General features: G+C 59.2%; 52 protein-coding genes (2 of these 52 only partly in view). 23 read left to right on the top strand and 29 right to left on the bottom strand.

All coding sequences use genetic code 11. The features are described from left to right. From GO988_RS07500 to ytxJ, 4 genes are all read left to right on the top strand, one after another. Positions 1 to 1,782: the 3' portion of an alpha-ketoacid dehydrogenase subunit alpha/beta gene (locus tag GO988_RS07500; protein ID WP_157563782.1), read on the top strand. 198 nt of this gene lie to the left of the window's left edge; only the last 1,782 of its 1,980 coding nucleotides appear in the window; the start codon falls outside the window, past its left edge; its stop codon occupies positions 1,780 to 1,782. Between the two features lie 58 nt (positions 1,783 to 1,840). Further along, complete coding sequence (locus tag GO988_RS07495) at positions 1,841 to 2,464, top strand: hypothetical protein (protein WP_157563780.1); 624 nt, start codon at positions 1,841 to 1,843, stop codon at positions 2,462 to 2,464. Between the two features lie 78 nt (positions 2,465 to 2,542). Continuing rightward, positions 2,543 to 2,854, top strand: a complete 312-nt coding sequence (locus GO988_RS07490; protein ID WP_157563778.1) for a hypothetical protein — start codon at positions 2,543 to 2,545, stop codon at positions 2,852 to 2,854. A gap of 91 nt (positions 2,855 to 2,945) precedes the next feature. Further along, positions 2,946 to 3,299 (top strand): bacillithiol system redox-active protein YtxJ, encoded by a 354-nt coding sequence (ytxJ, locus tag GO988_RS07485; RefSeq protein WP_157563776.1) that lies wholly within the window; start codon positions 2,946 to 2,948, stop codon positions 3,297 to 3,299. 176 nt (positions 3,300 to 3,475) lie between these two features. Here the strand turns inward: ytxJ and GO988_RS07480 are convergent, their stop codons facing one another. Then, complete coding sequence (locus GO988_RS07480) at positions 3,476 to 4,135, bottom strand: DUF4142 domain-containing protein (protein WP_198172569.1); 660 nt, start codon at positions 4,133 to 4,135, stop codon at positions 3,476 to 3,478. 198 nt (positions 4,136 to 4,333) lie between these two features. Between GO988_RS07480 and GO988_RS07475 the strand changes: the two genes are divergently transcribed. Further along, positions 4,334 to 5,185: a hypothetical protein gene (locus tag GO988_RS07475; protein WP_157563772.1), complete on the top strand. Its 852-nt coding sequence runs from the start codon at positions 4,334 to 4,336 to the stop codon at positions 5,183 to 5,185. Between the two features lie 139 nt (positions 5,186 to 5,324). On the opposite strand, the gene GO988_RS07470 is transcribed toward GO988_RS07475, so the two are convergent. Together GO988_RS07470 and queA are read right to left on the bottom strand one after the other, a co-directional pair. Further along, on the bottom strand, positions 5,325 to 6,056 hold the full coding sequence (locus GO988_RS07470; protein WP_157563770.1) for a 2-C-methyl-D-erythritol 4-phosphate cytidylyltransferase: 732 nt from the start codon (positions 6,054 to 6,056) through the stop codon (positions 5,325 to 5,327). A gap of 106 nt (positions 6,057 to 6,162) precedes the next feature. Further along, positions 6,163 to 7,212, bottom strand: coding sequence for a tRNA preQ1(34) S-adenosylmethionine ribosyltransferase-isomerase QueA (gene queA / locus GO988_RS07465; RefSeq protein WP_157565379.1), 1,050 nt, complete (start codon positions 7,210 to 7,212; stop codon positions 6,163 to 6,165). A 193-nt stretch (positions 7,213 to 7,405) separates the two neighbouring features. Between queA and GO988_RS07460 the strand changes: the two genes are divergently transcribed. The 3 genes from GO988_RS07460 (at position 7,406) to polA (ending at position 12,682) form a co-directional block, all read left to right on the top strand. Further along, positions 7,406 to 8,671 (top strand): ABC transporter permease, encoded by a 1,266-nt coding sequence (locus GO988_RS07460; RefSeq protein WP_157563768.1) that lies wholly within the window; start codon positions 7,406 to 7,408, stop codon positions 8,669 to 8,671. Positions 8,672 to 8,800: 129 nt separating this feature from the next. Beyond that, positions 8,801 to 9,667 (top strand): LOG family protein, encoded by an 867-nt coding sequence (locus tag GO988_RS07455; RefSeq protein WP_157563766.1) that lies wholly within the window; start codon positions 8,801 to 8,803, stop codon positions 9,665 to 9,667. Positions 9,668 to 9,778: 111 nt separating this feature from the next. Then, the gene (polA, locus tag GO988_RS07450; RefSeq protein ID WP_157563764.1) at positions 9,779 to 12,682 is read left to right on the top strand and encodes a DNA polymerase I; all 2,904 of its coding nucleotides are present in this window, start codon (positions 9,779 to 9,781) and stop codon (positions 12,680 to 12,682) included. Between the two features lie 68 nt (positions 12,683 to 12,750). On the opposite strand, the gene GO988_RS07445 is transcribed toward polA, so the two are convergent. Continuing rightward, positions 12,751 to 13,914, bottom strand: a complete 1,164-nt coding sequence (locus GO988_RS07445) for a glycosyltransferase family 4 protein (RefSeq protein WP_157563762.1) — start codon at positions 13,912 to 13,914, stop codon at positions 12,751 to 12,753. Positions 13,915 to 14,066: 152 nt separating this feature from the next. Here GO988_RS07445 and GO988_RS07440 point away from each other — a divergent pair, with 152 nt between their 5' ends. Together GO988_RS07440 and GO988_RS07435 are read left to right on the top strand one after the other, a co-directional pair. Continuing rightward, the gene (locus GO988_RS07440; RefSeq protein WP_157563760.1) at positions 14,067 to 14,522 is read left to right on the top strand and encodes a 3-oxoacyl-ACP synthase; all 456 of its coding nucleotides are present in this window, start codon (positions 14,067 to 14,069) and stop codon (positions 14,520 to 14,522) included. A 73-nt stretch (positions 14,523 to 14,595) separates the two neighbouring features. Continuing rightward, positions 14,596 to 15,012 carry a DoxX family protein gene (locus GO988_RS07435; protein WP_157563758.1) on the top strand — a complete coding sequence of 139 codons (417 nt, stop codon included), beginning with the start codon at positions 14,596 to 14,598 and terminating at the stop codon, positions 15,010 to 15,012. Positions 15,013 to 15,031: 19 nt separating this feature from the next. Here the strand turns inward: GO988_RS07435 and GO988_RS07430 are convergent, their stop codons facing one another. Further along, on the bottom strand, positions 15,032 to 15,943 hold the full coding sequence (locus GO988_RS07430) for a class I SAM-dependent methyltransferase (RefSeq protein WP_157563756.1): 912 nt from the start codon (positions 15,941 to 15,943) through the stop codon (positions 15,032 to 15,034). A gap of 217 nt (positions 15,944 to 16,160) precedes the next feature. Between GO988_RS07430 and GO988_RS07425 the strand changes: the two genes are divergently transcribed. After that, on the top strand, positions 16,161 to 17,153 hold the full coding sequence (locus GO988_RS07425) for a YpdA family putative bacillithiol disulfide reductase (protein ID WP_157563754.1): 993 nt from the start codon (positions 16,161 to 16,163) through the stop codon (positions 17,151 to 17,153). Between the two features lie 42 nt (positions 17,154 to 17,195). Here the strand turns inward: GO988_RS07425 and GO988_RS07420 are convergent, their stop codons facing one another. Further along, on the bottom strand, positions 17,196 to 17,645 hold the full coding sequence (locus tag GO988_RS07420; RefSeq protein WP_157563752.1) for a hypothetical protein: 450 nt from the start codon (positions 17,643 to 17,645) through the stop codon (positions 17,196 to 17,198). Positions 17,646 to 17,724: 79 nt separating this feature from the next. Next, positions 17,725 to 18,894 carry a J domain-containing protein gene (locus GO988_RS23740; protein WP_198172567.1) on the bottom strand — a complete coding sequence of 390 codons (1,170 nt, stop codon included), beginning with the start codon at positions 18,892 to 18,894 and terminating at the stop codon, positions 17,725 to 17,727. A gap of 141 nt (positions 18,895 to 19,035) precedes the next feature. Here GO988_RS23740 and GO988_RS07410 point away from each other — a divergent pair, with 141 nt between their 5' ends. From GO988_RS07410 to GO988_RS07400, 3 genes are all read left to right on the top strand, one after another. After that, a complete protein-coding gene (locus tag GO988_RS07410; RefSeq protein ID WP_157563750.1) occupies positions 19,036 to 19,416 on the top strand; it encodes a phage holin family protein in 381 nt (126 codons plus the stop codon). 121 nt (positions 19,417 to 19,537) lie between these two features. After that, positions 19,538 to 20,563, top strand: a complete 1,026-nt coding sequence (locus tag GO988_RS07405; RefSeq protein ID WP_157563748.1) for a hypothetical protein — start codon at positions 19,538 to 19,540, stop codon at positions 20,561 to 20,563. Beyond that, positions 20,556 to 21,311, top strand: coding sequence for a geranylgeranylglyceryl/heptaprenylglyceryl phosphate synthase (locus GO988_RS07400; protein WP_232341439.1), 756 nt, complete (start codon positions 20,556 to 20,558; stop codon positions 21,309 to 21,311). Before GO988_RS07405 ends, GO988_RS07400 begins: the two co-directional genes overlap by 8 nt. Positions 21,312 to 21,486: 175 nt before the next feature. On the opposite strand, the gene GO988_RS07395 is transcribed toward GO988_RS07400, so the two are convergent. The 6 genes from GO988_RS07395 to panD all read right to left on the bottom strand — a co-directional run bounded on the left by GO988_RS07395 (position 21,487) and on the right by panD (position 26,777). Further along, complete coding sequence (locus GO988_RS07395; protein ID WP_157563744.1) at positions 21,487 to 22,413, bottom strand: AraC family transcriptional regulator; 927 nt, start codon at positions 22,411 to 22,413, stop codon at positions 21,487 to 21,489. A gap of 170 nt (positions 22,414 to 22,583) precedes the next feature. Then, positions 22,584 to 23,747, bottom strand: a complete 1,164-nt coding sequence (locus tag GO988_RS07390; protein WP_157565377.1) for an acyl-CoA dehydrogenase — start codon at positions 23,745 to 23,747, stop codon at positions 22,584 to 22,586. Positions 23,748 to 23,903: 156 nt separating this feature from the next. Further along, a complete protein-coding gene (locus GO988_RS07385; protein ID WP_157563741.1) occupies positions 23,904 to 24,581 on the bottom strand; it encodes a zinc metallopeptidase in 678 nt (225 codons plus the stop codon). Positions 24,582 to 24,654: 73 nt separating this feature from the next. Then, positions 24,655 to 25,131, bottom strand: coding sequence for a D-glycero-beta-D-manno-heptose 1-phosphate adenylyltransferase (gene rfaE2 / locus GO988_RS07380; protein WP_157563738.1), 477 nt, complete (start codon positions 25,129 to 25,131; stop codon positions 24,655 to 24,657). Between the two features lie 173 nt (positions 25,132 to 25,304). Beyond that, complete coding sequence (locus tag GO988_RS07375) at positions 25,305 to 26,351, bottom strand: lysylphosphatidylglycerol synthase transmembrane domain-containing protein (RefSeq protein WP_157563735.1); 1,047 nt, start codon at positions 26,349 to 26,351, stop codon at positions 25,305 to 25,307. 78 nt (positions 26,352 to 26,429) lie between these two features. After that, a complete protein-coding gene (gene panD, locus GO988_RS07370; protein WP_157563732.1) occupies positions 26,430 to 26,777 on the bottom strand; it encodes an aspartate 1-decarboxylase in 348 nt (115 codons plus the stop codon). Between the two features lie 111 nt (positions 26,778 to 26,888). Between panD and GO988_RS07365 the strand changes: the two genes are divergently transcribed. Genes GO988_RS07365 through GO988_RS07355 form a run of 3 tightly spaced genes read left to right on the top strand, consistent with a single transcriptional unit; the run spans position 26,889 to position 30,041 of the window. Further along, positions 26,889 to 27,701: a hypothetical protein gene (locus GO988_RS07365; protein WP_157563730.1), complete on the top strand. Its 813-nt coding sequence runs from the start codon at positions 26,889 to 26,891 to the stop codon at positions 27,699 to 27,701. Between the two features lie 60 nt (positions 27,702 to 27,761). Beyond that, complete coding sequence (locus GO988_RS07360) at positions 27,762 to 27,950, top strand: hypothetical protein (RefSeq protein ID WP_157563727.1); 189 nt, start codon at positions 27,762 to 27,764, stop codon at positions 27,948 to 27,950. Positions 27,951 to 27,974: 24 nt separating this feature from the next. Continuing rightward, a complete protein-coding gene (locus GO988_RS07355) occupies positions 27,975 to 30,041 on the top strand; it encodes a prolyl oligopeptidase family serine peptidase (protein WP_157563724.1) in 2,067 nt (688 codons plus the stop codon). A 137-nt stretch (positions 30,042 to 30,178) separates the two neighbouring features. Here GO988_RS07355 and GO988_RS07350 read toward each other — a convergent pair whose 3' ends face one another. From GO988_RS07350 to GO988_RS07325, 6 genes are all read right to left on the bottom strand, one after another. After that, complete coding sequence (locus tag GO988_RS07350) at positions 30,179 to 30,481, bottom strand: DUF4286 family protein (RefSeq protein ID WP_198172566.1); 303 nt, start codon at positions 30,479 to 30,481, stop codon at positions 30,179 to 30,181. A 106-nt stretch (positions 30,482 to 30,587) separates the two neighbouring features. Continuing rightward, positions 30,588 to 31,028: a DUF6526 family protein gene (locus GO988_RS07345; protein ID WP_157563719.1), complete on the bottom strand. Its 441-nt coding sequence runs from the start codon at positions 31,026 to 31,028 to the stop codon at positions 30,588 to 30,590. 112 nt (positions 31,029 to 31,140) lie between these two features. Further along, the gene (locus tag GO988_RS07340; protein WP_157563715.1) at positions 31,141 to 31,545 is read right to left on the bottom strand and encodes a hypothetical protein; all 405 of its coding nucleotides are present in this window, start codon (positions 31,543 to 31,545) and stop codon (positions 31,141 to 31,143) included. A 289-nt stretch (positions 31,546 to 31,834) separates the two neighbouring features. Continuing rightward, on the bottom strand, positions 31,835 to 32,785 hold the full coding sequence (locus GO988_RS07335; protein WP_157563712.1) for a cation diffusion facilitator family transporter: 951 nt from the start codon (positions 32,783 to 32,785) through the stop codon (positions 31,835 to 31,837). Positions 32,786 to 32,892: 107 nt separating this feature from the next. Then, positions 32,893 to 35,361, bottom strand: a complete 2,469-nt coding sequence (locus tag GO988_RS07330; protein WP_157563709.1) for a TonB-dependent receptor — start codon at positions 35,359 to 35,361, stop codon at positions 32,893 to 32,895. A 353-nt stretch (positions 35,362 to 35,714) separates the two neighbouring features. Beyond that, a complete protein-coding gene (locus GO988_RS07325; protein ID WP_157563706.1) occupies positions 35,715 to 36,062 on the bottom strand; it encodes a hypothetical protein in 348 nt (115 codons plus the stop codon). Positions 36,063 to 36,312: 250 nt separating this feature from the next. Between GO988_RS07325 and GO988_RS07320 the strand changes: the two genes are divergently transcribed. The 6 genes from GO988_RS07320 to GO988_RS07295 all read left to right on the top strand — a co-directional run bounded on the left by GO988_RS07320 (position 36,313) and on the right by GO988_RS07295 (position 45,529). Further along, on the top strand, positions 36,313 to 37,218 hold the full coding sequence (locus GO988_RS07320; protein WP_157563703.1) for an NAD(P)/FAD-dependent oxidoreductase: 906 nt from the start codon (positions 36,313 to 36,315) through the stop codon (positions 37,216 to 37,218). Between the two features lie 29 nt (positions 37,219 to 37,247). Beyond that, positions 37,248 to 37,745 carry a hypothetical protein gene (locus GO988_RS07315; RefSeq protein WP_157563700.1) on the top strand — a complete coding sequence of 166 codons (498 nt, stop codon included), beginning with the start codon at positions 37,248 to 37,250 and terminating at the stop codon, positions 37,743 to 37,745. Between the two features lie 274 nt (positions 37,746 to 38,019). Further along, positions 38,020 to 38,523 carry a hypothetical protein gene (locus GO988_RS07310; protein ID WP_157563697.1) on the top strand — a complete coding sequence of 168 codons (504 nt, stop codon included), beginning with the start codon at positions 38,020 to 38,022 and terminating at the stop codon, positions 38,521 to 38,523. A gap of 125 nt (positions 38,524 to 38,648) precedes the next feature. After that, positions 38,649 to 40,478 carry a molecular chaperone HtpG gene (htpG, locus tag GO988_RS07305; protein ID WP_157563694.1) on the top strand — a complete coding sequence of 610 codons (1,830 nt, stop codon included), beginning with the start codon at positions 38,649 to 38,651 and terminating at the stop codon, positions 40,476 to 40,478. 180 nt (positions 40,479 to 40,658) lie between these two features. Beyond that, complete coding sequence (locus GO988_RS07300) at positions 40,659 to 42,281, top strand: carboxylesterase/lipase family protein (RefSeq protein WP_157563691.1); 1,623 nt, start codon at positions 40,659 to 40,661, stop codon at positions 42,279 to 42,281. A gap of 215 nt (positions 42,282 to 42,496) precedes the next feature. Next, positions 42,497 to 45,529, top strand: a complete 3,033-nt coding sequence (locus GO988_RS07295; RefSeq protein WP_232341438.1) for an AsmA family protein — start codon at positions 42,497 to 42,499, stop codon at positions 45,527 to 45,529. Between the two features lie 195 nt (positions 45,530 to 45,724). On the opposite strand, the gene GO988_RS07290 is transcribed toward GO988_RS07295, so the two are convergent. The 10 genes from GO988_RS07290 to GO988_RS07245 form a co-directional block, all read right to left on the bottom strand. Further along, positions 45,725 to 46,336, bottom strand: a complete 612-nt coding sequence (locus GO988_RS07290) for a thioredoxin family protein (protein ID WP_157563688.1) — start codon at positions 46,334 to 46,336, stop codon at positions 45,725 to 45,727. Between the two features lie 127 nt (positions 46,337 to 46,463). Continuing rightward, positions 46,464 to 47,900: an efflux transporter outer membrane subunit gene (locus GO988_RS07285; protein ID WP_157563685.1), complete on the bottom strand. Its 1,437-nt coding sequence runs from the start codon at positions 47,898 to 47,900 to the stop codon at positions 46,464 to 46,466. 208 nt (positions 47,901 to 48,108) lie between these two features. Then, positions 48,109 to 51,273 carry an efflux RND transporter permease subunit gene (locus GO988_RS07280; protein ID WP_157563682.1) on the bottom strand — a complete coding sequence of 1,055 codons (3,165 nt, stop codon included), beginning with the start codon at positions 51,271 to 51,273 and terminating at the stop codon, positions 48,109 to 48,111. Between the two features lie 170 nt (positions 51,274 to 51,443). Further along, the gene (locus GO988_RS07275; RefSeq protein ID WP_317164813.1) at positions 51,444 to 52,601 is read right to left on the bottom strand and encodes an efflux RND transporter periplasmic adaptor subunit; all 1,158 of its coding nucleotides are present in this window, start codon (positions 52,599 to 52,601) and stop codon (positions 51,444 to 51,446) included. A gap of 35 nt (positions 52,602 to 52,636) precedes the next feature. After that, complete coding sequence (locus tag GO988_RS07270; RefSeq protein ID WP_157563680.1) at positions 52,637 to 52,897, bottom strand: hypothetical protein; 261 nt, start codon at positions 52,895 to 52,897, stop codon at positions 52,637 to 52,639. 116 nt (positions 52,898 to 53,013) lie between these two features. Next, positions 53,014 to 54,402, bottom strand: a complete 1,389-nt coding sequence (locus tag GO988_RS07265; protein ID WP_157563678.1) for a sensor histidine kinase — start codon at positions 54,400 to 54,402, stop codon at positions 53,014 to 53,016. 65 nt (positions 54,403 to 54,467) lie between these two features. Then, entirely contained in the window at positions 54,468 to 55,142 is a 675-nt protein-coding gene (locus tag GO988_RS07260; protein ID WP_157563675.1) for a response regulator transcription factor, read from the bottom strand. 111 nt (positions 55,143 to 55,253) lie between these two features. Next, entirely contained in the window at positions 55,254 to 55,745 is a 492-nt protein-coding gene (locus tag GO988_RS07255) for a DinB family protein (RefSeq protein ID WP_157563672.1), read from the bottom strand. A gap of 100 nt (positions 55,746 to 55,845) precedes the next feature. Further along, entirely contained in the window at positions 55,846 to 56,307 is a 462-nt protein-coding gene (locus GO988_RS24100) for a DUF6970 domain-containing protein (RefSeq protein WP_232341437.1), read from the bottom strand. A 64-nt stretch (positions 56,308 to 56,371) separates the two neighbouring features. Next, positions 56,372 to 56,502: the final stretch of a diacylglycerol kinase family protein gene (locus GO988_RS07245; protein WP_232341436.1), read on the bottom strand. It continues 298 nt past the right edge of the window; only the last 131 of its 429 coding nucleotides appear in the window; the start codon falls outside the window, past its right edge — the gene reads right to left on this strand; it ends in the stop codon at positions 56,372 to 56,374.

Here is a 56,502-nt window from a genome sequence, read left to right as displayed (position 1 = left end):
CCTCTGCACCGCAACCTGGGCGTGTTTACGGGGCGCGGGGTGCCGCTGGGCCGGCTGTTTGCGCAGTGGCAAGGCAAGGAAACGGGCTACACCAAGGGCCGCGACCGCAGCTTTCACTTTGGCACCAACGAGCACCACATCGTGGGTATGATTTCGCACCTAGGACCGCAGCTCGCCGTTGCTGATGGCATTGCGCTGGCCGATTTGCTAGATAAAGAGCCCCGCGTGACGCTCACGTACTCGGGCGATGGCGGGGCTAGTGAGGGTGATTTTCACGAGGCATTGAATGTGGCGGCGGTGTGGCAGCTGCCGGTCATTTTCCTAATAGAAAACAACGGCTATGGCCTGAGCACGCCCAGCAACGAACAGTTTCGGTTTAAGTCGTTCATCGACAAAGGCCCGGCCTACGGCATAGAAGCCGTGCAGGTCGATGGCAACAACGTGTTGGAGGTGTACCATACCATTAATCGGCTGGCCGAAGACCTGCGCCAAAACCCGCGTCCGGTGTTGGTAGAAGCTCTTACTTTTCGCATGCGCGGCCACGAGGAAGCCAGCGGCACCAAATACGTGCCCGCCGAGCTGCTGCAGGAATGGGCCACCAAAGACCCTGTCGAGAATTATGAAAAGTGGCTGCTGGCCGAAAACATCCTCAGCGAAACGGCCCGCGTGCAAACCCGCGAAACCCTTAAGCAGGAGATAGAGAAGGGCTGGCAGGAATCGGAAGCGGCCCCTGCCCCTACCCCCGACGACGCCCGCGAGCTAGCTGATATGTACGCGCCCTTTGCGCAGCCCGAAAGCAACCCGCCCGCCGACGGCCCTGCCCCCGAAAAGCGTTACATCGACGCCATTTCGGAGGGTTTGAAGCAGAGCATGGAACGCTTCCCCGAACTGGTGCTCATGGGCCAGGACATTGCCGAGTACGGCGGCGTATTTAAGATTACGGAGGGCTTTATGGCTGAATTTGGGAAGGGTAGGGTGCGCAATACGCCGCTCTGCGAGTCGGCCATTGTGGGCGCCGGGTTGGGGCTGAGCATCCGGGGTAAGAAGGCGATGGTGGAGATGCAATTTGCTGATTTCGTGACGTGTGGCTTCAATCAGATTGTCAACAACCTGGCAAAAAGCCACTACCGCTGGGGCCAGAACGCCGACGTGGTGGTGCGCATGCCCACTGGCGCGGGCACAGCGGCCGGCCCCTTTCACTCGCAAAGCACGGAGGCGTGGTTTACGCACGTGCCGGGCCTGAAAGTGGTGTATCCTAGCAATCCGCACGATGCCAAAGGGCTGCTTTGCGCAGCGCTGGCAGACCCCAACCCCGTGATGTATTTCGAGCACAAGTTGCTGTACCGCTCTCTAAGCGGGCCGGTGCCGGAGGCATACTACACGACGCCCATCGGCCAGGCAGCGCTGGCGCAGGAGGGCAGCGACCTCAGCATTATTACCTATGGGCTGGGGGTGCACTGGGCGCTGGCGGCGTGCAAAGAGATGGAAATCAAAGCCGACATTCTGGATTTGCGCACCCTGCTACCTTGGGATAGCGCCGCCGTGGGCCGCACGGTGCGCAAAACCGGCCGCGTGCTCATTCTCCACGAAGACACGCTAACGGGCGGCTTGGGCGGCGAGATAGCAGCTTGGATAGCCGAAAATTGCTTTAGTAGCCTCGATGCGCCGGTGCGCCGCGTGGCCTCGCTCGATACGGCTGTGCCGTTTGCGCCGCCGCTTGAGGCAGGGTTTTTGCCGCAGCAGCGGCTGCGCGAGCAGCTGCGGGCCCTGCGCGACTACTAGCCTGCAGGCGGTAGCTGTTTAGCTAAGTAATTTTATAATAGTCCGGCTTATCCTTGTTATGCCTTTGTTGAAACCGCTCCTGCGTTGGCTGCCGCTGCTCCTGCTGGGGGTGCTGAGCAGCTGCACCGTTTATAACAAGATTTTTCATCCGTACCGCCTGCCTACCCCGGCCATGAACCCCGAGGCGAAGGCCAAAGCGCGGGCGGCCGAAAAAGCGCGCCACAAGGGTACCTCGCTCAAGCCAGCCGAAGTAACGACCGATGCCACCGACCCCGCCGCGCCGGGCGCCGCGCCCGGCGATGCCGCCGATAAAAAGAAAACGCTGTCGTACGGCGAGCTGCCCGAAGGCACCAAGCTTAAGTACGACAAGCACTTGCTGCTGAAAAAACCCAAGCTAGAGCGCCGCAAGCGCCACCACTACGACACGGGCCCCCTACCCCCTCGCGCCGCCAGCCGCGATGCGCGCCGCATGCGCAAGCACTCGAAAGGCAAAGGCTCGGATAGCCCCGGCCGCAAGGCCAGCACCGCGCCCGATGCCCCGACCCCCGACGAGGGCATGCCGCCCGCTGCCCGCCCTACCCCCGCTCCCGAGCCGCAGGCGGCTCCCGCGCCGGCCAAGAAAAAAGATAAAAAAACGCCCATTCCGAAGCCCGACCCTACTCAGCCCGCGCCGGGTAACTAAGCCCGCCCCGCCGGCCGCGAAATGCGGCTAAGATTTTGCTTGCCAGCGGCTAGTTATTGGCCCTTCCTTTTTCTGCTCATGTTTCGCTCTTCTATTTTGGCGGTGGCCTGGCTGCTGTCCACCGTTGCGCTGGCGCAAATAGCGCCTACTAGCCCGGCTCGGCAGCGCGCCGAAAACCGGCGGGCCCTGCGCGAGGCCCGCGCCACCGAAGCCGAGTACAAAGACAGCCACCTCGACGTGACACGCCAACACCTGAAGCGTGGCGGCCTAGCTGCCCCGGCGCCCCTGGCCGGCGAGCCCCGCTTCGACCGCGACGGCACGCCGCACGTGACCACGCCCAAGTACCCCGGCTTGCGGCGGCGCAAAGCGCAAGTCGAACCCGGGCCGTAGTTATGCAGTTTAAGAGCCAGGCCCGCGCGTGGCTACCGCGCCACCAGCGCCCACTTTGTTGATTCTCCTTTTACGATAAATTACTCTTTTTATGGCTACCCCTTGGCTTCCCCTTACCCAGCCCGAGCAGCTGCACGCCATCGTGCAGGAGTCGCACGAGCATCCGGTTCTTATTTTCAAGCACAGCACCTCGTGCTCCATCAGCGCGGCGGCGAAGGCTAAAATCGAGCGCCAGTGGCCCGACGCCACCCTCCCTGCCGACACCCCCATCTACTACCTCGATTTGCTGCGCTACCGCCCCCTCTCGGCCCAAATTGCCGCCGAGCTGCACGTGCAGCACGAGTCGCCACAGTTGCTGCTTATCCAGGATGGCGAGGTGCGCTACCACGCCTCCCATATGGGCATTAAGCTTAGCGAGGCGGGTGCGGCCGTAGTGGCCAGCTAGTAGCGCTACGTTTCTACCCAAAAGCCCCGGCATCTACTTGATGCCGGGGCTTTTGGGTTTTTATCCCTACCCCCCTTTATTCTTTCGGGGCAGCGACAATCTTGACACAAAAAAACCATCAGCAAAACCCGGGTTAGCGAGCTCTGCTGATGGCCAATTAAGTAGTAACTGCTAGGTTACATCTTCATATTAGCGTCGGTGCTAGCCATTTTCAAGTGGCCTTCTACTACCGGCAGGGTAGTGGTAATCCAGCCTTGCAGTTGGGCGTCTTTGGTCATCTGCTGGTGGGCTTTCAAGGTGTTGGCAGTTTTCTGGTGGTCGGCCACCATCTGCTGAATATACTTTTCCTCGAAGGCTTTACCCGATAGCTTTTCCATTTGGGGCGCCATTGCTTTGTGGTCGGCATCCATGTCGGTGGGTAGGGTCACGCCCGCTTTGGCGGCGATGGGCTTCAGGTTGGCCGAGCTCTTCGTATGGTCGGTAATCATCTGGTTAGCATAGGTCTTGGCCGTTTCCGACACACCTTTGGCCAAGGCCATTTTGCTAAGTTGAATCTCGTTCTGGTCTGAGTGAGCCGCCGACATCATAAACTCGGCGTCGTTGGCGTGCGGAGCAGTCGGGCCGTTAGGGTCACCACCTTCCGACTTGTTAGAACCGGCCATGGCGGGCTGATTCTCGGGGCTGGCAGCGCCCGCCGGCATGGCAGTAGTGGCAGAGTCGGTGGTAACGCCCGATTTGGAAGCCGTGTCGTTGCCGTTGCCTTCGGTGGTAGAGGAGCTACAAGCATTCAAAGCCAAGAGGCTAGCCCCAAGCAGGGGCAGGAAGAGGCGTTTCATAAGACTAACTGAGGTGGGGGTAGGGGCGGGTATACGGTGGGGAGGAAGTAATGTTTGTGGTTTATAACTAGTTGGCCACCGAATAATGGGTTGGGTAGCAGCCCGATTTATTTTTAAAAACAGCATTAAACTTCTAGCCGCAGCTCGACTCTTAGCCTATACAACTACTTGCCAATTTACCTTTTACCTATCTCCCTTATGCGCCAGCGCCCTACTCTTCACTCCTTCGCACTAGCAGCCCTGGCGGGCGGCTTATTGCTTGCAACGAGCTGCCAAAAAAATGAGGTTATCGCCGACGATGTAGTGTCGGCGGAAGACGCTGGCCAGGGCGACGAGGAAAACGCGACTACCGCCGACCTCGTCGAAGCCGCGGCCCCGCAGGATGCCACCGACTCGGCTAGCCCCACCGTGGGCGGCTTAGCCGATATGCAACGCCTGCTTTCGGGCTGCGCTACCCGCACCTACGACGCCAAAACGCGCACGCTAACCCTCGATTTTGGGTCTACCAACTGCTTGTGCCCCGATAGCCGCTACCGCCGCGGCCAACTGATAGCTGTGTTCAGCGGCCCCTACCGCCAGGCTGGCGCGGTGGTGACTATCAACCGCACCAATTATTTCGTGAACGACAACCAGCACCTAGGCACTCGCATCATCACCAGCCTCGGCGGTGGCTCGTTCGACCTTAGCGTGCAGAATGCCAGCATCATCTTCGCCAATAATGGCGGCACGACTTCTTGGACGTCGCAGCGCCGCTACACCCGCACCGCGGGCTTCGGCACGGCCACCATTCTCGACGATGCCTACACCATTACGGGCTCGCTCACGGGCACCAATCGCCGCCTAGTGAGCTACACGGCCACCATTCAGCAGCCGCTGGTGAAAAAATTTGCGCTGGGCTGCGCCCGGCATTTTGTGGCTGGCACCGTCGAAATCGCTAATTCCAACCAAAAAGCCATGCTGCTCGACTACGACCCCGCCGGCACCCAAACCTGCGATAACGTGGCGTCGGTCACGTTCAATGGCAAAACGCACACTATTTACTTGCGCTAATTAGCAACTAGTTAGAATACATGGACTAATTCCAGCCGTCCTTCCCTTCTACTGGTTAGTTATAAAAAGAGGCTGCCTAAACCAGGCAGCCTCTTTTGGCTTAAGAGCGCGATATTTTACCGGTCAGTGCGGGGCCGCCCTACCCCGCTGCTGCGAGCAAGGCCTCAGCCAATAGCAAGTCTTCGGGCGTCGTGATTTTGAGATTGCGGTAATCGCCCTCCACCAGCTGCACGGGGTGCAGGTCATCGACCACGCTGGCATCGTCGGTGAAGGTGGGTAGCTCGGGCAGGCGGTACGCACGGCGCAGCAGCGCCAGGTCGAAGGTTTGGGGCGTCTGCATGAGGCGCAAGCGGCGGCGGTCGAGCGGCGCCGAGCCCGCAGCAGCCAGCATGCGCACCGAGTCTTTGGGCGGCACGGCGGCGCAGGCGGCGCCGTGGGCAGCGGCGGCCTGGTAGGTAGCCTCAATCACGGCGTGCGGCACCAGCGGGCGCACGCCGTCGTGCACGGCCACTAGCGCGCCGCTGGCCGCATCGGGGGGTAGGGCGGCTAGCCCCGCCTTCACCGAGGCCCAGCGGGTGGCGCCACCTTGCACCAAGGTATGGGGGGTAGTAAGCTGGTACTGCGCAATTACTTGCCGCCAATAATCGAGCTGGTCAAACGGCAGCACCACCACCACCTGCGCTATGCCCAAGGCGGGTTCGGCAAAGCGGCGCAGCGTGTGCAGCAGCACCGGCTCGCCTTGCAACAGCAAAAACTGCTTGGGCCGGTCGGCGCCCATACGCAGCCCGCTACCCCCCGCCACCAGAATGGCGTAGCGGTGCGGCGCAAGGAGGGGGGTAGGACTAGAAATGGCTGGGGTAGGCACAGGCATAAGAGTGAAAACAAGGAAGTAGCCCACAAAAAAAGCGCCCCGGCGCCAGACGGCGACGGGGCTCTCTCTTTATATCTCTCAAATTGGATGCCAAACGGCGGCCAACTTACAGAATCAGCATGGCGTCGCCGTAGGCGAAGAAGCGGTATTTCTCCTTAATAGCTTCCTGGTAAGCCGCCATCAGCAGGGGGTAGCCGGCAAAAGCCGAAGCCATCATCACCAGCGTGCTCTCGGGCAGGTGGAAGTTGGTTAGCAGCGAGTTAGCAATTTTGAAATCGTAGGGCGGATAGATAAACTTGTCGTTCCAGCCCTGCGTCACCTTAATGCGGCTGTTGGCTGACACCGAGGCGTCGAGCGCCCGCATGGTGGTAGTGCCAATGGCGCACACCTGCTTTTTAGCGTCCATGGCTTTGTTGACCACCTGCACGGCATCGGCGTTCACGAAAAACTGCTCCGAGTCCATTTTGTGCTTGGTCAGGTCTTCTACGTCTACGTTGCGGTAGGTGCCAAGGCCCACGTGCAGCGTCACGTACGCTTTCTCTATGCCCTTGATTTCCATGCGCTTCATTACCTCGCGCGAGAAGTGCAAGCCAGCGCTTGGCGCGGCCACGGCGCCAATGTTCTCGGCAAAAATCGTTTGGTAGCGCTCTTTGTCGGCGGGCTCGGTTTCGCGCTTCAGCACTTCTTTGGGCACGGGCGTTTCGCCCAGTTCGTAGAGCGCCTTGCGGAATTCCTCATCGGTGCCATCAAACAAAAACTTGATGGTGCGGCCGCGCGACGTCGTGTTGTCAATCACTTCAGCCACAATATCTGACTCGCCGAAGTACAGCTTGTTGCCCACGCGGATTTTGCGGGCTGGGTCCACCAGCACATCCCACAGGCGGCCTTCTTTGTTAAGCTCGCGCAGCAGGAAAACCTCGATTTGCGCGCCAGTCCGCTCTTTTTGGCCATACATGCGGGCCGGAAACACTTTGGTGTCGTTGAAAACGAAGACGTCGCCCTCCACAAAATAATCCAGCACATCTTTGAACATCTTGTGCTCAAACTGGCCAGTGGCGCGGTTGACGACCATTAGGCGGGATTCGTCGCGGTGGCGGGCAGGGTGACTGGCAATCAGCTCTTCGGGGAGTTCAAACTTGAACTCATGCAGTTTCATCGCCATGATGGGCAGTACTAGGGGGAAGTTACCGAAAATTCGGGGGGCAAAGGTACGGTGTTCTTTTTAGATTGCCAGCACCTTTAACCCGCTGGCAGGGTTGCCGGCTAAAAAACATCGGGCGAGCCAACTAGCTGCCGCTAGCGGTGCAGGCCGAAGCATGCCGTTATTTGGGTTCTAAAATCCCCCGTTCATGTTCCTGACTATCCGCCTCGTACTCGAAAGCTTCGCCTTTGCCTGGCAGGCGCTGCGAGCCAACCTGTTACGTACCATTCTGTCGCTGCTGGGCGTCACGGTAGGCATCTTCTCCATCATCGCCGTTTTCATGGTAGTCGATTCGCTCGAAGCCAACGTGCGCAGTAGTATGAACTTCTTGGGCGACAAGGTGATATATGTGGGGAAGTGGCCCTGGGTCTTCGAGAATAATTTTCCGTGGTGGAAATACTTCAATCGCCCAGTGCCCACGATGCGCGAGTTTCAGCAGCTCCAGCGGATGCTGCCCGCCACTAGCCAGAGTGGGGTAGCCATTTTCGTAGCCAAGGGCGGCAATACGTTTAAGAGCGATGCCAACTCGGTAAGCGACTGTGCGTTGCAAGGCGTGAGCTACGAATACCGCAACATATCGAGCGTGCCCATCGAGCAGGGCCGTTACTTCACCCCACAGGAAATGGATGGGGGTAGGCCGGTAGCCATTATTGGGGCCACTATTGCCGAAAATCTCTACCCCCAAGGCGAGCCGGTAGGCCGGCAGTTCAAGACGCAGGGCCGGTACTTCACAGTAATTGGGGTGATGAAAAAAGAGGGCAAAAACCTGCTCGGCACGCCCAGCAACGATGCCAACTGTATTATTCCCTACGGCGCCTTTGCCAGCATTTTTGCCATGAGCAGCACCGGCATGAGTGGCCCCTCGCCCTCGCTCGGCGTGAAGGGCCGCGACGACGACCCCGGCCTGCTCAACCTCGAAGCCGAGATGCAGGGCGATATGCGCATCATTCGGGGCCTCAAGCCCCGCGAGGAAGATAATTTTGCCCTCAATCGCCCCGAAATGATAGCCTCGGCCATCGGTAAGCTGTTTAGCGTCATTGGGTTAGCCGGCGCCATTATCGGCTCGTTTGCCATGCTAGTTGGCGGGTTTGGTATTGCCAACATCATGTTTGTGTCAGTGCGCGAGCGCACCAACATCATCGGGATTCAGAAATCGCTGGGGGCCAAAAACTACTTCATTCTGTTTCAGTTTCTCTTCGAAGCCGTGTTTTTGTGCTTACTCGGCGGTGCCACCGGCATATTTTTGGTGTGGCTCATTACGCTGATTCCACAAGACAGCCTCGCGCTGTTTCTGAGTGCAGGCAATATTTCGTTGGGCCTGCTGGTGTCGGTCGGTATTGGGGTGCTGGCGGGCATTATCCCGGCCGTGATGGCGGCCAACCTCGACCCGGTTATTGCCATTCGGGCAAAATAAGGGGGGTAGGGTTTACCGTTGCGAGTGCAATGATAAAATCAGCTTAGCAGTGTCTTATCTTCGCGCCCCTACTTTTGGCCGCCCCGCTTCACCGAGCCGGGGCGGTTTCGTTTTCCCCACCCTGGTTATATGTCCAAACTCAAAAAAACTAGCAGAACCAAGGCTTCCGACGAAAGCCTGAACGCCGGCTCCGGTAAAACCATCGTGCAGCCCAACGTCAACGATAACAAGCTGACTTCTATTACCGAACTGCGCCAGCAAACCGGCGGCGTGGCCAAAAACGGCACCGACCCCGACGAGCAGCGCATCCGCAAAGCCTTTGTCGATAAAGACTGGAACGAGATAAAAATCGCCGACAGCTGGCAGATTTTCAAAGTGATGGCCGAATTTGTGGAGGGCTTCGAGAAGATGTCCAAAATTGGCCCTTGCGTGAGCATCTTCGGCTCGGCCCGCACCAAGCCCGAAAATCCCTACTACCAAATGGCTGAGGAAATTGCCTCCAAGTTGGTGCGCCACGGCTACGGCGTTATCACGGGCGGCGGCCCCGGCATCATGGAGGCCGGCAACAAAGGCGCCCGCGCCGAAGGTGGTAAGTCGGTGGGCCTCAACATCGAGCTGCCTTTCGAGCAAACCCACAACATCTATATCGACCAGGATAAGTGCATCAATTTCGATTACTTTTTCGTGCGCAAAGTGATGTTTGTGAAGTACGCGCAGGCCTTCGTGGGCATGCCTGGCGGCTTCGGCACCATCGACGAGCTATTTGAAGCCCTGACCCTGATTCAGACCAAGAAAATTGGCCGGTTCCCCATCGTACTCGTGGGCTCGGCCTACTGGGGCGGCCTCTTCGATTGGATTAGCAACGTGATGCTGGCCGAAGAGCATAACATCTCGCCCGAGGATATGAGCCTCGTGCAAATTGTGGACGATGCCAGCGAGGCCGTCAAAATCATTGATGATTTTTACCACAAATACTCGTTGTCACCCAATTTTTAGGCTACTATATAATTTGCCGAAAAGCCGGACGGAAACGTCTGGCTTTTTTGTTGGAATAACCTCGGAGGCGCCTACCCCCGTAGGCATAGCCTCCCCGACCTTTGCCCTACTATGCCCGACCAAGTTCCTACCCCCGCCAAAAAGCTTTTCCTGCTCGACGCTTTTGCGCTCATTTACCGCTCGCACTTTGCCTTTTCCAAGAACCCGCGCATTAACTCGAAGGGAATGAATACTGGGGCCGTGCTGGGCTTCACCAATACGCTGGTAGAAGTGCTGCTGAAAGAAAAGCCGACCCACCTGGGCGTGTGCTTCGACTCGGGCAAGAAAACGTTTCGGCACGACAACTTTGCCGAGTATAAGGCGCAGCGCCAGGCCATGCCCGAGGATATCGGCATTGCCATCCCGTATATCAAAGACATTATCAAGGCCTTCAACATCCCCATTTTGATGATGGATGGCTACGAGGCCGACGACGTGATTGGCACCATTGCGCAGCGCGCCGAGGCCCACGGCTTCGAGGTGTTTATGATGACGCCCGACAAGGACTACTGCCAGCTTGTGACCGAGCACATCAAAATCTACCGGCCCGCCTTTATGGGCAACGCGGCCGAGGTGCTCGACGTGGCACACGTGCTCCAGCGCTTCGAGATTGAGCGCGTGGAGCAAGTGACGGATATACTGGGCTTGCAGGGCGATGCGAGCGATAATATTCCCGGCATCCCAGGTATTGGGGAGAAGACGGCCAAGACGCTCATTAAGCAGTACGGCTCAGTCGAGAACCTGATTGCCAACGTGGACCAGCTCAAGGGTAAGCAGCAGGAAAACGTGCGCAATTTTGCCGAGCAGGGTCTGCTGAGCAAGGAATTGGCCACGATTCACGTGAACGTGCCCGTCAATTTTGAGCCCGAAGAACTAGCCGTGGGCGGCGCCGACGAGCCACTGCTGCGCCAGCTGTTCGAGGACCTGGAGTTTCGGCAACTCGCGGCGCGGGTGCTCGGCGAAGGAACTAAGGCGCCCGGCCCGGCGGCCCCTACCCCCCGCGGCGCGCGCCGGCCTAAGGTGGCGGCACCCGCGCCGGGTAGCTTGCAGGGCTCGCTGTTTGGCGAGGGCAGCGCGGCGGTCATCAACGCCGCTGAAAATGGCGAGCTGGGCCCCGACGGGGGGGGTAGCGAGTACTACGACGGCCCCAAGAAGACGCTCGAAGACGTGCCGCACAACTACCACCTGGTTGATACGCCCGCGCTGCGCAAGTCGCTGCTTAGCTTCTTGTTGCAGCAGGCCGAGGTGAGCTTCGACACCGAAACCACTGGCCTCAATACCCAAACGGCACGGCTGGTGGGCCTGTCGTTCAGCTACCTGCCGGGCGAGGCTTACTACGTGCCCGTGCCGCAAGACGACGCCGACGCGGCGCAAAAGCTGGTGGAGGAGTTCTGCCCATTTTTTGAGAGTGAAACCATCCTGAAAATTGGCCAGAACATCAAGTATGACCTGCTGATTCTCAAGAACTACAGTGTGCGCGTGGCGGGGCCGTTCTTCGACACCATGCTGGCGCACTACCTCATCGAGCCCGACATGCGCCACAACATGGACGTGCTGGCCGAAACCTACTTGCACTACTCGCCGGTGCCCATCACCGACCTTATTGGAACCAAGGGCAAGAACCAAAAGACGATGGCCGACCTCGACCCGGCCCTGGTGAGCGACTACGCCTGCGAAGACGCTGACGTGACGTTGCAGCTGCGGCACGTGTTCGAGCCGATGCTTAAAGACCTGGGCTTGCTAGGCTTGCTCAACGACGTGGAAAACCCGCTGGTGCCGGTACTGGCCGACGTGGAGTTTGCGGGCGTGCGCATCGACTCCAACGCCATGAACGAGTACTCGGCCGAGCTGCAAGGCTACGTGCAGGAGTTGGAAACGCAGATTTTTACCGAAGCTGGCCAGGAGTTCAACATTGGCTCGCCCAAGCAATTGGGCGAAGTGCTGTTTGACAAAATGGACATCGGGAAGGGTAAAATCAAGAAAACCAAAACCGGCCAGTACGCTACCGGCGAGGAAATCCTGAGCCAGTTGGCGGCCGATAATCCCATTGCCGGCCTCATCCTCGAATACCGCCAGCTCAGCAAGCTGCGCTCGACCTACGTGGAGGCCCTACCCCAGCTCGTGAGCCCGGTCGATGGCCGCGTGCACACCTCGTTTAACCAAGCCGTAACGGCCACCGGCCGCCTCAGCTCGACCAACCCCAACCTCCAGAACATCCCGATTCGCACCGAAAAGGGCCGCGAAATTCGCAAAGCCTTTGTGCCGCGCGACGACCAGCACGTGCTGCTAGCCGCCGACTACTCGCAGGTGGAGCTGCGCATCATGGCCGATTTTTCGGGCGACGCTACCATGATTGAGGCCTTCCGGCTGGGGCAAGATGTGCACGCCAGCACCGCCAGCAAGGTATTTCGGGTGCCGCTGAGTGAGGTAGATGGCGAAATGCGCCGCAAGGCCAAGACCGTGAATTTTGGCATCATCTACGGCATCTCGGCGTTTGGCCTGGCCCAGCGCATCGGCATTAGCCGCAAAGAGGCCACGGACATTATCGAGACGTACTTCCAGGAGTTTCCGTCGGTGAAGGCGTTCATGGACGACAGCATTAACCGCGCCCGCGAGCTCGAATACGCCGAAACGCTGCTTAAACGCCGCCGCTACCTGCGCGATATCAACTCGCGCAATGCCACCCTGCGCGGCTACACCGAGCGCAACGCCATCAATGCGCCCATCCAGGGCACGGCCGCCGATATCATCAAAATGGCCATGATAAATATCCACGAGTGGCTGATTCAGGAGCGCCTGGGTACCAAGATGATACTGCAAGTGCACGACGAATTGGTGTTCGACGCCGTGAAGGAGGAAGTGGAATTTATCACCCCTAAAATTCGCGAACTTATGACTACCGCGCTGCTCCTACCCCGCGGCGTGCCCTTGGAGGTAGAAGTGGGGGTAGGAAGCAACTGGCTGAAAGCACACTAGCAAAAAATGGGCACCCACCAGCCGCCGCATTAGCGCTGGTGGGTGCCCATGGTAGCGGGGGGTAGGCGTTATAGTTGATGCTCGGCGAGAATTTTTTCGAAATTCTCGGCCCATTTATCCCAGTTCAATTCTTCCTCAAATTTGGCGCGGCTAGAAATAACGAGCTGCTGATACGCATCTTTATCTGCGTATAGTTTGGCAATTAGCGCGGCATATTCTTGGCCATCAGCTTCAAGCGGCAGGCAGTAGCCATTTACGCCATCAATAACTGTGTCTGCTACCCCTCCCACATCCGTTGTGATAACGGGTACGCCGTACGCATTGGCCTCGGAATTGACAACGGGAGTACAATCGGCCCGGGTGGGCAAAAGTAAGAAATGGACGGAAGCGAACAGGTCAACGAAGGCTTCGAAGTCGGCGGCATTGTTCTTATTCAAGAACGGAATTACTACTAGGTTGGGGTGGGCAAATTCGGGCGGCGGAATACAACCACACACAATCAGTTTTGCTGCAATTCCTTGGTTGAGTAAGCATTGCAAGGTGTCGAAGGCGATGTCGCCCCCTTTGCGCTCCCAATCGACCGACAAGAAAAACAAGGTAAGTAGGCTGTTCTCCTGCTTTCTAAAAATAAGGTGGGGGGGTGGAACCGCGTCGATGTTGGCCCCAAACTGCATGATTTCAATTTTGTTGGCCTGTACGCCATAATCGCTGATAGCCGACTGGCGGGCCCACTGCGACGTAAAAACAACCAGGGAGCTTTTGCGCAAGGCTCTTTTCTCCAGGAAGTTGCCTTCCCATTTCGAGAAAGAATTCAGGTTATGAAATTCTTTTTTGTAGGCGGAAGAGTAAAGCTTGTAAGTGGCATCGCCAAAATAAATAATGGGCAGCTTCGTGCCGCAGTAGGCTAGCTCAGAGGCCGCCGCGGGTGCCAACAAGAAGTCGTAGTGCCGCCCCGCCATCTTCCATTGCAAATACAGGGAGGCGTAAATATTTTTTAACAAGCTGTATTTGGGGATGTACTCGGTCTTAAAAACAAGGCGAGTAAATTTGGCCATGCCGCGCAAGGCTTTGTCCAGCACCCAAGGGATTGGCACTGGTCCCAAAAAATCTACGCTGCCAATGTTTTTTTGCAGCGTTTGCCCCAGATAGTAAGTTATACCCGACCACGAGCGTTTATCCAATGGGTCATTGATGCTGAAGTAGGCAATTTTCTTGCGCTCGGTCGTTTTCATAGGCAGAACAGAATAGTGGGCTGATAGCAAAGCTCTGTTCTACCGGTATTTGCCGCATCAGTGGTAACACTGAATTGTTACTCAGATAAATACCTAATTTTAGTCGAAGGGATTCGTGCCTTTTTTGCCTTTATCGGCCCCAGTTACTTTTCATGCCTTCTCCCAAAATTGCTCTTCACGCCGCCTGCCTAGCCTACGTGCAGCTGCGCCTCGACGCCGCTCGCGCTGGCATGGCCGCCGCCCAAGAGTCGTCCAATTCCGAAACCAAGAGTAGCGCCGGCGACAAGTATGAAACCAGCCGCGCCATGGCCCAGCAAGAGCGCGACCGCCACGCGGCACAGCTCCACGAGGCCCAAAAGCTGCTGGCCGACATGCAAAAGCTTAACCCCGAGCTGCCGAGCGACACCGTGCGCCCCGGCGCGCTGGCCGCTACTAGCCTGGGTTTGTTTTACATCAGCATCGGTGCCGGCAAGCTTACCTCGGCTGAGGGCCAAGAGTTTCTGGCTGTGTCGCCGGGTGCGCCGGTGGCGGCGGCCCTTAGCGGCAAGCGAGCTGGCGAAACAGTCGTCTTCAATGGCAAACCCGTGCAGGTGGTAGCCGTGAGCTGAGTGGTGCACCCTATTGGCCAGGCAGGCCGTATGACAGGGCACGGAAAAAGCATCCTTTTCTCTTGTTCCTGCTATGTCAGAAAAGACTAACACGACCACCGCGCAAGATGTAGCGCGCTATGTACTCGGCACTTTTATGGTGGGGGCCGGCGTGGGGCACCTCACTTTTGTGCGCAAGCCGTTTCAGGCCCAGGTGCCCGATTGGGTGCCGCAGGACAAAGACACCGTGGTGCTCGAATCGGGGGTGGTAGAGATTGGCCTTGGCTTGCTGATGTTGTTTAACAAGCGCTACAAAGTCCCGATGGGGGTAGGGCTAGCTGCGTTCTACCTGGCCGTTTTCCCTGGCAACATCCACCAATACCTCGACAGCCTCCCGGCCTTGAGCCTCGATACCGAGCGCAAGCGCTACGTGCGATTGTTCTTCCAGCCGGTACTTATTGGGCTGGCGCTGTGGAGCACCGGCGTCTTCAACTCGAAGCGCGCTAAGTAACCCGCAGCCCCGCTCCACGCTACTTCTCGTTCTTGGCCACCACAAACATGCGGTCGCCAAAGCGGCCCGTTAGCTGGTTGAGCCAGTACGTGGGGTACTGCGTGCCAAGCTTAGCCGCCTGCTCTACCACATTGCCGCCCAGGCGGATATGCGCCGGCGCCTTTACTGGGTTTTGCAAATCGACGACCGAAAAGCCGTTCTTCTCCAGCATCTTGCGAATGGTATTCGGCGTGAACTCGTAGAGGTGGTAGGGCGGAATATCCATGCGGCGCTGGCGGCCCAGCAGCTTGTAGGCCGCAAAGCCCAGGCGCATACTCGGCAGGTTGGTGACGCTGGGCAGCGCCAGCACCAGCAGCCCGCCGGGGCTCAGGATGCGGCCAAACTTGCGGATGGCCGCCGCCGGCGACAGCAGGTGTTCGAGCACGTCGCCGAGGTAAGAAAGGTCAAACTGGTTTTCCTGAAAATCCTCGGTGGTTTCAATGTTGCCGGTCACTACGGGCAGGCCCAGCTCGCGGCGAGCATAGTCGGCGGCGTGCTCACTGATTTCGAGGCCGTGCGTTTCCCAGCCCAGGCTTTGCAGGCTTTTGAGGGTGTAGCCGGGGCCGCAGCCTACCTCTAGGTACCGAAAGCGGCGGCCGGGGTAGTGCTGCTGCATGTAGGTCGTGAATTTGTCGGGCCGCACCTGCGTCAGGTCCACCGTTTTGCCTTCCTCGATAAAGGCTTTGTCCTTCTCGGTGCGGTCGTAGTTGGGGCGGTCCGTAAAATACTCCTTGCCATACAGCTTTTCGAGCTGCGCCGGGGTAGGCTGCGGGTCCAGAAAAGCCAGGTCGCACTGAAGGCAGCGCGTACCTTGCAGGCGCTGGCCGTCAAAGACATAGTAGAAGGGCAGGGGCTCGAAGCGGGTGGCTCCGCACAAATCACAGTGGCGCATAAACTGGGCCGGCGCGCCAACTTTAGCGCCGCCGGCGAAACCGCGCCGCCCGTCCGATTGTCGTAAGGGGGAGCGCGTAAGACAAAGTTCGCCCTGCGGGGCCAAACTTGCCTGCCTTGCAGCTGCCCTACCCCCCTTGCCGGGCGCCACTGGCGGCCGGCCCTTCGCCTACCCCCACCACCACGCGCTAGGTCGCGTTCCTCCAGGTTTGTTGTTTATGTCTGAAAATAAAGTAGATGCTGTCGTGATTGGGGCTGGCCCCGTGGGGCTGGCTTGCGCCCTCGAAATTCAGCGCCAAGGCCTCACCGTGGCCGTGGTTGACAAGGGCGCTTTGGTAAATTCTATTGTGGGCTACCCCACCCAAATGGAGTTTTTTTCGACGCCCGAGCTGCTCGAAATTGGCGGCTACCCCTTCCCAATGGCGTCTTATAAACCTCACCGCGAAGATGCCCTCGACTATTACCAGCGCGTGGCTGCCACCGAAAAGCTCAACCTGCGCCTTTACGAAAAAGTGATTGGCCTGCGCGGCCAGGTGGGCGATTTTGTGGTCGAAACTACCAAGGGCGAAATCGCGGCTCGCACCGTGGTGGTAGCCACGGGCTTCTTCGACGTGCCCAACAAAATGGGTATTCCGGGCGAAGACCTGCCCCACGTAAACCACTATTATAAAGAGCCCTACGCCCACGCCAACCAAGATGTAGTAGTGGTAGGGGCCAAAAATTCGTCGGCTAAAGCGGCCCTGGCCCTCACCCGCGCCGGTGCCCGCGTGACGCTCGTTGTGCGTGGCCCCGCCGTAGCCGATACCGTGAAATACTGGATTCGCCCCGACCTCATCAACCGCATTGCCGAGGGCCGCATCACGGCGTATTTTAACACCTCCATCGACGCCATTACGCACCATACCGTGGCCGTAACCACGCCCGAAGGCCCGCGCATCCTTGCAGCGGACTACGTATACGCCCTCACCGGCTACCAGCCCGATTATTCGCTGCTCATCGACGCGCTGGCCCTACCCCTCGACGAAAACGACGCGGCTAAGCCCCCCATCTTCGACACTACTACCCACGAAACGGCGCGCCCCGGCGTGTACGTGGCCGGTACGGTGTGCGGCGGGCTGGCCACCAGCCGCTGGTTTATCGAAAATGGCCGCCACCACGCCCAGCTTATTGCGGCCGCGCTGGCGCTAAAAACCCAGCCTCAAATAGCATAGCTATTCGGGGCTGGGTTAGTTTGGCAGGCGACGCCGCGCAGCTTAGAAAGCAGTCAGCGTAATATCAACGGTGGCCGGAATGCCGCCAGAGGTGTCCGTCAAGGTGAGGTGCATAGTAGTAGCCGTCAGCTCTTTAATGTCGAAGGTGCCACCCGGCAAATCCGAGTTGGGCAGCGCTAGCGTCAGCTTTGCCTCGCTGGGCATATCCCAGGTGCCCTTATCGGTTTGAGGGTCGGTGGGGTCACACTTGGTGGCGCCCTCATCGTGGGTGAGCACTTTGTCTGTGCCAAATTTTAGGAAGTCATCCAGGCTGCACGCCGCGATGGCCCCCGGTAAGGGGAAGCCAGAAACGCTGATGGTAGCCGTGGTGAGGCGCCAGTTCTTGGCCGTCAGCAAATCGGTGCGCGAGGGGGTAGGCGCGGCGGAATCGCTATCTTTTTTGCAAGCCCCTAGGCTAACGGCAACTAGTAGAAATAAGGAAAGCTTTCTCATGCAGAAATAAAAGGTAAGTAAACCGCGCAAAGGTAGATAAAGCGCTGTCTATAAACGCTGGACGATATATAGGTAAAGTTTAATTTTTCTGCCGACATTTCTCGGCTGCTGCCACTGCGTAGGAATACCCCGCCGCCGCGCCACGCCGATAAAATTCGCAGCCGCTGGCTGAGTCGCCCATCTGCTGCGCCAGCCGCCCCAGCAAAAACAGCGTGCGGCCATCTTCGGGCTGGGTTTCGAGGGCCAGCAGGTAAGTAGCGCGGGCTTGGTCGAAGCGAGCGAGGTGGGTGAGGGCTGCGCCTTCGGCCTGGAGGTAGGGTAGGGGCACGGGCCGGCCGGCGCGCTCGTACTGCTGGTGGCCACGGCGCAGGTCGGCCAGGGCGGGGCGCAAGCGGTGCAGGTCGAGTAGGCGGTTTTCGCCGCGGGCCAAGTAGGCTTCAGCCAAGGCGGTATCGAGGGCCAGGGCGCGGCAGTAGCTAAGCTCGGCGGCGGCAGGCTGGTGCAGGGCTACCTGGCAGCGCCCCAACCGAAAGAGCACCCGCGCCGCGTCGAGGGGGGATAGGGGGTCGCCACCCGTAGCAAGCAGAGCGGCCTCGTAGTCGGCGCGGGCAGCGGGGTAGTCGTGGTTGATATCCTGGGCCAATTGGCCGCGCAGGCGTAGGGCAGGGGCAAAGTCTTCGCGGAAGCTCAGGGCTTGGTCGAGGTAGCTGTACGCCGCCTGCCACTGGCCCTGGGCAAAGGCCCGGCGCGCATCGTCGTAGTTAGAGCTAGCAGCCACGCGGTCCATCACGATTTTAGCCGAAATGCCGAACAAAAAAATCAGCCCTACGATGACTGCCACCAACCAAAAATCCTGGCGGTTGAAGCGCACCCGTTGGCGCGGTACTCGTTGCTGGTAGTGCCGCTCGCGGGCCCCGGCCGGCGGCCGGGTGCGCAGGGGCGGCGTGGCCACGGGCGGCACGTGCATGCCGTACACCGACGGCCCGCTGGAGCCTTGGGTGGCTGCCCGGCGCTGCTCCTCGGCCTGGCGGGCCGCTTGCTGAAGCTTGTAGTCGTACTGCGCACGGCGGTCGGGGTCGGCCAGAACCTGATAGGCCACCGCCACGGCTTTAAACCGCTCCTCGTAGTGCGGGTCGCCGCCGTGCTTATCGGGGTGCAACTGAGTTGCCAAGCGCCGGTACGCCTGCTTGATGTCGGCGGCGGGGGCCGACGACGCTACACCAAGTATCTCATAATGATTCTGACTCACACCCTATAAAATTTTAAGCCGCCGCGGACTAAAAGTCAGCCCTGCGCCTGACTTTTTCGTAAAGAACGCCCCGGCCAGCCTAGCCATTGCCTACCGCTGTGCTTTACTAACCGCATTTTCTAGCTAAACAATTCCGCCCTTATGGCCTCCCTGACCGACGACAAAACGCCGCGCAATGACAGCCTCATTGGCAACCTGACCGGCTACCTCGATACCCGCATCGATCTAGTGCGCCTCGAAACGCAGGAGAAAGTAAAAAATGCCTTTGTGGGCACCGTGCACGGCGTGGCATTGGGTATTTTGGGCTTTCTGGTTATCATCTTCGGGTCTATTTACCTCGGGTTGGTACTCAACCAAGCGCTCGAAAGCCCTTCGGCAGGCTTTGGGCTGGTGGCTGGGCTTTACTTGGTGCTGGCTATCCTATTTTTTGTGGGGGTAGATAAAAAGGTATTCCAAGGCGTGGCTGATAAGCTGCTGAATAACACCATCTACAAGTCGGATAAGCGCGAAACCAAGGCGTAGTATTGCCCGCGGTAGCTTACGATTGGCGTAGGGCCAGTGGTTTTAGCTACCAGCCCCAATTGCGCCAGGCACTGCCTACCCCCTCTTTTGCCGTCAACACCTATTCAATTAACCAAACACCATGAGCGAGCCCACCAACCCGCTGTTTGAGGAAGAAAAAGAATTCTTAGAGCGCAAAAAGCTTGAGTACGAGCGGGCTTTGCGTGGCGACGTAGAGCACATTAAAGAACAAACTGTGCACGTGGGCAAGCTGGCACTAGTTGGCGCCGGGGTAGCCGGTGGCATTTGGCTGCTCACCAAAGCCTTTGGCCGCCGCAAACCCAAGCGCCAAGAGTGGCACTACAACGAGCAGGACGACGATGACTACAGCGGCTTCGGCGACGACAGCTACGACTACGATGCCGACGAAAACGCGCCGACCTGGAATGCCAACCGTTACTTCGACCAAGAACCGCACGGCTACTCCGAACAAGTAGATTCGGAAGACGAGGACGAATACCCTACCCCCTCGCTGGCCGACGAGGATGACCCGCTGGACGACAATGGCCTAAGTGAGTCTCCAGACTTTGAGCCCCATTCGAGCCGCCAACACGGCACCGACGACGAGGCTGAAGAGGAGCAGGCGCCCGCTAATGCGCCGCACATGGAGGTATACCACACCGACGCCGAAGACAATACTACTTTCGCTCAACCCGCGGAAAGCCGCCGTTTTCAATCCGAAGATTATAGCCATCCGACGGCCAACCTGCCGTACGATGACAGCCGCCGGATGCCCGAATCGAACAGCTTTACCGCTGCCGAGCCAACCGAGGAAACGAGCACCAGCCAAGAAGATATAAGCACTCCCGCGCCCAAAGCAAAGAAAAGTTTGGTTGGTCCCGCCATCATGTCTTTTCTGCAAAGTGACACCGGCAAGGTAATTGCGGGCCAAGTAGCAGCCGTAGCAATGGCGCTGGTTACGAAGGCAGTAAAAGACTTGCTGCCGAGCAGTGCGGACGAAACGACTAAAAGTTCCGACCTTGCAGCTTCAAAGGCGGCTGTAGGTAGCTTGCCATATGGCCAGCAGGCCCCCAAAGTCGCCCCGCAATCACCCGTTTTGGATGCCCACGACCCCGACGCTTCCACCGCTCCTTCCCCGCTTGCTTGATACCCTGGCCGGGTACCGGCAACAGGGCCGCAAAGCCCTGGCCGTGCTGCTCGACCCCGATGATTTTGCCGCCGACCGCCTGCTGCATTTTGTAGCGCTGACCCGGCAGCATCCCATAGATTTTTTCCTCGTAGGGGGCAGTCTGGTGCTAACCGAGCACCAGGCTGCCCTTATTGCGTTGCTGAAGGCGGAGGCGCCGCAAGTGCCTGTGCTGCTATTCCCGAGCCACGCATTGCACGTAGACCCCGCAGCCGATGGCATTTTGCTGCTGTCCCTTATTTCGGGGCGCAACCCTGATTTTTTGATTGGCCAACACATAGTGGCGGCGCCGCGCCTGCGCCAAAGCGGCTTGCAGGTACTGCCCACTGGTTATATGCTCGTAGATAGTGGCCGCCCCACCACGGCCTCGTACATCAGCGGCACCGCGCCCCTACCCCACGATAAACCCAGCATTGCGGCGGCTACGGCCATGGCGGGCGAGCAGCTCGGCCTGCGCCTCATGTACCTCGATGGGGGTAGTGGCGCCCAGCAGCCCGTGTCGGCCGCCATGATTCGGGCGGTGCGTCAAGCCGTTGATACGCCGCTTATCGTGGGCGGTGGGCTGAACACCGGCGAGAAAATATACACAGCCTTAGCCGCTGGCGCCGACCTAGTCGTAGTGGGCAATCACCTGGAGCGTACCCCCAATTTTCTGGCCGATGCCGTAGCGGCTGTGCGCGAAGCCGAGCATGGTTTAGCGCGAATCTAGCCTCACTCGCTCGCGCCAGGGTACGGGTTTTACGAAGGGGTAGCAAGCCTACAAGGCTAGGAAACAAAAGAGGCCGCCTGTTAAGGCGGCCTCTCTTACTTAATGACCCACATAATCTGCAACTTGCGGGAGCGCAAAGCTAAATTCGCGTAAATCTTCGCTCATTAGCAAGCCACTAGATGTTCATGGCCGACTCGCGGCGGCGCATCTTACCGGCGGGGATGCCAAACATCATTTTGAAGCGGCGACAGAAATAAGCGGTGTCCTTGTAGCCCACCTCTTTGCCAATGTCGCGGATGCTCTTTTTGGTCGTGCGCAGCAGCGAAACGGCACGTTCCATGCGCTGGTACTCGATGTAGTCCTGCGGGTTGATATTGGTCAGCATCTTAAAGTACTGGCCCACGTAGTCCTCGCTCACGTTGGCTACCGTAGCCAGCACCTTGTTCGACAAATCGCCGCTCAGGTTCTCCTTTATGAAGTTGAACAAATCAATCAGGCGTGGGTCTTTGAAGTAGGTGCTGTTGGTGGCTAACTGCTCCACAAACAAGTTGTTGCGCAAGATGTAGCGCACAACTTCTACCACCATGTTCTCGGTGTAGATGCCGATGAGGCGTTCGCGACCGGGCAGGTCTTGCAGCGACTCTTCAATAATTTTGATGACCAGGTTGGCCAGCTTCGAGTTGCCTTTGATAACGAAGGCCGGTACATCGAGCGAAGCAAAAAAGTTAACCGAGTCAAAAACCTTGGCTTCAAACGCTACAAAGCTGTGGCTTTCCTCGGCGTCGCCAATGTAATCGAGCTTGTCGTTGGAGGTGAAAAACCGGTCTTTGTTTGTGATTAAGTCATCGTTGGAGATGAGCCGGCTCGCTGCATTTTGGCCGTAGCCCACGCGCGTAGCCCGCCCGCCAGGCAAGAATAACAGCTCGCCCTCCTCTACCGTCAACTCATCCTCTCCAAATACAATTTTGCCCTGATGAAGCAAAATAAGGTTGTTTCCAACGTCATAGGCGTTGCGTACTGTAAAAGCTTGGCGTAGTACTAAGTTTTTGGCCTTTATGTATCGCACTCCTAGCGATTCAATGACCTTGTTATAATCTTCCATGTGTAAATTTTCTATTTCAGAATGTTTTCAGGAGAGCTCGCGGCAAAAGTACCTAAAGTTACAACTGATTACTACAAGACATTCTAAAAAAAATTCACTAAATGAAAAACCCAGGCCAAAATGGCCTGGGTTCCGTGCAAAAGTTAGCTAAAAAGTGCTGGTAGTTAGCCTTATTTCAAGATTTCGCGGGAAATCACAATTTTCTGAATTTCTGACGTTCCCTCGTAAATCTGCGTGATTTTAGCGTCGCGCATGAAGCGCTCCACGTGATATTCTTTCACAAAGCCGTAGCCTCCATGAATTTGCACAGCTTCCACGGCCGAGTCCATTGCCACCTTCGAGGCAAATAGCTTTGCCATGGCTCCGCTTTTGGCATAATCAACGTGGTTGTCTTTGTCGGCAGCGGCTTGCAAGCACAGTAAGCGGGCCGCGTCAATGTTGGTTGCCATGTCGGCTAGCTTAAACTGAATAGCTTGGTGCTTGGCAATCTCCACACCGAAGGCCTTCCGCTCCTTGGCGTACTTAATGCTCAGTTCGAGCGAACCCGAAGCAATGCCGAGCGCTTGGGCCGCGATGCCAATGCGGCCGCCAGCCAGTACTTGCATGGCAAACTTAAAGCCGAAGCCATCCTCGCCGATGCGGTTTTCCTTGGGCACCTTCACATCGGTAAACATGAGGGAGCATGTGTCGGAGCCGCGGATGCCGAGCTTGTTTTCTTTAGGCCCCACCACGAAGCCAGGCGCATCCTTCTCCACGATAAGCACGTTGATGCCGCGCGATTTCAACTCCGGATTGGTCTGAGCAATAACTAAGTATACCGAAGCCGTAGAACCGTTGGTAATCCAGTTCTTGGTGCCGTTCAGCAAGTAGTAGTCGCCTTTGTCTTCGGCGGTAGTGCGCTGGCTGGTAGCATCGGAGCCAGCTTCGGGCTCCGACAGGGCAAATGCCCCAATAATCTCGCCGCTGGCAAGGCGGGGCAGGTACTTACGCTTCTGCTCTTCGCTGCCGTATTTCTCCAGGCCCCAGCAAACCAGCGAGTTATTGACGGACATAATAACCGAGCAAGAGGCATCGACTTTGGAAATCTCTTCCATAGCCAGCACATAGCTAATCGTATCGAGGCCCGAGCCGCCGTATTCGGGGCTCACCATCATACCCAAGAAGCCGAGCTCGCCCATGCGCTTCACCTGCGCAGCCGGGAATTTTTGCTGGTCGTCGCGCTCAATCACTCCCTCCCACAACTCGCTCTGGGCAAAATCGCGGGCGGCTGCCTGCACGGCTAGCTGTTCTTCGGTAAGCTGGAAGGGGGAGGCAGTAGCCGTAGTCGAAGGCATGTCTAACATAATAGGGGTGGGGTAGGGTAGGAGTGGGAAAAAGATTAGGACTACAAAAATACGACGATGCCTAGCAAGTAGATTGGAAAAAGGGCGTTATACGGAGTGTAATTCAGTATAACGCCCTTGCTAACTAGTACTTATGCCAGGGTGAAGTTAGTTGCGCCGGTTGCCGCCAACTAGCATCATGCCGTAGTAGAGCAGCGTGGCCAGCGAGCTGATGGCGGCCACTACGTAGGTCATGGCTGCCCACCAAAGAGCATCTTTGGCCACGGCGTGCTCTTGGGTAGTAACAACGCCGCTGCGGTCCATCCAAGCCAAGGCGCGGCGCGAGGCGTCGAACTCGACGGGCAGTGTGATAAACGAAAACAGCGTAGCCAGTGCAAATAGCGCTACCCCAATGCCCAGCGGAATGGGCGTGGTGCGCAGCAGCACTACCCCCGCCAGCAGCAGCATGGGCATAAAGCGCGATACGCCCGACAGGGCTGGCACCAGCGCCGAGCGCAGCTGCAAGAAGCTATAGGCCTGGGCGTGCTGCACGGCGTGGCCGCACTCGTGGGCCGCCACGGCGGCGGCCGTGGCCGAGCGCCCAGCGTATACCTCGGCGCTCAGGTTTACCGTTTTGTCGGTTGGGTTGTAGTGGTCCGAGAGCTGGCCTTCGGTGCTGATAATCTGCACATCGCGGATGCCGTGGTCGGCGAGCATTTTGGCGGCTACTTCGCGGCCGCTTAGGCCCGAGCGCAGTCCAATTTCGGAGTACTGCCGAAACTTGCTCCGCAGGCGCTGCTGGATGCCCCAGCTAGCAAGCGTGAGCAGAATGAGAATCAGAAACATCGCAGAAAATAGAAAAGAAGTGAATAGATGAGCCACGCCGGGCAGCTACTGGGCTATTCGCTTCAGCAGCTAGCTAGGCCCCGGCGCGGGCTTTGGCCACAATGCTAGAGGTGCTGTAGCCCGCCACCAGCGGCACGGTGAGTACCTGCCCGCCCCTATTCAACACGATTTCGTGGCCCACAATTCCGTCAATACTATAGTCGTCGCCTTTTACCAGGATGTCGGGCTGCACCTGCTCGATGAGTTGCAGGGGGGTAGGCTCGCCGAAGAGCACCACGGCATCTACAAAAGCCAAGGCCGCCAGAATACGGCCGCGCGAGGTTTCATCCTGCAATGGGCGGCCGGGCTTAAGCACGCTCACCGAGGCGTCGGTATTGAGGCCCACCACGAGGCGGTCGCCGAGGGCGCGGGCCTTTTCGAGGTAATCGACGTGGCCCAGATGCAGCAAATCGAAGCAGCCGTTGGTGAACACAATGCGCTCGCCGGCGGCTCGCCAAGCGGCGAGGGTAGCGGGCAACTGCGCGGGCGTCAGAATTTTATCGGCGGTCATAAGGGAAGCTGGTAAGTAGCAAGCGTTTCAGCTAAGTAATCAGGATGTCATGCTAAACGTGAGTGAAGCATCTTTACCGCTTCACGGGAAGTAACCTGAGTGGCGTGGTAGAGAAGCTTCACGTTGTTCAGCATGGCGTTCTATAGGCTATGGGTTGAGCCAGCCCTACCCCCTTATTCGGTGGTGAGCGGCTCGTGGGCCAGTGCCTCAGCCTCGTCGGTGATGCTGCGCTTTTCGGCGGCGGCCACGGCTACGAAGCTGATGCCGCCCAGCAGCACCACTAGCAGCGTTTGGGCGCCGTGCACTACCAGCGCAAAGGCGATACCAGCCTCTTTGCTAACGCCATAAACCAGCAAAATGCCCTGCACCAGCACGTGAAACGGCCCAATGCCGCCCGCTACCGGTGCGGCCATGCCAAATGCCCCGAATGTGAGCACCGCCAGCGCCGCCCGCGAATCGAGGTTGTAGGTTTCGGGAAAACAGCGGAACGCTAGGTAATCTAGGAGGTAATAGACGAACCAGGTAAAGAACGTGTGGAATAAAAACTGCCACTTGTGCTTGAGCTTCAAGATGCTGAATACCCCCGCCAGCAGCCCTTGCACGAAAATAACGGCCTTGTTGAATAAGGCATTTTGGCGCAGCCGCTCCAAGTTTTTGAAAAGCGTGTAGGCCGCGGCGCCCAGTAGCACCAGCCCGCCCAGCGCCGCCAGCAGCAGCGGCGTGCGGTTGCGGGCTAGCGCATCTACTTGTCCGCCAAAAATCTGGCCGTTGGCAAATGCCCAAAACGTTTTAAAATCCAGCGCCAGCGTAGCGCCGAGTAACCCCAGCAGCACCGCCACATCAATCACGCGCTCCGTCACGACGGTACCCAGCGCTATTTGCACCGGCACGCCGCTCGAACGCCGCAGCACCGAGCACCGAATGACCTCGCCCGCGCGCGGCAGCACGAGGTTGGCCAGGTAGCCAACCATCATGGCGTGGTATACCTTCCAGTAGGGGGCAGGGGTTTGGGAAGCATCGAGCTGCATTTGCCAGCGGTAGGCGCGGCTTAGGTACCCGAGCACCGTGATAAGACTCGTCACGACCAGCCAGAAATAGTTAGCCGTGCGGATATAGTGGCCGATGCGCGACAAATCCTGCCCGCGCATAGCATACCACATAAGCGCGCCCGAAATACCCAGCAACAGGGTGTATTTGAGGACAGTAAGCAGAATTTTCATAGGTAGTTAACCAGTGGTCAGCTGGCCGCTTGCGGTTCGGCCAGCGAGCGCCAAAAGCGAGCGGCCAGCTGGTTCCACTTAGTTCAGGCGGTTGTGCTGGTCCGGAAATACAACGGTAGGCCGGTGCTCGCGAGCTTCTTTAAAATCGACAAGGCCGTAGGAAAACACGATGATAATATCGCCGACCGCCACGCGCCGGGCCGCCGGGCCGTTGAGGCAAATCATGCCCGAGCCCCGTTCGCCCTTGATGGTATACGTTTCGAGCCGCTCGCCGTTGTTGACGTTCACTACGGTTACCTTCTCATTCTCAACCATATTGGCAGCGTCGAGCAGGTCTTCGTCAATGGTAATGCTGCCCACATAGTGCAGCTCGGCTTGGGTTACCTTAACCCGGTGAATCTTCGATTTTAGGACTTCGATGTGCATGAGAAATAAAACAAAACTGCCCGCAAAGATAACGGCGCCCGTAGCGGGCGCCGGGGAAGCGCCGGGCGGGTTGTACTTTCCGGCCACAATCCGCTTTGTGCCCATTCTGGTATGCTGAACAGAATTTTTTGTCGGAATCTGAGTTCTTGGAGCCTGGTTGGCTGGTTACTGCTGGCCGCCCCGACCGCCAGCTATGCCCAAACGCCGCTGGGCCAGCCTTCGCTTGATGAGTCGAAGGTGCAAATCTGGTGCGCCACCGCGCGCTACGTCTACGACGATGCTGGGCGGCCACAGCTCAAGCGCACGCTGCGCTGCGAAGGCGGCAACCTGGCCGCCTTGGCCACCAGCCTGCGCACCGATAGCTTGCGCATTTACTCGCTGCTGTACGCACCCATAGAAGGCAAGGGCCGCATCTACAAAGGCCTGAAAGACAATCCTGCCCGCCTGCAAGCGCTCACCAAGGCCATCATCAGCAAGCTGCGGGCTTCGCCGGCGCGGCAGCACGACCCCGCCCGCCTGGCTGGCCTGCAAGCGCTCGAAAAAAAGCTGACCGACTACGTGCAAACTGGCCTACCCCCCGGCGACCCTACCCCCGCTCCCGAAGCCGAGGCCACTCCCAACAACCTGGCTGGCCCCGCCGAAGCCGCCGAAGCCAGCGGGGCTGCCAGCCCTACCCCCCTCGCTGCGGCTGCGGCGCCCGAGTCGTTACTCAATCGGCTGTTTGCGCCGCTGGCGCTTATTTTTAGTATCTTGAGTCTGGTACTTTATGGCCTGTTGCGCCTAAGTCTGGGGCGCGAGCTGAAACAACTGCGGCGCGCTACCAGCTCGGAGCTGACGGCTGCCCAGCGCCGGCAGGTAGAGGAACTGGTGGCCCAGCGCGTGGCCGAAGTGCTGCGCGCCGCCAGCCCCAGTGCCCCCGAATAACCGATTTTTAGGCCTGCCAGCGGCCAGTCAGCCGGCACCGTACTCTCATTTCGCTTGGCAATGCGTGCATCTTTTCTTTGGGCGGGGGCGTTGGCGGGGCTGGCATTGCTGGCTGGCTGCCGCCTGGCGCCTACTCAGCAGGTAGCCCACAAAGAGGCCGTGCGCACCAATGCGATATCCAATAAACACACCATCAGCGAGTCACCGACGCTGGAGCGCGCCGAGCCCCGGCTGCCGCCTCAGCCGTAGCGCCGCCTTTTTGCTTTTCCTGCGTTGACCTACCCTCCTACCCGCCGCGATGCGCGGCTCGACCTGTATTTTGGCACCACCGTGCCCGACCCCTACCACTGGCTCGAAGACCCCGACGCGCCCGAAACCAAAGCCTGGGTGACGGCCCAAAACGAGGTGACGTTTGGCTACCTCGGCCGCATTCCGTTTCGCAACCAGCTGCGCGACCGCCTCACCAAGCTCTGGAACTACGAGCGTTACGGCGTGCCCGAACAGGAGGGGAATAACTTGGTTTTCAGCAAGAATGATGGCTTGCAGAACCAGGCTGTTGTGTACACGCTGCCAGTTGGGCAGGCCATCGAGCAGGCGCAGGTGCTGCTCGACCCCAATAAGTTTTCGGCCGATGGCACTACGGCGCTGTCCGGCCTGTACTTTAGCAACGACCACCGCTACCTGGCCTACGCTACCAGCGGCGGCGGCTCCGACTGGCACCACATCAAGCTGCTGGATATGCAGACGCGCCAGCCCCTGCCCGACGAACTGGATTGGGTAAAAGTCTCGGGTGCTTCGTGGGCTGGTAAAGGCTTCTATTACAGTGCCTACGATGCGCCCAAGGCCGGCGAAAGCAGCCTGGCCGGCAAAAATGAGTACCACAAAGTGTACTACCACCAGCTGGGCACACCGCAGCACGCCGACTACTTGGTGTACGAGAATAAAAGCATGGCGCTGGGCTTCCGCATCGCCGGTGTCACGGAGGATGAGCGCTTCCTGGTCCTCAGCCTCACCGATGGCAAAAGCGACGGCAACCGCGTGCAAGTGCGCGATTTAAAAGACCCTGAGCAGGCCGCTACCTGGACGACCATCCAAGACAGCTACGAGTTTGACACGAGCGTAATTGGCAACGTGGGCGGCGAGCTGCTGGTGTATACCAATGACCACGCGCCCAACTACCGGGTAGTGCGCATCGACCCCCAGCACCCGCAAAAGGCTAACTGGAAAGATGTTATTCCCGAAACCAAGGAAAAGCTCGAAAGCATCAGCCAGGCCGGCGGCTACCTGCTGGCTACGTACCTGCACGATGCCAGCTCGCAGGTAAAGGTGTATTCGGAAACCGGTGCGTTTAAGCACGAGGTGAAGCTGCCGGCCATTGGCACGGCCGCGGGCTTTGGTGGCCGCCGCACCGACAAAGTGCTGTACTACGCCTTTACGTCGTTTACTTACCCGACCACCATTTATAAGTACGACCCGGCCACCAACGAAAGCACCGTGTTTCAGGCCCCGAAGGTGGACGTGCAGCCCGCCGATTACCTGACCACACAGGTATTTTACCCTAGCAAAGACGGCACGAAAATCCCGATGTTCCTTACCCATAAAAAGGGCCTCGACATCACCAGCAAGCAGCTCCCGACCTACCTCTACGCCTACGGCGGCTTCAACGTGTCGCTCACGCCGGGCTTCTCGGTGGCGCGCATGTTGTGGCTAGAAAATGGCGGCGTGCTGGCCATCCCGAACCTGCGCGGCGGCGGCGAGTACGGCGAGGCCTGGCACAAAGCCGGCATGACGCCGAACAAGCAAAACGTGTTCGACGACTTCATTGCGGCGGCTGAGTACTTGAAAACCAGCGGCTACACCAGCACCGAGAAGCTGGCCATCGCGGGCGGCTCGAACGGCGGCCTGCTTGTGGGCGCCACCATGACGCAGCGCCCCGACCTCTGCAAAGTGGCCTTCCCGGCGGTGGGCGTGATGGATATGCTCAAGTACCAGAAGTTCACCATCGGCTGGAACTGGGCACCCGAATACGGCACCTCCGACGACCAAGCGCAGTTCGCGAACCTCTACAAGTTTTCGCCGCTGCACAACTTGAAGTCCGGCACCGCCTACCCCGCCACCATGATTACCACTGCCGACCACGACGACCGGGTAGTGCCGGCGCACTCCTTCAAGTTTGCTGCCCAGCTGCAAGCCGACCAAGCCGGCCCCAACCCCACGCTCATCCGCATCGACGTGAACGCCGGCCACGGCGCGGGCAAAAGCACCAAGCTCCAAATCCAGGAGTGGGCCGATATCTGGAGCTTCGCCTTCTATAATATGGGCGTGACGCCCGGGCTATAAGCGGCGAGCAGCTTCCGCAAAAAGGAGGGGGTAGGGCTGCCAGCACGGCAGCCCTACCCCCTCCTTTTTGCGTGCCTAATCTCAGTCTAAAAAGAACGTAATGCTTTCTGTCTCAGCACAGAGTTCCGTAGTATTTATTAAGACACAACCTCCAGTGTGGTGCGGAAGGAAACGTAGTTGCCTTTAAACTTGCGGTCCATTTCTTCGCGCAGGGCAGGCGCAAAGTGCTCTTGGTAGGCATCGAGCTGCTCGAGGCTGACGGCGAAATACTGCGCGGCGTATGTGATGCCGTCGTCCTCCTCGTTGAGCAGGCGCAGCAACTGGCTATTGATGAAGCAGCCGGTGCCCACTACTTCGGCCATGTGGTGGTTGAGCATGTAGGCGACCCACTCGTCGGCAATCTGGGGTTCGAGGCTGGTGGTGACGTTGTAAAGAATCATAAACGGCAAATTAAGTAAGCGGCCTGCTAACATAAGGAAGGAGTAGGGGCTTGCCCGCTACTAAGCCCGGCCAATTTCCTGCCCCACCCTTTTGGCTAGCAATGCCTCACACCCGCATGGGGTCAAATTGAAAATCGTTGATGCGGGCCTGAATATCCTTGGCCGACAGCTTCTCGTGGGCGGCAGCTTGGGCCAGAAGGGGCAGCTCCTGGTCGCCGGCCAAGCGCAGCGATAAAATTTGGGCCAGCGTGAGGTCTTTCTCCAGGGTGGCGAAGCGCTGGCCACTAACCTCAAAGTAACGCTGGCGCACTTCGAGGCGGGCAATGCGGTCTTGCAGCGTGAGGGCGTAGTGCTGGCGCAGCATCACGAGGGTGACGAAAAACAGCAGCGTGACGGCGGCCAGCGAAAACCACAAGCGCGAAATTTCGGAGTCGTCGCCGGCTACGCCCACGTAGCGCCGAATGGTGTAGCCCACCATGAGCAGCGTGAGCGGGAGCAGGACATAATGGTGCAACGGGTAGTAACGAACAGGGTTTTTGGCGGCCATGAGGCGAGGAAGGAAAGGCGAAAAATAAGAATACGGGCAAAACAGAAAAAGCTCTGGCCAGGGCCAGAGCTTTTTCTGTTATTCAAGCTTAAATGCTGCAATAAAGGAGGCGCTACGAAGCTTTACGAGCGGCCTTTTCGGCTTGCTTTTGGGCTTTCAACTGGCTTTTAGCAGCTTTCTCCTGCGATTTGGCCGCTTTGTCGGCGCTGCGCTGCATTTTCAATTGTTCTTTTTGCTGCTTAGCCACCTGGCGCTGGGCCTTCATTTGGTGCTTAAGGTCGTTGGCCTGGCTTTGCTGGGCTTTGAGTTCGCGCTTGCTTTCTTTCACCGATTCTGCGGTGGCCTTGCGCTGGTCGCGCTGCTGCTCGTAAGTAGCCTTAGCATCCTGCACGGTTTGAGCCGGTACAGTTTGGGCAGGCGTAGAAAGGGCTGGGTCGGGAGTGGTCGTTTGGGCGTGGGCCGCAGTAGCGACCAAGCTAGCTGCTGCGAAGGCAGCTAGCACAAATATGTTTTTCATTAGCAAAGAATTAGACAGCTAGTTAGCTTCTCACTTTAACGTAAAAGCCAACTTTAAGTTGGTAAAATTCAGTGATGTTCCTGCGTAGGCTCGCTACAGTTCAGGTCTTTGCCGAGGCTCATAGGCCGAGTATTTCCTACCCAAGAGGCCACTACGGCGAGGAAGGAAATACGCAGGATAAGGTAAGAATTGGCGTGGCGAAAAATAGCCTGAAGCACGCAATTCCAACCCCTTACAGCCTGCGCCTACCCCTCTTCATTCACCCGACGAAGGGGTAAGCGCAGGCTGTTTAGGCGTGCGCTACGCAGCCACTATGGCAACCTTCGGGCAGCAGGGCATCCTCGACCTGCACGGTGCTGTGGTGGATGTGGAACTCGCGCAGCAGCCCCGCCGACAGGTTGGCCAGCCAGGCGGCGTCGGCGCCGCCGGGGCGCACGAGGTGGGCCATGAGGGCTGTATCGTGGCCGTCGCTGCTCATACTCCAGATGTGCAGGTCGTGCAGACTTTCGACCTGCGGCTGGCTCAATAAAAACTGCTGAACCTTCTCTAAATCAATACCATCGGGCACGGCTTGTAAGCCCAGGCGAATAGTATCACGCAGCAAGCCCCACGAGCCCACGGCAATCACCACGAGCAAGCCCAGGCTCAGCAGCGGGTCGAGCCAAGTCCAGTGGGTGAAGTACGTAACGGCCCCGCCTACCACCACGCCAAGGCTCACGAGGGCATCGGTGAGCATGTGCAAGTAGGCGCCGCGCACATTCACATCGTCTTTCTGGCCAGCATGAAACAGGAAGGCCGTGAAGCCATTAACCAAAATGCCAGCGCCCGCCAGCGCCATCACGGCCACGCCGTTCACGGGCGCGGGGTGGCGCAAGTGGTCGATGGTTTCCCAGAGAATAAAGCCCAGCGCGCCGTAGAGCAGCGCCGCATTGAGCAAGGCCGCCTGAATGGTGGCGCCGCGGTAGCCAAAGGTGTAGCGCCCCGTGGCCGGCTGGCCAGCCAGCCAAGCCGCGCCCCAGGCTAGGGCCAAACTCAGCACATCGCTCAGGTTGTGGCCGGCGTCGGAGAGCAGCGCCGAGGAATTGGCCCAGAGCCCGCCCGCCGTTTCAGCCGCCACAAAAGCCAGGTTTAGCCCAATGCCGATGGCGAAAGCGGCGCTGAACTTGCCGCCCGTTGGGGGCGCGGCGTGCACGTGGCCAGCGTGGCCGTGGTCGTGAGAATGGCTATGCGAGTGACCCATGAGTGGGAAGAGTAAGCGTGCAACGGCCCCAACAACAAGGCCGGGGTTTGGGTGCGAAAGTAGCGCTCGTTCCGGCGGCAGCCCTCCCCCTCCCCCCGCCTTATACGCTACTTAAAGGTGAGCGGTACTACCAGTTTCACGCTCACGGTGCGGCCCATGTTGTACACGCCGCGCCGGCCGCTGGTGTAGTTTAGGTCCTCGTACTTGAGGCGGCTCAGGTGGCTTTGGTAGGCTACGTCGAAGAGGTTGTTGGCCGTCACGAACAGCGAAAACAGCGTGCGGCCCTTGGCATCGGCCACGTCGGTGCCTACCCCCGCATTAAACAAGGTGTAGGCTGGCGTAGCCGTTTCGGTATCGTAGGCGGCGAAAAAGCGGTTCTGGGCAAACGTCTGTTCCAGCTGAAAGCGGGCGTACACGTTGGTGAGGCGCTGACCCTGGCGCCGGAAGTTGCCGCGTAACTCCGACAGCAGCCGGTCGGCCGGAATGAAGGGCAGAAACTGCTGCTCCTCGGGCACGCTAAGCTGGCGGGCGCGCACCATCGAAAACGAGTTTTCGAAGTGCAGCCAGTCGAGCGGGTGGGGGTGAAAATCCAGGCTGACCTCGCCGCCCAGCAGCCGTGCCTGCCCTTGCACGTACTGAAACAGCCCAATGTCAGGCCCCGTCGATACCAGCGAGTCGGTACCGGCCCGGTTCAGCACGCGCCGCTGAAAGATGTAGTTGTTAATGGTATTCTCAAACGCATCGATGCTAAAGCGCACGTGGTCGGTAGCATAGCTCACGCCGGCGTCGAGCTGCAAACTGGTTTCGGCCTTGAGGTCGGGCGCGCCCACTTCGTAGCGAATGGTGCCTTCGTGCACGCCGTTGGCGCCCAGCTCGGCAATGTTCGGCGCCCGAAAGCCGCGCGAAAGATTGGCCTTCACCGTGAGCTTGTCGGTGAAGCTGTAGGCCGCGCCCAAGCTACCGCTGTAGTTCTGAAACGTACTCAAAAAGCCCGGAAACTTGGTTTCGGCCCCCGGTGTAGCGGCGGGTGTAGGGCGCTCGTCAGCGTCGAGGTATAGGCTTTGGGCCGAAATACGGCGCACATCGTACCGCAGCCCGCCGCTGAGGTCGAGGCGGCCAAACGACTTTTTCAGTACCCCAAATACGCCGCCCTCCGTCATGTTATAAGCCGGAATGAGGAATTCAGTGCCCAGGTTCCGGTTTTGCTGGCGCAGGCCAGTGGTGCCCACCGCCAGGTTCCAGCCGCTGAATTCGGGCAGGAAATAGCGCAACGCGTAATCCACGGTACGTAGCTGGAAGTAGAGCTGCGGTTCGGTCGGGTTGAGGGCGTCGCCGTACTCGCGGCGCAGATTCTGCTGGTAGTTGACTTGCAGCGCCAGCCGCCCGCCCTTATCGCCGATAATAAAATTATTATCAGTGCCAAAACGCAGGTGATTAATAAGTTGACGCGGCACCGACAAGCCGTAGCCGCGCAGTTCGTCGTCGCTCACTACCCGCGATTCTACTTGGTTGCCTACCCCCACATCGTGCACAAAGCGCCCGCTGGCACTGTCGCGCACGCCTTCAATAAGGCCAATTTTTTGGTTGAACGTGCTGAAAGTCAGGTGTGAGTAGCCCCAGCTTTTGTTTAGGCCCAGGTAGCCGTTGGCGTCCCATTCATTGAAGCCCGAGTTGAAAACCCGGCCGTCGTAACGGTTCTGGTAGTTGCCGGCCACTTTGCGGGTGCCGCGCATCAGCCAGTTCAGGCCGTTGATATTGCCCGCGTTTTCGAGCGAATAGCCCTGTTGGTGGTTGTTGGTCTGGTGGTTAGCCGTGGCCGTGCCCGTGATATGGCCCTCTGCAATAGGGTCGGGCGCTAGAAAGTTGATGACGCCCGCCATGGCATCGGAGCCATACAGCAACGAGCCTGGCCCCTTAATAATCTCGGCCCGGTCAATGCTAAACTCGTCAATCTCAATGCCGTGCTCGTCGCCCCACTGCTGGCCTTCTTGCTTGGCGCCGTTGTTGAGGGTCACCACGCGGTTGTAGCCCAGCCCGCGCACCACGGGCTTGCTGATGGCCGCACCAGTTGTAATCTGGCTGATGCCGGGCGTGTGCGCAATGGCATCGATGGCGTTGGTGGCCGAGGTTTGGTTGAGGCGCGTGTGGTCCACAACTGTGGTGGGCACCGGCGAGCGCCGCACCTCCGTGGCCTGCGACACGCCCGTAACCACCACCTGCCCAATTTCGGTGGCAGCCGGGCTCAGCTTGAGGTCAGCCAGTTGGCCGCTGCCGGTGTCTACCGTCTGGCTTATTGTGTTGTAGCCCAAGGAGGTTACCTGCATCAGAAACCGGCCCCGCGGCAGGTTGGCAAAGCTGAAGCGGCCGTCGGCATCCGTCGCCGTGCCCTGCTTCAGGTCTGGAAAAACCACGTTGGCGCCCGGTAGCGCCTCGCCCGTTTTGGCATCGGTGAGCCGGCCAGTGAAAGGCGCTGCGGCCGTAGGCCGGCTGCGCACCGGGGGGGTAGGAAGGGCTTGTGCCCCGGCCGCTGGGGCCCAGGAGCTTATGCCCAGTAAGATAGCATACTTCTTTAACATAACCCGAAGTGTAGTGGTGCAAAAAGAAAAGAGAGTGGCTAGCCCGGCTTTGCGCAGGCTGCTCGCCCTAAGCGCGTGCTTTTGCCGGGCATTGCTAGCGTAGTCGCCAGCGCCGCGCAACGTAGTAGCGCTAATAAAGATTTAGCTGGTGCCGGCTATAGGCATGGGGCTCAGCTCACTGCCCAGCAGCAGGGTAGGGGCCAGGCTCACTAGGGCAATGCTGGCAGTAGAGCTAAGCCAAAGAGGTTGAGACTTTTGAAAAGCTCAAGAGAAAGGAGAGGCAGCAGGTATATCCGGCTCGGCAGAGCTGCCCGCTCGCCGGCACCGTGTGGTGCTTTAAGTACCGAAAGCTGCTAGCCTACGGGCGGGCCGCGTAGCGCCGTACGCCGCAGCACGGTGGCCGAACACGCCAAGGTAGCCGGCACGGCCAGTGCCCGGTAGCTGAGTCGCATAGGGGGTAGGGGCACTACTACCGGGGCTCCCGCCTGAAAAGGCACCTGGTAAAACTGCTCGGCATGGCAGTGCAGGTGCTTGGTAGTTAAAACGATTTTCCCCTGAATGCGCTTGCTAGAGACAAAGGCGGGCTCCTCCGTGGTGTGCTCGTGGGTATGTAGCGCCAGCACCCACGCCTCCGGTAGCAGCGTCCGCACGAGGCAGAGCAGCAGGAGCAGGGCGAAGTAGGGGCGCGTGAATCGCAACACAGTACCTAGAAGTAAACCGAACTCAACAGACGAGCGAACGCCGCCAGCAGTTGCATCGATGCTGCAAAGGTACACAATCTGCTGAAGTCAGCCGAACTTTAAATGCAACTTAGTTGCATTTAAAGTTCGGCTGGCTATCTTTGGTTGCAGCCTGCCTGTGTTGTTCTGCTCTGTTCCCAGCTGCGGCCTGGTGGCTGGGGTAGGGCAGCTAGCAGGTTCAACATCCTTTTCTCACTAGTACTGACTACAGATGTTTAACCCTCCTTCTCCCGAAGTGATTATCATCGGCGGTAGCTACGCCGGGCTGAGCGCTGCCATGGCCTTGGGCCGCGCCCGGCGCCGCGTGCTGGTCCTCGATGCCCGTCGGCCCCGCAATCGCTTCACGCCCTATGCGCACAACTTGCTTCTGCACGATGGCACCGCGCCCGCCGACCTAGCCGCCCGTGCCCGCCAGCAGGTGGCGGCCTACCCCACCGTTGCCCTCCTAGAAGCTGAGGCCACGGCCGCCACCAAGCTGCCCAACGGGTCGTTTGAAGTAATTACTACTCAAGGGGTTTTTAGCTCGGGTAAGCTGCTGCTGGCCAGTGGTCTGCGCGACGAGCTGCCGCCGGTGCCCGGCTTTGTAGCGTGCTGGGGCAAGTCGATTATTCATTGCCCATACTGCCACGGCTACGAGGTAGCCGACCAAGCCACCGGCCTGTGGCTAAATGGCGAGTTGGTGAGCCACATGGTTACGATGCTGCGCAACTGGACGCCCGACCTAACCGTGTTCACTAACGGCCCGGCCACCTTCGGCGCCGAGGTGCGGCAGCAGCTGGCGGCCCAAGGTGTAGCCCTAAACGAAACCCCCGTGGCCGAATTGCTGCACGAGGCGGGGCAGCTCCGCGCCCTGCGCTTGGCCAATGGTCACTGTCACCCACTGCCCGTGCTCTACGCCGGGCTGCCCTGGCAGCAGGCCAGCACCCTACCCGCCCAGCTAGGCTGCGAGTTGACCGAGCGCAACCTGCTGCGCATCGACGAGCAAAACCAAACCACCGTGCCCGGTGTGTACGCGGCCGGCGACTGTTGCTCGCCGCTGCACCAGTTGGCGGGGGCCATTGCCGCGGGCAGCTGGGTAGGCGCGGTGCTAAGCCGGCAGCTTATCTTTAACAGCTGATTTTATTCCCCTTTCTTAAACCGGTTCTTATGTGCCCTACCCCCCGCAAACTGAACTGGCTGGGTTGTTTGCTGGGGGTGCTGCTGGCCTGGGCGGGTGGGTTGCCAGCCGTGCAAGCGCAGGTGCCAAGCCTGCTGATTGGTAAGTGGGAAGTGCGCCAAATCAGCTTCATTGCCGACCGGGCCGTACCCGACTCCATTCTGCACCAGATGGATAACCCGCAGGTGGCAGCCCTGAATAATGAAATTCGGGATGGCGCGGCGCACTTGGTAGTCGAGTTTCGGGCCGATGGAACGTACTTATTTGTGCTTACCAATGCGGGCCGCGTCGAGCGCACCGAGCATGGGACGTATGCAGTGCACGACCATACATTACTAGGCCAAAGCCCAACCACCGAAGGCGGCTCCTCCTTTAATGACCAGCACCTGGAGCGACTCACGCGCCGCACGTTAATAGTAACTTTCCAAGCCGGCCCTGAGTTGCCGGATGTGCTCGAAGAGGTAGAGTACCATCGGCTTACACCTTAGGGGTAAATAATTTTGGGTGCTTATTGTATCCCTGCCTCTGCCGGCTGCTTGAAATAAGCGCAGGCTTTATTAATGAGCAAAAATCAAAAAAAAGTTATTGTAACCCAGTAAAGTGCCTCTAAAGTTACTTTTTTAGGCCAAAGCTGCCTTAACGAAATGATTCCGAGAAAAATAATTTTGCTAGTCTCTACCATCCAGTAAAAGCTTTTTTTCGTAAGTGTGCGGCTTAATGGTTAAGTACCACCTAACTTAGCCCACCTCATTTCAGGAGATTATGATTCTTACTAGTATAAAAGAGTTTCGTATTCAGCATGATGTGACGTCGGATGTGTTGCGGGTAGAGTGGGTAGGCGGCCACAAAATGAACAGATTTCGGTCTGCTTGCGAGCAATTGTGCAAGCTGGCGGGGCAACTTCTTGCTACCCGTATATTAGTAGAAATAGAGAGTTTACCCGATATACCAGTGTACGACCAGCTGTGGCTGAGTACGTACTTTATGCCGGGGGTGCTGCGCCTACCGCTCGAGCAAGTTGTGATTATTCTGTCGAACAAGCGGGCTTATAACCAGCACGTAGTGGAAGGTTTGCTCATGGCGGTGCGCCCACTAATTCGGTTCGACGTGCAGTTTTTTGTGGTAGGCGATTCGGCCATGCACTGGCTCGCGGGCAATACCCCGCGCTTGCCTGCCCTGCTGGCCGAGTGGCAGCGGGCTAGCGAGCTGCCTGCGGCCCGGCCCGACGGAGTGGCCGAGTCTAGGGCCAACTACTTGCTGCTGTAGCCTGCGGCGCTGCCAACCTGGCAGATACAACCAGCTTGGAACAGCCTTTGAACCAGCCAGCTGACCAGCGTTCCCTTGGGGGCCGTTGGTCAGCTTTTTTGTTTTCCACCTATTTCGCTATTCCGATGTCCGAAACCGGCTCCATCTCCATCCATACCGAGAACATCTTCCCGATTATTAAGAAGTTCTTGTATTCTGACCACGAAATTTTCCTGCGGGAATTGGTCAGCAACGCTGTTGATGCTACCCAGAAGCTCAAAAGCCTAGCCGCGCTAGGCGAGTATACCGGCGAACTGGGCGAGCTGAAAGTGCGCGTAACGGTGGACAAAGACGCCCGCAAAATCACGATTTCGGACCACGGCCTAGGCATGACGGCCGACGAAATCAAGAAGTACATCAACCAGATTGCTTTCTCCGGCGCCACCGAGTTTGTGGAGAAGTACAAGGAGAAGGATGCTCAAACCAAGGACCAGATAATTGGGCAGTTCGGCCTGGGCTTTTACTCGGCCTTCATGGTATCGAGTGAAGTTGAAATCTGGTCGAAGTCGTATAAGGAAGATACCCTGACCGCCCACTGGACCTGCGACGGCAGCACTCAGTACACCCTCGACGAGCCCACTGGCGAGCATGCCAAAGCCGAGCGCGGCACCGACGTGGTGCTGCACGTGGCCGAAGACTCGGACGAGTTTTTGGAAGAAGCTCGGCTGCGCACCATCCTCAGCAAGTACTGCAAGTTCTTGCCCATTCCGATTGAGTTTGAGGGGGAGCTGATTAACGATACTACCCCCATCTGGACCAAGCAGCCTTCGGAGCTGACGGATGAGGACTACAAGAAGTTTTACCAGGAGCTCTACCCCATGTCGATGGATGAGCCGCTGTTTTGGATTCACCTCAACGTAGACTATCCTTTCAATCTGACGGGTATTCTGTATTTCCCGAAGGTGAAGGACGAGCTGCAATTCTCGCGCAACAAGATTCAGCTGTACTCGCGCCAGGTGTTCATCACCGACGAGGTGAAGGACGTGGTGCCCGAGTTTCTGATGCTGTTGCACGGCGTGATTGACTCGCCCGATATTCCGCTGAACGTGTCGCGCAGCTTCCTGCAAGCCGACGCCGCGGTGCGCAAAATCAATACCTACATCACCCGCAAGGTGGCCGATAAGCTCGGCGAGCTGTTCCGCAAGGACCGCCCCGGCTACGAGGAGAAATGGGCTGATATTGGGCTGTTTGTGAAATATGGCATGCTCTCGGATGAGAAATTCTACGAGCGCGCCAAGGACTTTGTGCTGCTGAAAAGCGTCGAAGGTAAGCTGTACACCCTCACGGAATACACCGAGCACATCCAGGCCAACCAGCAGGATAAAGATGGCAACACTGTGGTGCTCTATACGACCGATGCCGAAGGCCAGCACGGCTTTGTGGCAGCAGCCCAGGAGCGCGGCTACGACGTGCTAAATATGGACCAGGTGCTTGACCCGCACTTCATTGGCCAACTAGAGCAGAAGTTGGAGAAAACTTCGTTTAAGCGCGTCGATGCGGCTACCATCAGCCAGCTTATTGAGAAAGACGAAGCCCCGGCCAGCGTGCTGAGCGAGGACGACCAGACCAAGCTGACCGACATCTTCAAGACAGCTATCAGCAACGATGCGATGCACGTTAAAGTAGCGGCCCTCTCGCCGCAGGATGCGCCGGTGGTTATTACCCAAAACGAGTTCATGCGCCGCATGAAGGACATGCAGCGCACCGGCGGTGGCGGTGGTATGCAGATGTTCGGCGGTTTCCCCGACTCGTTCGACGTGACGGTGAATGCCAATAGCCCCATTGTGCAGAAAGTACTGGCCGACGGCGGCGAAACGGTAGCCAAACAGGCTTTCGACCTAGCCTTGCTGGCCCAGGGCATGCTGAAAGGCGAGGCCTTGACGGCCTTTGTGAAGCGCAGCACTGAACTGCTGTAAGCTGGAGCGTAATAAGGTAAGTAAGTTGAGAAAAGCCCCGTTGCTGCCCAGCGACGGGGCTTTTTGCGCGTAAGGCATACGCCGCGGCGGCGCAGGCTGGCGCTAGCGGGCAGTGGCGCTTGGGGTAGTCCGCGGCTACTCATAGGCAACACGAAAGCTTCGCACTACTACCTTGCCAGTATGAAATTGCTTCTTTCCCTACCCACCTTTTTCCTGACCACTGTGGCCGTGGCCCAGAGCGCAGGCGACCTACCCAAAAACCAGGTGCAAATAGCTGCCGGCCGGCTGGCCGGCGCTACCACCCCGAGCGGCATCCACGAGTTCAAGGGCATTCCGTACGCCGCACCGCCGGTGGGGCCGCGTCGCTGGCAGGCGCCGCAGCCCGCTCCGAAGTGGGCTAACGTGCGACCTGCCACGCAGTTTGGCCCGCGTGCCATGCAGCTACCGCTGTTTGGCGATATGAACTTTCGCTCGAATGGCGTGAGCGAGGACTGCCTGTATTTGAACGTGTGGACGGGCGCCAAATCGGCCCAGGAGAAGCGGCCGGTGCTAGTGTATTTCTACGGCGGTGGCTTCGTGGCCGGCGACGGCTCGGAGCCGCGCTACGACGGCGAAAGTCTGGCCAAGCGCGGCATCGTAACCGTGACGGTGAACTACCGGCTCGGCGTATTCGGCTTCATGGCTCACCCTGAGCTCACCAAGGAGTCGCCCAACCACGCCTCCGGCAACTACGGCCTGCTCGACCAAGCGGCGGCCATGCGCTGGGTGCAGCAGAACATTGCGGCCTTCGGCGGCGACCCGCAGCACGTGACCATCGCGGGCGAGTCGGCGGGTTCGTTTTCGGTGAGCGCCCAGATGGCTTCGCCGCTGGCGAAAAATCTCATGGCGGGCGCCATTGGCGAAAGCGGCTCGCTGCTGGGGTTGCAGCCGCTGCCTACCCTCGCCCAAGGCGAGCAGACGGGGGTAGCGTTTGCCAGCACGCTGGGGGCCAGTTCGCTCGCGGCATTGCGGGCCCTGCCTGCGCAGCAAGTGCTAGAGGCTACCGGCAAGCCAGGCGCCCCGCGCTTCTCGGCGGTGGTAGATGGCTACTTCCTGCCCCGCCAGCCCACCGAAATATTCGCAGCTGGCCAGCAAGCGCACGTGCCCCTGCTGGTGGGCTGGAACTCGCAGGAAATGAGTTACCAAGCTTTGATGGGCCCGGCCGCGCCCACGGCCGATAGCTACCGCGCTGCCGTGCAGAAGCTGTACGGAGAGAAGGCCGCCGACGTGCTGCGCCTCTACCCCGCCACCACCGACGCCGAGGTAGAGCAAGCCGCCAACAACTTGGCCAGCGACCGCTTCATCGGCTACGGCACTTGGAAGTGGGCCGACGCGCAAATCCAGACCGGCGGCAAGCCCGTGTACCGCTACCTCTACGCCCGCCCCCGCCCGGCCATGACGCCCGAAATGGGCAACGCTACCGCCGGCCTGGCCGGGGGGGTAGTAAAAGGCACCGGCAACGGGGCCCCCGCTCCGCCCGCCAAGGGCGCCGTGCACTCGGCCGAGATTGAGTACGCGCTGGGCAACCTGGCCACGAATAAGGTATATGCTTGGACGCCCGATGATTACCAGGTGTCGGAAACGATGCAGGCGTACTTTGCCAACTTCATCAAAACCGGTAACCCGAATGGCCCGGCCCTACCCCCCTGGCCAGCCGCCAGCCAAAGCGGCGGCCAGGTGCTGCGCATAGACGTGACCACCAAAGCCGAACCCGACCAAACCCGGCCGCGCTACCAGTTCTTGGAGCAAACGGCTAGTAAATAATTAGCTAATCCAAAACCTGAACGTCCTACTTTGACAAGCTCAGCAGGACGTTCAGGCTTAAGGCATCAGAGGTAGTATTGCAAGCCGTTTTTAATAGGCAAACTCCGCTGGTTGGCAGAAAAAATGCAATACTTGGGTGCAATCGGCCTCATTTTCGCGTTAAGCTGGGAAAGGCCACGGCTTATTTTTGCCCCAAGCCACTTCCTTACCTCTCCATGATGCGAAAGATTCTGCTCGGTTTTCTGGTATTTCTAGTGCTGGTAGTCGCACTGCTGGCGGCGGCACCCTTTTTATTCAAAGACAAGCTGCGGGCGCTGGCCGATAAGCAGATAGCGCAGCGCGTGCGGGCCAAAGTGCAGTATAACCCCGACGATATTGGCGTAACGCTGCTGAGCACGTTCCCCGATTTGGGGTTGGACATCAAGAACCTGCGCGTGATTGGCCTCGATTCGTTCAGCCGCGATACGCTGGTGTATTTGCCGCAGTTGCGCGTGGGGCTAGACTTGATGTCGGTGGTGCGGGGCCAGCAGATTGACATTAAAAGCGTGGCGCTCGACCGGCCAGAATTCTCGGTGCGCGTGCTCAAAAGCGGCCGGCCCAACTGGGATATCATGATTTCGGATTCGGCCGCTGCCGCGAAAGGCCAGGATACCAGCCAGGTAAATCTGGCCATCCGGGGCTGGAACATCACCGACGGCCGGCTGCGCTACGAAGACCTGACTATTCCGGTGCGCTTGGATGCGCGCGGCGTGAACCACTCGGGCAAGGGCGATTTTGCCAGCAATATCTTCGACCTGACCTCGAATACCACGATTAATAAGCTCACGGCCAACTACGCCGGCATCGATTACCTGACTGATAAACAGGTGAATGCCGACATTGCCATGCGCATGGACCTCAACAAGAGCCTTTACACCTTTAAGGAAAACCAGGTGAAGCTCAACGATTTCCCGTTCAGCTTTGCGGGGGCCATTGGGCTGCCCAACGCCACGGACATTACCTACGACGTGACTTTTAAGGCGCTGCAAACCGACTTCAAAAATATCCTGAGCTTGGTGCCGGGTGTGTTTACGGAGAAGTTTAAGAACGTGGAAGCGGGCGGCCAGGTGGCTTTCAACGGCTACTACAAGGGCGTGCAAAACAAGCTGCACATGCCCGGCTACGGTGTGAACCTGGCCGTGACCAATGGCCGCTTCAAGTATCCCGACTTGCCGCAGGAAGCCAAGAACATCAACGTGAAAATGGTAGTTGACAACCCGTCGGGCTTCACCAACAATGTTAAGGTCAACGTGTCGCAGTTTCATCTCGACTTGGGCACCAACCCGGTAGACGGCAACGTCGCCATCGACGGCCTCGACCCCATGAAAGTGGACGGCCGCGTGAAAGCCAACGTGAACCTGGCCGAGGCGCTGAAGGTGTACCCCGTGCCCGGCCTGAACATGCGCGGCCAGTTTTTCGTGGATGCCACGGGCAAGGGTACGTACTCGAAAACGCAGATGCCGGTGGTAAATGCCGCCATTAAGATGACGAACGGCTACGTGAAGTCGAATAAATTTCCGGCGCCGATTGAGGATATTAACCTCAACGGCACAGTAGTAAACACCACTGGCCAGGTGAACGATACCTACGTGAATCTGCCGCAATTTCACATGATGCTGGAAGGCGAGCCACTCGATGGCCGCCTCACGGCGCACAACATCAACGCGCCAATATTCGACGCCAATGTGAAGGGCACGGTGGACCTCACCAAAATCACCAAGATTTTCCCGCTCGACGGCATGACCGTAACCGGCCGCGTGTCGGGCAACGTGGCGGCGGCCGGCAACATGGCCGACGTAGAAGCCGGCCGCTACCAAAACGTGAAAGCCAGCGGCACGGTGCAAGCTAAAAACGTGACCTACAAGAGCAAAGACTTGCCGCAGGGCGTGGCTATCAGCAGCGCGGCGGGCACGTTCAACAATAACCAGATTACAATTCAGAGCCTGAACGGCACAGCCGGCAGCTCCGACTTTGCGGCCAACGGCACGGTGAGCAACTACCTGGGCTACCTCTTCACACCAGGCCAGCCGCTGCGCGGCACCATGAACGTGACCTCGCACAACTTCAACGTGAACGAGTTTATGGTGGACCCGGTGAGCGAGAAATCGACCGCTACTGGCAAGGCTGCTCCAGCCAAAGCGACGGGGGTAGTGCCGATTCCGAAGTTCTTCGACTTGGTACTTAACAGCAAGGTTGATAACGTGACCTACGACAACCTGAAGCTGACCAACGCCAGCGGCACGGTAGCGGTAAAAAACGAAGTTGCTTCGCTTAAGAATTTGACCTTCAATACCCTAGGCGCCACGTTTGGCACCACGGGCAGCTATAATACCCAGGACCTGGCGCACCCGAAGTTTGACTTGGGGCTGAACATCAAGAACCTTGATTTCCAGAATGCCTTCAAGGCTTTCAACACGGTGAAGGCGCTGGTGCCGCTGGCCTCGACGGTGCAGGGCGTGTTTGGCACCAACTTCAGCGTGAGCGGCGAAATGGACGAGGACATGCTGCCCAAGCTTAGCTCGCTGAGCGGCAAAGGGCTGTTTGACATTGTTAAAGCCAGCGTGTTGCAATCGCCGGTACTGACGCAGATTTCGAGTCTCACGACCCTGCCCGAACTCAAAAATTTGCAAGTGCTGAACAAGATTGTCAACGCCCAAATCGTGAATGGCAACCTGGTGGTGCAGCCCTTCGACCTGACCATCGGCGACGTGAAGATGACGCTGGGCGGCACCAACAGCTTGGCCGGCCTGCTCTCGTATGTGGCGGCCATCAACGCGCCCACTGGCAAGCTCGGCAACGCCCTGAACAGCAAGCTCACACAGCTCACGGGCGTGCAAAATATCCAGGGTACCGACCGCGTGACGCTCGGCCTCAACATTGGCGGCAACATAGCGAGCCCGGTAGTGAAGCTGACCAGCGGCAGCCTCAAAGACCAGGGCAAAACGCTCGTTACCAACGTGGTGAAAACCAAGCTCACCAGCACGCTGCTCGACTTAGCCAATAAAAACCGCGCAAAAACCGACAGCTCACAAAAAGCCACGGCCGTGACGCAGCAAAACGCCCAAGAGCAGCTCAACCTTGAAATCCAGAAGAAGAAACTGGAGGCGCAGGAAAAAGCCAAGCAAGCCATTGGCGCGGGCCTCAACAGTTTGTTTGGGGGTAGGAAAAAGGCGGCGGCTCCCGCTGCTGCTGATACGACGAAGAAGTAAGGCGGCGCGCAGTAATCAAAAAGCAAACGGCCCCATTCTCGCCAGAGAGTGGGGCCGTTTGGCTGACTGCCGCGAGGCCAAAAGGAACGTCCTGCTGAGCCTGCCGAAGCATCTTGGCCGCATCGTTGGGTGAAGTGGCCAAGATGCTTCGGCAGGCTCAGCATAACGTTCCTTTTTGGTACTTTATTAAAGCCGCTACGCCAGCTTTTGTACTAAGGCCAGCAACTCGTGCTGGGTGGTGCGGGTAGCATCCTGGTCGTACCAGGCATGTACTTGGGTGACAATCTCTTTGAAAGGCGTTTCGTGCGCTTTCAAGTCTTGCATGATGGCTTGGAGGGGGGTAGGGCGCGGGCCCCACACGCCGGCTTCGGTGAGCGAGTCGGCGTGCAGCACCACGGCAATCGGGATGGCGCGGCCGCCGTTGGTGAGGTAGCGGTCGATGAGGTCGAGGTGCGAATCGCGCAGGAAATAGCGCGTTTCGAGGTGGCCGCCGCTAGCCTGGGCCACAGCTTCGATAATGGGCACCGTTTGGGAGGCATCGCCGCACCAGCCTTCGGTAATGATGGCCCAGATGTATTTCTGTGTGAGCTTATTAAGCGCCGCTTGCAGCTCGGGCAGCACGACCACAGTGGGCGCGACCTGCTCCATGCGGTCCACGTTCTCTTGGTAGTGCGGCAGCATTTTGGCGAGTTGCGCGTCGGGAGCAGGGGTAGCCAACACCTCCGTAATATGCTGGCGGTAAGCAGGGTAGGAGAGGCCGGTCGCCAGCTGGTCGGCAGTGAGAACGGGCGCGGTGGTAGCAGCCATGGGAAAAATCGAGGTAAGTAGTTGAATCTATACCCATAAAGCCGCTAAAAGTTGGCCAGTAAAGCAAAGGAGGCAAGCCATTTACTGGCTTGCCTCCGGTTTTCAGCTGCTACATAGTAGGCACGGCTTACCGCCAGCCGCCGCCCAGGGCGCGGTACAGATTCACACTTTGCAGCAGTTGTGCTTGGCGCGCATCGGCGAGGCTGAGCTCGGCTTCGAGCACGCTGCGCTGGGCGGTAATCACTTCTAAATAAGAAGCATAGCCGGCCACAAACAATTCGTTGGACGTGGCCACGGCGCTTTGCAGCTGGGCCACTTCGCGGGCGCGGAGGTCGGCCACGGCGCGGAAGTTTTCTAGGCCTTGCAAGCCCACTACCACCTCGCGGAAGCCCGCTTGCAGGGCTTGTTGGTAGCGGTAGTAGCCCTGGTAGTTTTCGGCGATGGCCTGGCGGTAGTCGGCCCGCACTTGGGCGCGGTTAAGGATGGGCCCGGCCAAGCCCCCTACCACCCCAAATACCACCGAGCCGGCATCGAGCAAGAGGTTGGTACGGAAGGCGTTGAGCCCCACGTAGGGAGTAAGGGTGAGGCTAGGCAGAAAGGCGGCGCGGGCCGCATCAATCTCGGCGCTGGTGGCTTGTAGCTCTAGCTCGGCCTGGCGCACATCGGGGCGGCGCAGCAGGGCGGTGGCGGGCAGGCCGGCCCCCAGGCGGGCGGGTAGGCCCTGCTGATTGGGCAGCGCGGGCCCCCGCCGAATGGGCTGCGGGTAGCGCCCCAGCAATTGGTTGAGGCTGGTTTCGGTTTCGGTGATGCGCTGGCGGGTTTCGTAGGCGAGGCTTTCGGTGCGCAGGGCCTGGGCGGCAAACTGCTGCACGGCTAGCTCCGTGACGCGGCCCGCCTGCTTCTGCACCCGTATCAGGCGCAGGCCTTCTTGCTGAAAGCGGGCATTGCGTAGTAGTGTAGCCAGCTGGTTGTCAAGAGTTAAAAGCTCGTAGTAGGCGCGGGCTACGTCGGCTACTACGTTGGTAACGACCAGGTTGCGGCCCTGCTCCGAGCTGAGCACGCGCAGGTAGGCAGCCTTGCGGCGGCTCCGCAATTTGCCCCAAATATCTACCTCCCACGAGCTGCGCAAACCCACAAAGTAGTCGGGGGTGAAGCTGGTGGGCACGCGCTGATTCCCGTCGATATTCTGCGAAAGGTTGGTGTCGAAGTTACCTACCCCCGTCATGGTGTACTTGCCGTAGCGGTCGAGGCCCGCCGTGCCGCCCGCCGATACCGTCGGGAACAGCGACCCGCGCCGGGCCAGGTATTGCGCCTGATACGCCTCGACCCGCTGCACGGCCACTCGCAAATCGAGGTTTTGGCGGAGGGCCGTGTCGATGAGGCCCGCCAGGGCAGGGTCTTGGAAGAACTGCCGCCACGGCATCGAGCCCACACTAATCGTATCGGTGAGGGGCGCTTGGGTGAAGGATTTGGGGGGGGTAGGGCTGGTAATAGGACCAGTAGGCGCGGCCACGCGGCAGCCGGTGGCCAGGATTAGGATAAGAGCAGCGGTTAGAAAGCGCATAGGTCGGTCATTCTGGCGGGTCACCTCACCCCCCGGCCCCCTCTCCTTGGGGAGAGGGGGAGCCACGGCGGCGCGAGCTGTTGCACAGGCTCTAGCTTGTGCGGCGCTGGGGTTTGGTTATGTTCAACAATGCACATGCTTTAGCTTGTGCTACAAGTCGTTAGGTTCCCCCTCTCCCAAAGGAGAGGGGGTAGGGGGTGAGGTGACGTCAATGCGCCACTAACTCCGGCTCGTGCTCCGGCGCTTTTTCTTCCTCCTTAGCATCCAGGTTTTTCACCTTCTCGAAGCTGGCAAACAGCACGTACAGCCCCGGAATGAGCACCATGCCGAACACCGTGCCAATGAGCATGCCGCCCGCTGCGGCCGTGCCGATAGAGCGGTTGCCCAAGGCGCCCGCGCCGCTGGCCACTACCAGCGGCACCAGGCCCGCGATGAAGGCAAACGAGGTCATTAGAATCGGGCGGAGGCGCGACACGGCGCCTTGCACGGCGGCTTCGAGTACGGTGGCCCCGGCGCGGCGGCGCTGCTCGGCAAACTCAATCACAAGGATGGCGTTTTTGCCCAGCAAGCCGATGAGCATGACCAGCGCCACCTGGGCGTAGATGTTGTTTTCGAGGCCCAATAGCTTGAGGCTCACAAAGGCACCAAATACGCCGGTGGGTAAGCTCAGCAGCACGGGTAGGGGTAGGAGCAGGCTTTCGTACTGCGCAGCCAGCAGCAAGTATACGAATATCAGCACGATGCCGAACACATAAAGCGCTTGGTCACCGCTCAGGATTTGCTCGCGCGTCATGCCGCTCCACTCGTAGCTGAAGCCCTTGGGCAGCACGTCGGCCGCCACTTTCTGGATGGCCGTGATGGCATCGCCCGAGCTAAAGCCCGCCGCCGCATCGCCGTTTATCATGGCCGAGGTGTACATGTTGTAACGCGTCAGTTGGTCGGGGCCAAACACGCGCTCCAAGCGCACAAACGTGGAGAAGGGCACCAGCTCGCCGCGGTTGTTTTTCACGTGCAGCGCCAGCAGGTCGTCGGGGCGGCCACGGTACTCGGGGCCAGCCTGCACCATCACCTTGTACATCTGCCCAAAGCGGATGAAGTTGGAGGCGTAGTAGCTGCCGAGCAGCGTCTGGAGCGTGCTCATAGCCTGGTCCACGGTCACGCCTTTTTTGGCGGCCATATCCTGGTCTACGTGAATGAGGTACTGCGGAAAGTTGGGGTCGAAGCCCGTAAATGCGCCATTGATGGCCGGCGACTTTTGCAGCGCCGTCAGGAACGTCTGCGACACCTTAGCCGTCTGCTGCAAGTCGCCGCGGCCGGTCTTGTCCAGCAGGCGCAACTCGAAGCCGCTGCTGTTGCCGAAGCCCGGCACCGTGGGCGGGGGTAGGAACTGAATATCGGCGTCGGCAATGCCTTTGGTCTTCTCTTCCAGCTCTTTGATAAACTCGGGCACCGACTGCTCGCGCTCGTCCCAAGCCTTGAGGTTAATCATGCCCATGCCGTAGCTCGAGCCGGCTACCTCGTTTACCAAGCTGTAGCCAGCTAGCGTCGAAACTGACTCTACGGGCTTGAGCTTCTGCGCAATGCGCTGCACCTGGGCTAGCACGGCCTCGGTGCGCTCCACAGTGGCACCGGCCGGCGTCGTCACGTTGATGTACACCATGCCCTGGTCTTCGGTCGGGATAAAACCGGAGGGTAGGACGCGGCTAATGCCCCAAGTCGCTACAAAAAAGAGCAGCAGCGCCCCAATCGTCACGACCCGGCGGCCCGCAATGCCCGTGAGCAAGCGCTGGTAGCCACCGGCCAAGCCCTCGTATTTGTTGTTAAAGCCTTTGAAAAACCGGCCAACCAAGCCGGTGCGCTCGCCTTCTTGGTGCTTGAGCAGCAAGGCGCACAGGGCGGGGGTAAGGGTCACAGCATTCACGCCCGAAATGACAATGGCAATGGCCAGCGTGAGCGAAAACTGACGGTAGAACACGCCCACCGGTCCGTCCATAAACGACACCGGGATGAACACCGCCGACATTACCAACGTGATGGCAATCAGCGAGCTGCTGATTTCGTGCATGGCCTCGAAGGTGGCGGCGCGGGCGACCATGTGCTTCTCCTCCATCTTGGCGTGCACGGCCTCCACCACCACAATGGCGTTATCGACCACGATACCGATGGCCAGCACCAACGCGAAGAGCGTGAGCAGGTTAATCGAAAAGCCCAGCATCTGCATAAACGCCAGCGTGCCGATGAGCGCCACCGGCACCGCCAGCGCCGGAATCAGCGTCGAGCGCCAGTCTTGCAAAAACAGGTACACGATGAGGAACACCAGCAAGAAGGCCTCGACCAGCGTGCGCAGTACTTCGTGAATGCTGGCGTCGAGGAAGCGCGACACGTCGTACGAAATGCTGTACTTCATGCCGGGCGGGAAGCTGGTGGCTTTCAGCTCGGCCATGCGGGCTTTCACGTTGGCAATCACCTCGCTGGCGTTAGAGCCGGGGCGCTGCTTCAGCATGATGGCGGCCGAGGGCTGGCCGTCGTTCTTCGACGACATGCCGTAGGTGAGCGAGCCAAATTCCACGTCGGCCACTGCCTTAAGGCGCAGCACCGAGCCGTCGGGGTTCGAGCGCAGCACGATGTTGCGGTACTGGTCGGGCTCGAAAAACTTGCCCGTGTAGCGCAGCACGTACTGCAATTGCTGGGCCTTACCCCCCGAGCTTTCGCCCGATTTGCCAGGGGCCGCCTCCACGTTTTGGGCCCGAATAGCGGCCACGATTTCGTCGGTACCCACGTCGTAGGCCGCCATGCGGTCGGGCTTCAGCCACACCCGCATCGAGTACTCGCGCGAGCCCATAATTTCGGCAAAGCCTACCCCGTTAATGCGTTTCAACTCCTGCAACACGTTGATGTCAGCGAAGTTGTAAATAAACTTCTCGCCCACCGCCTTGTCTTCGCTCGTGATGTTGAGGTACAGCAGCATCGAGTTTACCTCCTTCTCAGTGGTCACGCCGGCCTTGATTACTTCCTCGGGCAGCTCGTCAATCACGGTCGTGACGCGGTTCTGCACGCCCACGGCGGCCAGGTCGGGGTCGGTGCCCACTTCGAAGAACACCGTGATGAGCGTGACGCCGTTGTTGCTACTCACCGAGTTCATGTAGGTCATGCCCGGCACGCCGTTGATGGCTCGTTCGAGGGGGGTAGCAACGGCCTTAGCGCATACCTCCGCGTTGGCGCCGGTGTACTTGGCCGTCACCGTCACCGAGGGCGGCACGATGTCGGGAAACTGCGTGATGGGCAGCGTCATCAACGCCAGCGCCCCCAGCAGCACCAGAAACACAGAAATGACCAGCGAGAGAATCGGCCGGCGAATGAAGATGTCGAACATGAATTTTTACTTAATAATCAAGTAATTAACTGGGCGGGCGGCTCCGGATAGCTGTCATGCAGAGCGTAGCGAAGCATCTCGCTTGCTGACGCCAGGGGTCCTAACCCAACGATGCGAGCGAGATGCTTCGCTACGCTCTGCATGACCAGCGTATGGGGTCAGACCCGAGGCTACTGCGCGGCCACGGCCGCCGTGTCCAGCAATTGCGTTTTGATTTGAATCTTCTGGCCGTCGTGCAGCTCGGGGGCGCCTTCGTACACCACGCGCTCGCCGGGCTTAAGGCCTTCCTTCACCACGTAGAAATCGCCTAAGCGCGTCTGCGGGATGAAGTTGCGGGTGTGCACCGTGCCCTGCTGGTCCACCACGTACACGTAGTTTTTGTCTTGAATCTCAAACACCGCCTTCTGGGGGAGCAGTAGGGCGCTGGGTAGCGCACTGGTAAGGCGCACCTTGCCCGAGGCGCCGTGCTTGAGCAGGCGCTGCGGGTTGGCAAAGCGCGCCTTGAGAGCGATGGAGCCGGTGTTGGGGTTGAACTCGCTTTCGGCCGTTTCGATGTGACCCGTCAGCGGGTACTGCTCGCCGTTGGCCAGGGTGAGGCGCACCGAATCGGGGTGCTGCTCGGGGTGCTGTTGCCGGGCCTTGGTGTAGTCCATGTAGTTGCCCTCGGCCACGTCGAAGTAGGCAAACACGGCGCTCAAATCCGACACCGTCGTGAGCAGGGTGCCTTCTTCCACCACGCTCCCCACCTTAAGCGGAATGCGGTCGATAACCCCATCAAATGGCGAGCGCACCAGCGTGTAGCTCAGGCTAAGCCGGGCCGCAGCCTCGCCAGCGCGGGCAGCTGCTACCTGAGCATCGGCATCGTTGACCTTGCTGGTCGATAGGGCTAGCTCAGACTTGGCAATAATGTTTTTATCGACCAGCAGCCGCACCCGGTCGCGCTCCACGCGAGCGGCAGCAGCTTGGGCCTGGGCGCTGGCGACGGCGGCGCGGGCCTGGGCCAACTTGTTTTGGTACGCGCTGGCATTCAGGCGAAACAGCGGTTGGCCTTTCTTCACGGGCTTGCCCTCTTCCACGTAAATATGCTCCAGGAAGCCTGCCACCTGGGCCCGAACTTCCACGTTGCGCGCGGCTTGCACGTCCACCACGTAGTCGCGGTGCAGCGCCTGGCTGGAGGTTTTCAGCGTCACGACCGGCACCACGGGCGGGGCTTCGGCGGTGTCTTTTTCAGCCTTGGCCGAGCAAGCTCCCAGCCCGACAGCCAGCAGGCCAGCTAGCGTAGCCAGCAGAGTGGGGCGAAGAAAAGCAGTGTTTATGGAAGGGTTCACGGAACGGAAGGGGTAGTAAAAACAGGGGCTGCCAGCTACTGCGTGGCGGTGGCACTCGCCGCATTTTGGGCACGCAACGCCATCAGCAAGCTGTCTTGCTGCTGGTGCGAAGCCTGGCAGTGCGCCAGCAGGCGCTGCGTCAGGCGCAGGTCGGTTTCGGTTTCTTGCTGCTCGCTATAGTCCAGCGGCTCGGGCCGGCTATACAGCAGAAACCCATTGAGAACCAGCGACAACGTAAGCGCCCCGGCCAGCAGCACCAGCAAGAAATTAACGGGACGGGATTCAGCGCGCCTCAAGGTTTCAGAACGTGAAAGTACACCCGCAAAGCACCCCTGCCGACATTAAAACGGTATGAGAACCGTATTAGAAAACATGAAATCCGGATGAAAAAAGCATCCGGCCAGCCCGTCGATTATACCGGCGAGGCCGGCAACCACACCGTGGCCGTGGTGCCCTCGCCCACCACCGAAGTCAGCTCGAGGCGGCCACCGTGGCGCTGCACAATGCGCTGCGTGAGGGGGAGGCCTAGGCCGTAGCCGGGGCGGCCCACCGCGCCCGCCGCCCGGTACAGCGGCTCGTAGATGTGGCTTAGCTCGTCGGGGCTGAGGCCGGGGCCGGCGTCGGTGATGCGCACGCGCAAGGTGGCGGGGCCGGCGTAGGCTAGCTCGGCCAGCACTGGCCCCGCCGAGTACTTGCCGGCGTTATCCAGTAAGTTCAGCAGAGCCGTAGTGAGCAGCTCCGCGTTGCCGGGCACCATAAATACGTCGGCCTCCGCCTCGGCGGGAAGCTCGCCAAATGCCAGGCGGAGCTCGCGGCCGCGGTACTTGGCGCGGGCAAAGGCCAGCGCCTGGTTCAGGCACTCATCAAGCCTCACGGGGCCGAAGGCGGGTAGGGCGCCGTCTACTTTGGCCAGCGCCAACAAGCTGTTAGTAAGCGCGCTCAAATGCCGGCTGGCGTCGAGCGCGTGGCTGATGCTTTGGCGCGCCGCGGGCAACGAATCGTCGTAAGCCAGGGCTGTTTCGAGGGTGCCGGTAAGGCTGGTAAGGGGCGTGCGTAGCTCGTGCGAGGCATGGCCCAGAAAGCTTTTTTGCGCCTCAAAGGCTTGCTCTAGCCCAGCCAGCATGGTGTTGAACGCGTGGGCCAGCTGGGCCAGCTCGTCGCGCCCGTTGCCCTCCGAAAGTCGCCGGCCCAAGTTAGTGGCCGAGATGCGCCCCGCCTGCCGGCTAATGCGCGCCACCGGCGCCAGCGCCGCCCCCGCAAAATACCAGCCCGCCAAGATGGTGAGCGCCAGCGCGCCCACGTTGCCCAGCACCAGCAGCAGCCCCAGCTGCCGCAGCCGCGACCAGCCCACCCGGTCTTCGGCCGACACAAAAATGCGGTAGTAGTCTACCCCCTGCGCGTGGGGGTGGGGTAGGGCCAGCCCCACCGATTCGCGCGGCCCCACGGCCGGGTAAGTAGCCAGTTGGCCGGGTTGCAAGCTGGCTAGGCGGGCCCGGTTGGCGGCTTGGTCAATGTTGTCGGTGCTGCTGTAGCGCAGCGTGTTGTCGGGCCCGTAAATGCTTATCTGCTCGCCGGTTAGGGTAATGAGGTCGTTGCGGCGCAGGCTACCTAGGGTGCCGGTTTCGAGCTTGTGGCTGCGTACCAGCAGGCGGCCCGCCAGTGTGGCGCTGGTGGCCAGCCGGTGCTCGAAGCGCTGCGCTCGCGTGTTGGCGTTGAAGTAGTAAATAAATGCTGAAAAGCTGACCTGGATGCCCAGCACCAGCAGCGTAAAGCGCAGCATCAGCTTGTTGCGAATCAGCATGTTATCTACTAAGAATGAAATTCAGAACGTCCTGCTGCGCCATTATTCAAGCTAGGTACGTCGCCTTATTGCACCCGCATGACGTAGCCCATGCCTACTACGGTGTGAATGAGCTTGGGCGTAAAGTCACGGTCCAGCTTCTTGCGCAAGTAGCTTACGTACACATCGATAACGTTGGTAGTGGTGTCAAAATCCAGCTCCCACACGCGCTCGGCAATGTCTACGCGCGACACGATGCGGCCACGGTTTAGCAGCAGGTGTTCGAGCAGCGAGTACTCGCGGGTAGTAAGGTCGATGCGCTGGCCGGCGCGGGTCACGATTTTCGAGTCGAGGTTCAATTCTAGATCGGCCATGCGCAGCACCTGGGGGGCGCCGCCGTCGGCGTAGCGCTTGGTGAGGGCTCGGGCGCGCAGCAGCAACTCTTTGAAAGCGAAGGGCTTCACTAGGTAATCGTCGGCCCCGGCCTCGAAACCCGCTTCTTTATCGGCCAGGCTATCGAGGGCCGTGAGCAGCAAAATGGGCACCTGGTGGCCACCCGCTCGAATGCGCTGGCACAGTTCCACCCCATTTAGATAGGGCAGGTTCACGTCGAGGATAACCAAGTCGTAGGGCTGCTGCTCGTAGAGCGACCAGCCCGTGCGCCCGTCGTAGGCGATGGTGAGCTCATAGCCTTCATGCTCGAAACCCTTTTTGATAAACGAGGCCACCTGGGGTTCGTCTTCGACCAGCAGTATTTTCATGGGTGCAGCGTACGTCCTACCCCCTATACGGTGGGGTAGCAAACAAGAACAGGCAGCCCAGCGCTCCGCGCCAAGCTGCCTGCCAGTAACTTGTTAGTTAATTACTTAGAGCTACAGTTGGGGCACCACCTGGCCGCTTTGCTCGCGGCAGTACGTGATGAAGTCGGAGTTAACGGGTTCTAGGCCAGCTTCGCGCATTTTGGTGGCTACCTGGCCGCGGTGGTAGCTGGCGTGCACCACGCAGTGGGTCAAGATGTCGCTCACCTGCGAGTCGAAGGCGTCGCCCTGCGAGTTGCTGTACTGAATGTGGCGGTTCAGCTCGGTATCGTCGGCGTTGGCGCACAGCTCGGCGAAGCGCTGCGAAGTTTGCTCGTGCCAGTGGTGCAGGCCGGCAAGGTCATGCTCCTGCCACACCTTGAGGGGGCTGGCCGTGCCGCTGAGGCGGGCAATCCAGATGGCCTGGGCATTAATGACGTGGCTGAAAATGCGCAGCGCGGGCTGGGGAGCCTCTTTGCCCGCAGCCACCGACGAGTCGAGGCGGCGCAGCAAAGTTTCATTGGCCCACACATTGAAAGCGCCGAGCTTAGCGATGGTATTAATCATGGGAAGTAGTCAAGTTGGGGGTTAAAAATGCAAAAGAACGTCAGGCAGCATAAGCGGACGCTCGATGGGCCTGACGTTCTTTTAAGGGATTGCACTCGGCTCAGCGCGGGTCTTGCCACACCAGCTGCTCGTTGGTGCGGCGCTTGTTGAAGTTGGCGCACTGGCCATCGCCTTTGCCAGTGATGCCGCCTTCGGGGTGGCAGAGGATGTTGCCCTTCAGGTCATACACCGTCGATTGCTGGTCGCAGCACGGTGCCGATTCATAATACACCGTTTGGTCGTTGTATTGGTAGCGCATGATGCGGATAATAGGGTTGCGCTTGCGCGTGGCTAAGATGCCCTGGATGTGCTGCCGCAGCCACAGCGGGCGGGCGGTACTGTCGAGGCGCATGTCGCGGGCGGGCACCGCATCCACGGTGTTAGTGCTGGTGGGGGCGGGGGTATCGGGCTGGCTCACAAAGCCTTCCGAGGGCTGGGTAGTGGGCGTGTTCACCACCACATCTTGCTGGCAAGCACTTAGCAGCAAGGCCAGCGCGGTAAAAGGAATAAACAAACGACGCATAGCGGAGGGGGTAGGCGGGCACTAATAAAAAGTGCTTAACCTTACGCCAATTGCCCTCAAATAGTTAACGCGGCAGTAGCGCCCAGATTTTAGGGCCAAATACCAGCCCACCCACGGCCAGGGCGCCCAGCGCCGCCAGCAGCACGGCCGCCGCGGCCACGTCCTTGGCCTTGCCCGCCAGGGGGTGGTAGCCGG

The organism is Hymenobacter ginkgonis (assembly GCF_009755225.1).
GTDB classification, from domain to species: Bacteria; Bacteroidota; Bacteroidia; order Cytophagales; family Hymenobacteraceae; genus Hymenobacter; species Hymenobacter ginkgonis.
The sequence above is the reverse complement of the archived record's forward strand: the minus strand, read 5'-3'. Positions and strand labels throughout refer to the sequence as shown.

Bases quoted from the DNA above. Each gene is read 5' to 3' on its own strand.
- GO988_RS07495 (WP_157563780.1), top strand. From the start codon at position 1,841: ATGCCTTTGTTGAAACCGCTCCTGCGTTGGCTGCCGCTGCTCCTGCTG.
- GO988_RS07490 (WP_157563778.1), top strand. From the start codon at position 2,543: ATGTTTCGCTCTTCTATTTTGGCGGTGGCCTGGCTGCTGTCCACCGTT.
- ytxJ (WP_157563776.1), top strand. From the start codon at position 2,946: ATGGCTACCCCTTGGCTTCCCCTTACCCAGCCCGAGCAGCTGCACGCC.
- GO988_RS07480 (WP_198172569.1), bottom strand. From the start codon at position 4,135: ATGAAACGCCTCTTCCTGCCCCTGCTTGGGGCTAGCCTCTTGGCTTTG.
- GO988_RS07475 (WP_157563772.1), top strand. From the start codon at position 4,334: ATGCGCCAGCGCCCTACTCTTCACTCCTTCGCACTAGCAGCCCTGGCG.
- GO988_RS07470 (WP_157563770.1), bottom strand. From the start codon at position 6,056: ATGCCTGTGCCTACCCCAGCCATTTCTAGTCCTACCCCCCTCCTTGCG.
- queA (WP_157565379.1), bottom strand. From the start codon at position 7,212: ATGAAACTGCATGAGTTCAAGTTTGAACTCCCCGAAGAGCTGATTGCC.
- GO988_RS07460 (WP_157563768.1), top strand. From the start codon at position 7,406: ATGTTCCTGACTATCCGCCTCGTACTCGAAAGCTTCGCCTTTGCCTGG.
- GO988_RS07455 (WP_157563766.1), top strand. From the start codon at position 8,801: ATGTCCAAACTCAAAAAAACTAGCAGAACCAAGGCTTCCGACGAAAGC.
- polA (WP_157563764.1), top strand. From the start codon at position 9,779: ATGCCCGACCAAGTTCCTACCCCCGCCAAAAAGCTTTTCCTGCTCGAC.
- GO988_RS07445 (WP_157563762.1), bottom strand. From the start codon at position 13,914: ATGAAAACGACCGAGCGCAAGAAAATTGCCTACTTCAGCATCAATGAC.
- GO988_RS07440 (WP_157563760.1), top strand. From the start codon at position 14,067: ATGCCTTCTCCCAAAATTGCTCTTCACGCCGCCTGCCTAGCCTACGTG.
- GO988_RS07435 (WP_157563758.1), top strand. From the start codon at position 14,596: ATGTCAGAAAAGACTAACACGACCACCGCGCAAGATGTAGCGCGCTAT.
- GO988_RS07430 (WP_157563756.1), bottom strand. From the start codon at position 15,943: ATGCGCCACTGTGATTTGTGCGGAGCCACCCGCTTCGAGCCCCTGCCC.
- GO988_RS07425 (WP_157563754.1), top strand. From the start codon at position 16,161: ATGTCTGAAAATAAAGTAGATGCTGTCGTGATTGGGGCTGGCCCCGTG.
- GO988_RS07420 (WP_157563752.1), bottom strand. From the start codon at position 17,645: ATGAGAAAGCTTTCCTTATTTCTACTAGTTGCCGTTAGCCTAGGGGCT.
- GO988_RS07410 (WP_157563750.1), top strand. From the start codon at position 19,036: ATGGCCTCCCTGACCGACGACAAAACGCCGCGCAATGACAGCCTCATT.
- GO988_RS07405 (WP_157563748.1), top strand. From the start codon at position 19,538: ATGAGCGAGCCCACCAACCCGCTGTTTGAGGAAGAAAAAGAATTCTTA.
- GO988_RS07395 (WP_157563744.1), bottom strand. From the start codon at position 22,413: ATGGAAGATTATAACAAGGTCATTGAATCGCTAGGAGTGCGATACATA.
- GO988_RS07390 (WP_157565377.1), bottom strand. From the start codon at position 23,747: ATGCCTTCGACTACGGCTACTGCCTCCCCCTTCCAGCTTACCGAAGAA.
- GO988_RS07385 (WP_157563741.1), bottom strand. From the start codon at position 24,581: ATGTTTCTGATTCTCATTCTGCTCACGCTTGCTAGCTGGGGCATCCAG.
- rfaE2 (WP_157563738.1), bottom strand. From the start codon at position 25,131: ATGACCGCCGATAAAATTCTGACGCCCGCGCAGTTGCCCGCTACCCTC.
- GO988_RS07375 (WP_157563735.1), bottom strand. From the start codon at position 26,351: ATGAAAATTCTGCTTACTGTCCTCAAATACACCCTGTTGCTGGGTATT.
- panD (WP_157563732.1), bottom strand. From the start codon at position 26,777: ATGCACATCGAAGTCCTAAAATCGAAGATTCACCGGGTTAAGGTAACC.
- GO988_RS07365 (WP_157563730.1), top strand. From the start codon at position 26,889: ATGCTGAACAGAATTTTTTGTCGGAATCTGAGTTCTTGGAGCCTGGTT.
- GO988_RS07360 (WP_157563727.1), top strand. From the start codon at position 27,762: ATGCGTGCATCTTTTCTTTGGGCGGGGGCGTTGGCGGGGCTGGCATTG.
- GO988_RS07350 (WP_198172566.1), bottom strand. From the start codon at position 30,481: ATGATTCTTTACAACGTCACCACCAGCCTCGAACCCCAGATTGCCGAC.
- GO988_RS07345 (WP_157563719.1), bottom strand. From the start codon at position 31,028: ATGGCCGCCAAAAACCCTGTTCGTTACTACCCGTTGCACCATTATGTC.
- GO988_RS07340 (WP_157563715.1), bottom strand. From the start codon at position 31,545: ATGAAAAACATATTTGTGCTAGCTGCCTTCGCAGCAGCTAGCTTGGTC.
- GO988_RS07335 (WP_157563712.1), bottom strand. From the start codon at position 32,785: ATGGGTCACTCGCATAGCCATTCTCACGACCACGGCCACGCTGGCCAC.
- GO988_RS07330 (WP_157563709.1), bottom strand. From the start codon at position 35,361: ATGTTAAAGAAGTATGCTATCTTACTGGGCATAAGCTCCTGGGCCCCA.
- GO988_RS07320 (WP_157563703.1), top strand. From the start codon at position 36,313: ATGTTTAACCCTCCTTCTCCCGAAGTGATTATCATCGGCGGTAGCTAC.
- GO988_RS07315 (WP_157563700.1), top strand. From the start codon at position 37,248: ATGTGCCCTACCCCCCGCAAACTGAACTGGCTGGGTTGTTTGCTGGGG.
- GO988_RS07310 (WP_157563697.1), top strand. From the start codon at position 38,020: ATGATTCTTACTAGTATAAAAGAGTTTCGTATTCAGCATGATGTGACG.
- htpG (WP_157563694.1), top strand. From the start codon at position 38,649: ATGTCCGAAACCGGCTCCATCTCCATCCATACCGAGAACATCTTCCCG.
- GO988_RS07300 (WP_157563691.1), top strand. From the start codon at position 40,659: ATGAAATTGCTTCTTTCCCTACCCACCTTTTTCCTGACCACTGTGGCC.
- GO988_RS07295 (WP_232341438.1), top strand. From the start codon at position 42,497: ATGATGCGAAAGATTCTGCTCGGTTTTCTGGTATTTCTAGTGCTGGTA.
- GO988_RS07290 (WP_157563688.1), bottom strand. From the start codon at position 46,336: ATGGCTGCTACCACCGCGCCCGTTCTCACTGCCGACCAGCTGGCGACC.
- GO988_RS07285 (WP_157563685.1), bottom strand. From the start codon at position 47,900: ATGCGCTTTCTAACCGCTGCTCTTATCCTAATCCTGGCCACCGGCTGC.
- GO988_RS07280 (WP_157563682.1), bottom strand. From the start codon at position 51,273: ATGTTCGACATCTTCATTCGCCGGCCGATTCTCTCGCTGGTCATTTCT.
- GO988_RS07265 (WP_157563678.1), bottom strand. From the start codon at position 54,402: ATGCTGATTCGCAACAAGCTGATGCTGCGCTTTACGCTGCTGGTGCTG.
- GO988_RS07260 (WP_157563675.1), bottom strand. From the start codon at position 55,142: ATGAAAATACTGCTGGTCGAAGACGAACCCCAGGTGGCCTCGTTTATC.
- GO988_RS07255 (WP_157563672.1), bottom strand. From the start codon at position 55,745: ATGATTAATACCATCGCTAAGCTCGGCGCTTTCAATGTGTGGGCCAAT.
- GO988_RS24100 (WP_232341437.1), bottom strand. From the start codon at position 56,307: ATGCGTCGTTTGTTTATTCCTTTTACCGCGCTGGCCTTGCTGCTAAGT.